Source organism: Spirosoma pulveris (genome assembly GCF_054781875.1).
In genome coordinates, this window is sequence record NZ_BAAGTO010000002.1 from 1,038,087 (window position 1) to 1,095,757 (window position 57,671).

A 57,671-nucleotide genomic window follows, 5' to 3' on the forward strand; every position below is an offset into this window, starting at 1 on the left:
TTACGGCACTAAGGTTTTCCTGCGCATCTTTCATTCGGGATTGAACCTCCTTCATCTTCCCGAACATATCCATCATATTCATAGCTATAATTAGTTAGTGAGTTGGCAAGTTGATAAGTGGCTTACCAGCTTATTACCGTATCAACAACACCGCTCCAGTACGAACAGTTTTCAGACCGGTCAGGTCAATGACTTCAATGCGGTACAGGTATTGTCCGGCGGGAGCCTGCTGTCCGTTACTGTTTCCATCCCAGCCTTCGCTTTTACTCGTTGTGCTATACACCACTTCCCCCCAGCGGTTGTATATGGTCATCAGGAACTTGTCCATGTAGGTCCCAAATGCCTTAAACACATCATTTATTCCATCGGCGTTGGGCGTAAATGCATCCGGCACCAGAATTTTGGCTTCCCGGCGAAATGTGTAAAAATTGGAAACACTAACGGTTCCCCCAGCCGTAAGGGCAATAATCCGGTACTTCTGCGATTGGAGGTTCGGATCATTCGGATCCGGTTCATAGTGCGTATTAGCCCCCATCTGAATCTCCCGCCTTGTTCCGTTCAAGGAATCGATTACTTCTACAGTATAACTATCGACGGGTTCCGGGGCAAAGGGCGAATCGGCGTTCCAATCGATTCCGCTGGCCGATTTTGCCTCCAGATAGACGGTACAAACGGTCTTCGATGGGGGTGTTTTTAATCCACAGCTAGTTTGGTAAACAACTTGGTAGCAATATGAACCAGCGGATGGATTAGCGCTGTCGTCGGTATATGTACTTTTTCGGTCGAGAGTGGCAATTGGCTGGAAGCTCCCCGACGCACCCGATGCCCGGCTGACGACCATGGTGTAACTATCGGTTGGGCCAATGCCCACGGGTGGTGTAGTAATTAGCCGGGGACGGCCGTCTTCGATGGATACGACCATACTGCCAACCTCGCCCGGCGGATCGCCGTTGACACCGATCACACACGCATTCGCCGACCTGATCACAGTCTGCGCCGTTCCGTCAACCGTAGTCTCCAGACTATAGCAGTATTGCGAGCCACAAACAATGTTGTTGGCGTCAATGTACGTGTTCTGATTTGCTCTCGTTATCAAAGGACCCGTCGGTGCGCCGTTCCGGTAGAGCCGGTAAGAGCGAAAACGAGGGGCAGTACCGGTATAAACCTGCCAGCTCAGGTTGTTTTGCTTGTTGCCCGCCTGAGCCGTCAACACCATACTACAAACCTCATCCGATTTCGCCGTTTGGCTGTTGCAGGCATCCTGTGGCACCAGTTGAAAACACTGTATCTGTTTAGCGTCTGTCTGAACCGTAAAGGTACCGCCCCCCGTACCTTTCTGGCCCGTGGGAGTGTACACCCCGCCTATTTTTTGATAAAGCTCTACCGATACGCCCACACTGGTCTGGTACTTGAGCTCAATGGAGTTATCGTTCAGGGTAGTTAATGTATTGATCGTCGGCTGAGTGGCGGTTGCCAGCAGCGTGATTGACTGGGGAGTTGGGGGGCTGATGCACAGTTGCGAAGCGACTGTACCGTAAACACCTTCGACCGTGATCGTGGGCGAATTGGGTGAGCCCGCATTGTAGGTATGGGCCGGATTCGCCTGTATCTCCGCGCGGCTTTTTTCCTCGGAGGTACCATCGCCCCAGCGTATTCGGTAGGAATCATACTGACCCAGCGTAGACGGATCGACGGTTATGGTGGCCCGGCGACCCAGACAGGACTGCGCCGTGAATTTAACCGGCTCAAGCGGGAGCACCGTAATGGTTTGACAGGCTAAAGCTCGTATTCCATTGATCGTTCCTACCTGTAGAATAGTGAAGGTGCCATCTTTGGTGTACTGAAAGCTTGGCCCCAACTCGAAATTAGTTGGAATTCCTTTACCGTTATATTCTTTAATATACCCGATATTTTGTAAGCCTGACGGAATCCCGCCGGTAACCTTTACCGCTGATCCGACACAGATCCGAATTTTATCTAAGGTGAATCCGCCCTTTTCAGCCCCTTTGGGATCTACACAGTAATTGTTATTGGGGTCCTGAGCAAGTGAGGCATTAAGTGATAGGACAAAAATGAAAACAGCTAGTAGCCAACCAATTGCTATACCGGTCTTCTGTCTAACGTCAATTGGCCACAGTCGTAAACTTTGCACGAAGAGTATCTTTTTTATCGTTTGTATAAATTTAGTCGTTTCTACTCTCTGAAACGGCTTTAGCGGACATTTTCGCGTCTGTCGAAACGTATCTTTCTTAAAATCAGTTTTGAGTTTAAACAAAACCAGGAGCTGCCTGCCAAAGATAGCTGCGCCGATACGCATCAACGAAAATGATGAGCAATAATAGTACCAACTCCGAGATTAATTCTACAAATGAGGGAAACCCCGTCGAGTCGACTCCCATCCGGCTGGATCGGATAGAAGACGCCATTGCCGATATAAAAGCTGGCAAGATTGTCCTGGTCGTCGACGATGAAGATCGGGAGAACGAAGGGGATATGATCTGCGCGGCCGAAATGATCACGCCCGAAATGGTCAATTTCATGGTACGCGAGGCCCGCGGGCTCATGTGCGCCCCCCTCACACAGGAACGTTGCGACGAGTTGGGGCTGGATATGATGGTAACCAGCAATACCTCTGTTCATACAACCCCCTTTACGGTATCGGTCGATTTGCTGGGCAATGGCTGTACAACGGGCATCTCGGCATCCGACCGCTCCAAAACCATTCAGGCGCTGGTCGACCCCAACACCACACCCGACGATCTGGGCCGACCCGGTCATATTTTTCCCCTGCGGGCGGTTGAAGGTGGCGTTATCCGTCGGGCCGGTCATACCGAAGCGGCTGTTGATCTAGCCAAACTGGCGGGTCTGTCGCCAGTGGGCGTACTGATTGAAGTACTGAACGAAGATGGTACTATGGCCCGTTTGCCCGAGTTGCGCGTGCTGGCCGATCGTTTCGGAATGAGACTGGTCAGTATTCAGGATTTGATCGAATACCGACTTCGGACAGAAACGCTGATTCGTCGTGAGATTGGTGTCGACATGCCTACCCAGTGGGGGCACTTCGATCTGATCGCCTACAAGCAAAGCAACACCGGCGATACGCACCTTGCCCTGATAAAAGGCACCTGGGAACCCAACGAGCCAGTGCTGGTGCGGGTTCACTCCTCCTGCGTAACGGGCGATATTTTTGGTTCCTGCCGATGCGACTGCGGACCGCAGCTGCATGCCGCCATGGAGCTTGTCGAGAAAGAAGGCAAAGGCGTAGTGGTATATATGTTTCAGGAAGGGCGCGGCATTGGCCTGATCAACAAGTTAAAAGCCTATAAACTTCAGGAAATGGGTCGAGATACCGTTGAAGCTAACCTGGATTTAGGCTTACCTATGGATGCTCGTGATTATGGCGTCGGGGCGCAGATTCTGCGGGACCTTGGCATCCGTAAGCTTCGGCTTATTTCCAATAATCCAAAAAAACGAGCTGGCTTGATGGGCTATGGACTGGAGATTGTGGATACCGTGCCCCTCGAAATTAAATCCAACCCGCATAATGAGCGCTACCTGCGAACAAAACGGGACAAAATGGGTCATACCATTATGAACGAACCGGTTAATGAAGAACAGGAATAAGCTGGTCAGTCAGTAAGTTACCACTCAACCACAAAGAACATGAACAAGCAATCGTTTAAAGACCTCATAAACGGCGATAAGCCTGTCCTGGTCGACTTTTACGCCGACTGGTGCGGCCCCTGTAAACAGCAGGCTCCTATTCTGAAACAATTGACCGAGCGCTCCGGCGATAAAGTACGCGTCGTCAAAATCGACGTCGACAAAGCCCAGGCGGCTGCTCAGCAATACCAGATTCGGAGCATTCCGACCATGATTATGTTTAAAGACGGCAAGATCGTCTGGCGGCAGTCTGGTGTTCAGCCGCTGCATACGCTGGAAGGGTTAGTGAAGCAATTCTCCTAAGACCTAAGGTGTCTGGAGCCTTACAGGTTTGCATAAAAAAATCCGGCCACAACATAGCCGGATTTTTTAGTATGTTTCATTCTGTCAGTATTAATTTACTTCTGTGCCAGCCCGAAGCCTTTCAGGTTCGTTAGTGCCGTGACGTTAATGATCTTCCACTGCCCATTTATCTTTTCGAGCGTTCTCGACTCCTTGGAAGTCGTCTTTCCGTGGCTGTCCAGAAGCGTCTGGTCATACGCAACGAACGCCATGTTCCCATTCTGATGAATGGTATAGTTCGAATTCTGCACTGTAACCTTATCCGATACTTTTGAGCTTTTAAACTGACTGGCAAACTGTTTTTCCAGGTTGTCCCAGCCTTTTACCAGCATAAAATCACCCCCGTACAAGTTGGCCGCAAAATGAATGTAGGGTGTATGGGCCCAGGCATTCGACCACTCTGTTTTGTCTCGCTTAAAAAAGCCTTCTGTTTCACTGCGCAACACACGTTTAATGGCATCGTTGTCGGCCTGGGCCAACCCACACGTAACGGTACTCAGCAATAAAGCGGTTACCAAAAGTGGCGTTTTCATGACCAGAAAGTGTTTAGTGACTGATCAAGGTAGCGAACTGAATAGCAATAAACAAGTATTATTTTACACTTTTATCATACATCCAAATACTTCATGTTGGTGTCTGCGAAGAACTGGTAACAGAGGCTCCATTGCTGGATGTTTCGGGACTTAACAGCATATCCAATCGACGGATCGACTGCACCATCGACCGGACGGTGTGGTAATTTATCTTCCACGAATGGCTCATATGCGTCCAGATGGGCACCCCTTTCCGGGTCATAAGCGGCCACCACTCTCCTACCGGATGGTTCACCATTTTGTCCATCACAAACCGGTGCACGTTCTCATAAGCCCGCCAGTATTTCTCCTCGCCGAAGATGCGATACGCATCCAGAAAGCCAATGAGTACCTCAGCCTGCTGCCAGAACTCCTTTTCGTGGTCGTAGACTTTCCCACTGTGCGAGCCTTCCACAAAAACACCGCCAAATTCCCAGTCAACACCGTGATCGGCTGCATGGGAAAACGCCTTCTGTAACTGGCTGAAATACGTTTCATGCGGAATTTCCAGCACGGCAAGTGCATGGAGCAGCAGCCAGGCAAACTCGGCGTTATGCCCGTAGCTGGTGTTATCTTCGGCGGCTTCTTTTGCTCCATCTTCCGTAAAGCGATCCCAACCCCAGATCACGTCGAACTTGATCTGGGGAGCCACCCGCCAGTCGGCCCAGAACTGCGGCACACCCGTACCATATATAGGATGCATCACTTTGCCAACCAGCAGGCTGATCACTTCCAGGAGTTTCCGGCGGTGAATAGGCTGGCGTGTACACTCATACAGGGTGGTAAAGGCTTCCATGAGGTGCATGTGAGCATCGAGGGTTTTACGATTTCCCCCGGCAGCCCCCGGTCCTTTCAGCGTCCAGTTGCGGTCAAACATCTCGAAGTAGCCGCCGTAGCAGGTATCGGCCCCGTATTTCTGCAACAGATCGAACACCTTCTGGGCATACTCAACGCCACGCTCGTCGCCAGTGGCGAGGGTATACTCACTCAGGCAATAGATCGCGAAACTTTGGCCGTAGACGATCTTCTGATCGTTTGTCACCTCACCTTTTCGGTTGGTCATCCAGTAAAAACCGCCGTGTTCATGGTCCCACATGCGGTTCAGTAAATAATCGACTCCATGCCGGGCCAGATCAGCCAGTTCACCCGATCCGTAGCCTGCCCGGTGGGCCGATGCATAGGTATAGATAGACCTTGTCTGGGCAATGAGGGATTTCTCGTCCTCACCCGAATCCTGACCTTGCTCGTCGAAGTGGGTAATAAAACCACCGTGAACGTGATCGGCGGTGCGGGCCGTCCAGAAGGGTAACAGCTCGGTAGTCAGGTGATGGTATAACTCCTGACGGCATTGGCGTAAGGTTTCGTTAGTCATTGGAATGGTAGGTATCATGCAATGCAAGAATTTCGGACAGGCTGGCGGTGCCCGTCTGATGCAATTTCTGAACGGTTACGGCCGCGGCCATATTGGCAATATGCAGTGCCTGGGCGGGAGTAGCTCCGGCTCCTAAGCAAGCTGCCCAGGTGGCGACAACGGTATCACCCGCGCCAACGGTATCCAGTTCGCCCTGAAGGGGTAGCCCATCAACAAGCTGCGTCCGGGCATCATCCAGATAAAGTATACCCGCTGGCCCGCGTGTAATTAGTAAAGGACCTTTACTTTGCGCCCGAAAGGCGTTTCCATGTCGGATGCACCAGTCGAGGTCATCAGATTCCGGCACATCGATCGCTAAAAAGTTGGCGAGTTCTTTGGTGTTCACTTTGAGTGTTGCCCCCCGAACCAGCGTGCCCACATCGCGCATATCGGCCAGAAAGCGAACGGTCGGAAAACGGGCGATCAAGTCGTTGAGGGCAGCAATCCTGTGTTTATTAAGCAGCGGGTTAGCAAACTGCTGGTTGATAATCAATACGTCGAGATGAGCAAGCATCCGTTCCAGACCGGCTATAAGATCCGTAAACAAAGCGTCGGAGAGTGTATTGGCAATCCCGAAATCAATCCGGTTGGCTTCCTGACCATTCAGATTAGGCTTGGTATAAAGACAGGTATCCCAGTCGGCATTGAGCACGTGCAGTTGCTGGGTATGGACGCCCATCGAAGCAAAGAGACTCTGCATTTCCCTGCCAAACAGGTCGTTACCAACACAGCCCGCTACATGGCAGGTTTGTACACCCAACGCGACCAGGTTCTGAACCACGTTACCCGCAGCGCCAAGCGACGCCCGGGGCCGACTACCCCAGAATACATCCCGGCCGGTTTCCAGCGATCGTTCGCCGGTTTGGGTTTGCAAAGTGAAGTATAAATCGAGGGCAAAGTCGCCAATCACACCAACTCTGACAGCCGGGAATTGCTGAAAGAGCGCACTAATTTCGGAAGAGGTCATGAACAGACTCGAAGTTAAGCTTGCAGCTATAAAGCCGGTTTCAAGGCGCGGGCTACTCACTTCCTCTATTTGTTTGCCTACTCAGTAGTTTCACCTCATTTGTTAATTTATCCAATTAGTTTACCGTGAAACCCGTTAACCATGGAAAAGAGAACCTTCCTTAAACTATCGTCGACCCTTATGGCCGCTCCTATACTCTCGCCACTTGTCGATCTGGCAGCCCCTGAAAAACTAAAAAACTGGGCCGGAAACTTGTCTTACAGCACTGATCGACTGTACGAAGGCAAATCCATTGGACAGGTGCAGGACCTTGTCAAAAAATACGATAAACTAAAGGTGCTGGGCACACGCCACTGCTTCAACAGCATTGCCGACAGCAAAGACAATCTGCTGTCGTTAAAAGCAATGGACGACGTCATTTCGCTGGACGCCAAGGCGCATACCGTTACCGTCGACGCCAGTATGAAATACGGCCAGTTAGCCCCTTATCTCGATAAAAAAGGCTTTGCCCTGCACAATCTGGCGTCGTTACCACATATTTCCATTGCGGGCGCCTGCGCCACGGCTACGCATGGCTCGGGCGTGAAGAACGGCAACCTCTCGACGGCGGTGTCGGGCATGGAAATCGTTACAGCCGCTGGCGATGTTCGCACCCTCTCCCGCGCTAAGGACGGTGACACGTTTAACGCAGCCGTTGTTCATTTGGGAGCGCTGGGTGTTGTAACGAAGGTTACGCTCGATATACAACCCACCTTTCTGATGCGGCAGGACGTTTACGAAAATCTGCCCATGGCCCAGCTCAAAGAGCATTTTGAAGCCATCGTTTCGGGCGGGTACAGCGTGAGCCTGTTTACCGACTGGCAGAAAAGCCGCATCAACGAAGTGTGGATCAAACGCCGAATCGACAAAGGCATTAAGCTGGACGCGAAGCCGGAGTATTACGGCGCAACGCTTGCTAAAAAGAACCTGCACCCCATTGCCGAACTTTCGGCGGTGAACTGCACCGAACAAATGGGGGTGCCGGGGCCTTGGTATGAGCGCATGCCCCACTTCCGGATGGGCTTTACACCCAGCAGCGGTAAAGAATTACAGTCCGAATATTTTGTTCCCCGCAAAAACGCCGTCGAAGCGATCCTGGCCGTAGAACGGCTCAAGTCGCATGTAAGTCCTCACCTGATGATTTCGGAGTTACGAACCATCGACGGCGACAATTTGTGGATGAGCCCCTGTTATAAACAACCCAGTCTGGCTATTCACTTTACTTGGAAACAAGACTGGGCATCAGTAAAGAAGGTGCTGCCGCTGATCGAGAAGGAGCTGGCTCCTTTTCATGCCCGCCCGCACTGGGGTAAGTTATTCACCATGACGCCCGTGCAGCTTCAGTCGCGCTACGAAAAGCTACCGGCTTTCAAACAACTGGTTACGCAGTACGACCCGAAAGGCAAGTTTCGCAACGACTTCCTGAACACGACGATCTACGGGGTTTAAGCAAGCCAGTTGATAAACACCGTTAAAACTCAACCGGGTGCCCTGATTTCAGGGCACTTTTTTATTGTACTATATCAAGACACACAATAAGGATAAAATAAAAATAAAACCATTAAATAAGTATCGATTTCAGCCTGAGTTTAATCCTGAAAAAGAAAAATACAACTCTTCATTCTATTTCTCCAGACGATTCCATTGAATCTATATATAATTAAAAAATCTAGAATAGGACAATTTTTTAGCTGAAAACAAGTCGATTACCTACAGCTTATATTGCTATGTGCGAAGTTTCCTGCTTTTTCGAAAAAGCAGGCGGCCTAGCCGACGATTAGCGATATACAACCTGGAAAACTGGTAATCATGAAAACGATCTATACCTTCACATTTACCTTATTATTTGCACTTTTTCACGTCACTGGCAATGCCAAACCCATAAACGCGTTATGGCGGACCGGACAGATCCACTTCTGGAACAAGCTGGTTCTGGAGGGCGATCTGGCGTACAATTGGTCGGCGGAGATGGTTTCCTTTCGGCAGTCGGATGGCCGGGTGCAAACCTATTCGGCCAATCAGGTTGCCGAATTTAGCTGGTTCGACCAGGAGCAGAATAAACGTCGAAACTTTGTTTCGCTGGTGAGGCCGCTGGACAATGAACGCAGCAGCCAGCGCTTTTTTGAAGTTTGTATAGATGGTCCTTTAACGGTTGTTCGGCAGTTCAGGAAGCTGCGTGGGCCATTTAAACATGCGTTTAGCCATCCGGATCATTCGTCCGATCAGCCTACCCTCGCACAGGATACAGACAGGTTCGATTATTTTGTTTTCGATGCGGGTCGATTGCTGGCGTTGAACAACTTCCAAGCGGACATCTATAAACCGTTAATGACCACTTACCACCAGGAATTACGCCAGTATGTTCTGACCCATAATATCAATGACCGTACCCTGCCGGGCCGTCTGTTGTTGATAGGCCGCTATAATTCAATGGTCCAGTACGATCCCAAAACGGCCTCGAACAAAGGCTATGCCGAGGCAAACAACTAAACATTAAATGAGGCCAAGGTGTATCTTTGGAACCCGGCCGTTTCCAGCAGGTTCGGGCACTACCTATGTTCATCGCCCCTAAGCCTGATCCCGCACCAATTACCCGCCATTTACGGGCCATGTTTGGCTCACGTTTATTATTGGCGGCCGTCCATCATCTGAACGTCTTCGAGACACTCAGCGCCGGTCCAACCTCTCTGGCTGACCTGAGTCGTCAGCTTGGTTTGAACGAACGGCCAGCCATGACGCTCTTCCCGGCCCTCTGTGCTATGGGACTGCTCCAATGGGATGAGGCCGGTCGGCTTGCGCTCACGGAGTTGGGCCGTTTTCTAACAGTTGGCCAGGTGCCAAACCTGACGGGGTATACGGGTCTGGAAAAAGTCGATCCGGGCGCGCTCGAAATGGCTGTCCGGCTCAAAAACGATGGTCCGCTCCAGACCGACGAAGGCATTTCCTTTGTGAAAGAAGGCGAAGGGCCATCGCCGATGGACGATCCGGAGCTATCCCGAAAATTTACACTGGGTCTGGCCGGACGTGCCCGGCACCTGTCGCCCCTTGTTGCGGCCAACTTACCAAAGCGCGAAGGCCACCTGCTCGACGTAGCCGGGGGAACTGGCTTTTATACTTACGAATGGTTACTGGCAAACCCTGCCTCCACCGCTACCCTATTCGACCGGCCAGCCGTACTGGCGGTAGCGGCCGAACTGCTGGACGAATTTAGCCAGAGCGGCCGGCCGGGGGCGGCACAGGTAAAGGATCGGGTTACGTTTCAGCCGGGCGATATGCTGACGGACGAGCTTCCGCAAACGGATATTCTGTTAGCGGCCAGCCTTTTCCACGACTGGCCAACGTCCACCTGCCAGCTACTGGCCAACCGCTTTGCAGCCGCGCTTCGACCCGGTGGCGAGCTATGGGTGCACGATGCTTTTCTGAATGATGCACTGGATGGACCACTGGCAGTTACCGACTATTCAGCTCAGTTGTTCTGGGTGACCAAAGGCCGATGCTACAGCCGGGCCGAGTACCGGGCCTGGTTTGCCGAAGCTGGTCTGGAACCAACTCCGGCAACCATTCCGACCCAGCTGGATTATAGCCTGATCTGGGCGCGCAAGCCCCTTTAAGGTCAACCCAGTCCGGGAATCACGTTCAGCAGACTGCGGCCCTTGGTAGCCACAGCTTCGTTGAACTGATCGGTGATCACATTTTTTATAATCTCGCTGCGGTCTTTTTCCCCGCGTACGAGGGCCTTGGCAAATTCGATGGCCTGATCGGTCGTGATTTTTCCGGGCATGGGTGGCTCGTTGGCGTCGACAATAGCATCAACAACCACTGGACCATCGTGCGCCATCGCCTGTCGGATAATAGCGTCGGCATTTTTCGGATCGTCGATGGTAAAGCCGGTTGCCCCACAGGCCCGGGCGTAGGCAGCAAAGTCGATGGAGTGCAGATCGACAGCGAATTCGGGGTTGCCCTCCATGACTATCTGCTCCCATTTTATCTGTCCATAGGAGTTATTGTGGAAGATGAATACCTTAATGGGCAGCTTGTATTTTACCGCTGTTGCCAGCTCGCCCATCAGCATGGTAAAGCCGCCATCGCCCACCAGTGCCACCACCTGCTTACCCGGATGCGCTACCGAGGCCGCAATGGCATACGGCAGTCCGGAAGCCATAGTAGCCAACAGTCCCGAAGTAGAAAACTGCATGGTTCCCCGCATCTGAATATGCCGTGCGGCCCAGGTTGTGTTGTTGCCGCAGTCGCAGGTGATAATAGCGTCGTCGTTGAGGAGCGGGCTAACGAGGTGCGGCACCACCTGCGGCTTCATGGGCATCACCTCCTGGGTTGCCCGTTCGGTGAGCAGCTCGTTCCAGTGCGTCATGCGTTGCTGCGATTTCTCCAGAAAACTCTTATCGTCCTTATGCTTGATGAGTGGCAGTAATGCCTGCAAAACAGCTTTACTATTCCCCATCAACCCAATTTCGACCGGCGTCCGCAGTCCAATATGCGCCGGATCGATGTCGATTTGCACGGTACGCGCCTGACCCGGTTTCGGGAAATATTCGAGATACGGGAATCGCGTACCAATCATAATCAGCGTATCGCACTCTTGCATGGCATCCTGCGACGGGGCGGTACCCAGTAAACCCAGACCACCCGTTGTGTGCGGGTCTGTATCGGGCACAACACCTTTGCCCAATAGGGCTTTGATAATGGGTCCGCCAACGGCATCGGACAGGGCCAGCACTTCGTCGCGGGCATCCAGACAACCCCGACCGGCAAAAATGACCACCTTCTCACCGGCGTTGATCAACTCGGCAGCCCGGTGCAACTGGTGAATATCGGGTACGACGTTGTGGCTCACCCGCGTGGCGCTACTATGGTTGGGTACATTAGGCTGCGAGCGGATGTCGTCACTGGCGGTCCACTCTTGGAAATCTTTCGGGAATGAAATATGCGTTACTGTATTCTGCCCCAACGACGTGCGAACGGCCTGATCGAGCACATTCACGACATGGTCGGGGCCCATAACCCGCTCGTTATAGGCAGCTACGTCGGCAAATACCTTCACCAAGTCAACGTCCTGCTGGTAAAACGTCCCGCTGACATCGTGGGCGGTATGCCCCGTAATGGCCAGTACGGGCTGCGAATCGTACTTGGCATCGTAGAGACCGTTGAGCAGGTGGATACCGCCACAGCCCGATGTAGCCAGACAAACGCCCAGCTTACCGGTGAATTTTGCATAGCCGCAAGCCATAAAGGCGGCTGCTTCCTCATGCCGCACCTGAATAAGCTGAATTTTATCCTGCCGGTTACGGAGCGATTCATAAATACCGTTGATGCCATCGCCGGGGAGGCTGAATATGGTATCGACACCCCATTCCAAAAGTCGTTCGACCAGTAGGTCGGCTCCTGTTTTTGCCATAATACGTGATGAAAAGAAAACGAGTAAATCGGGGCCTCTACCCACAACCGCTTGCCAGTTGTACCGCGAGGTCTTTACATTTTCAACCACCCGCACGCCGTTGGTGTTTGATAACAGGCTGGATATTAATAAATCTTAATGGGCAACCAGTATATACGCAACGTGGCAATCCGCCTTACACCTGCCCATCTACCCGGTACGATTTCTTAGCCAGCTCACGCAACTCCGCCGGGCCGGTTTCCGTATTGGGCGAAACACTAAACAGCTTTATCGCATGAAACTCTCATTATGGCTACTCCTGTCGCTGACGCTCTCGGTATTCTCCTGCAAAAAGGCATCTGATGACCTTACCCCCGCCACGACCACACCTACTTTCGATGTAAAAGCGGTTATGGCCACCGGAAGCTGGACGGTTAGCAGCTTTCGACAAAGGACAGAAGATAAATCGTCCGGCTTCAAAGGAATCACCTTCGTTTTTTCTGCCGATGGCACGGTTACCGCTACCGAAAACAACAAGACAACGAAAGGAACGTGGGTTTACTCACCAGCCGTAACGTATTATGGCGGGAATGGCTTATCGTCCCTAACGATCAGTATAGGGACTTCGAAACCGTTCGAACTGCTGAACGAAACCTGGAATATTAACGCGGCTTCGACCACGTCGGGCTTGAAACTGGACAACAAGGAACCCGCCGAAGACGAGCACGTGGAGTTTGTGAGATTGTAACCTGGGGACGGCTAGCGGGCTTTGCTGAACACGACCCGTTGCAGGTTATCGACCGAGTAGTTGGTAACACCCTGACTTGGCTCGGGCTGTTTCTTTCCGGATGTTACGTCAAAGATGAGTCTGTCGCCGATCAATTCGTAGGTCGATGTCAGCACGATTCCCTGTGTTTCGAAGACGCTGTACAACTTATTTCCAAACAAGTAATCGGCCAGCACGAGCCCGTCGCCTTCATCAGTGACGTATTCGTGTTTAGCCGCATCCTTCAGGCGCAGCGTGTAATCTTTTACAACCGGCATTTTAACGGACATATACTCTGTTTTCCAATGCCAGGCCTTTTTTGGTTCGGCGACCGTTATCGTCAGACGCACCGGAACGCTGTCTTTCAGAACGCCTTTGCTATAGATGTGCATGGTGCCTGTCCAGGTACCCACGCAGGCGTCGGCAAAGGCAGACTGTGCCCGAAGCTGAGAACTAAGGGCCAGGTTGATTATCAGGATAAAAATAAGTCGTGTCATGCGGGCAAATTAAGTAAACCTCTCTAAGCGTACTCAACAGACAGCGAAAAGTTAACGCATCAATGCGTTTTCCCGTAGGCTTTTTCGCCCGCTTCCACGGCAACGGATAATGTGTTGTTTTTAGGTGGAATCGGGCAGGGATATCCTTCCTGAAAGGCGCAGTAGGGATTATAGGCTTTATTAAAATCGATGGTTACGCGGCCGTCTTTGATATCGCCGGTGCGCAGGTCGATGTAGCGGCCGCCCCCGTAGGTTTCTTTACCCGAGGTGGCATCTTTAAACGGCAGGAACAGGTAATCGCGGTATTCCGGCATCCGGATCACGTTCAGATTCCGATACAGGGTCAACTGCTGCTTTTTGCCATTCAGCACAAAGGAAAGCAGCGCATAGGCTACGTGCGACCTTGTCTGCCCATTGTACGTCGGCATCTCGAACGGTTCGGCATTGGGTACGCGCTCTGCCGTAGCCGTTATGCGGTAAGTGGAATCGGGTGCGTAAAACTGCACGTAATCCAGGTCTGCCTCAACCTTGATTGGCCCTCCTGCCGACGCCATCAAGTCTTTTTTATAAGTTTCGCGGTGACGGGCCAGTTGCTCGGCAAAAGGTGTTTGAGCGACAGAAACCGTAGTCAGAACCGAACTCAGAAGAACGAACAGAAAACGCATAGACAATCTGTTAACAGTGTGCTGCCCGACTAGTGGCGGGTGAGACGCGTCAAAGGTACATAGCGCTTGTCTACTTCACCAGAGATCATGCTTTCGAATCCGGTCAAGCGGTTGCTACTCAAGCACAGATACGCACCCGTGATAGACGAATATCCGACCGGTTTAGCTGACGCTGCATTTCGGCAAACACCCAATCAATGGCTTCGTCGGGATCAGTAGCGGCAACGGACAGATCTTCGTCCAAACGAATATTTTGCTTCATCTCATCCAGTACATCGAAAACGACCCGGATCAATTGTTTCTTTCTGGTAGCCATAGTAATAAGGAAGTTGTTCTGTTCAGCGTCCGCCAACAGCCCAAAATTACTACCTTACTACTATAGTTGTATTATATATAGCAAAATAATATTATACAGCTACCCGCTAAGCCAACCTAACGTCGGTGGCTATTTATGCCCTCGGGTTCTTCTTCCCAAAAAGCACATAAGGCTTGCTTCAGCGAAAAAAGCAGGCCGTAGCACGCCAATTGATGCCGATACGACTTGTATTGCGCCACAACTTGCGGAAAGGTCCGCAAACGAGCCGAAGCCAGTGCCGAAATATCTAACAGCGACAATGTATCGCCCTGAGTCAGAATTGACCAGTCGCGCTGGCTAAGCTGCGGTTCCACGACGGTATATTCCTGTCCTTTATCGTCGATACCCGCTTGCAGGTAATGCCCGTAAGCTGCCAGCAGAAATGTTAGCGAGGTTACGTCCTTACCCTGTTCGAGCCGGTCGAGTAAAATAGGAATAACGAACGAGGAAAGCTTTGACGCTCCATCCTGGCATAACTGATCCAGTGCCAGCTCCTCACCCGAATTGGTTAACTGTTCTATCGACCGGTTGATGTCCTCTTCTGAATTTACATCCGAAGAAACATTGGATTTAGCCGTTGTTGTTAAAAAAGCGCGTACATACGCACTAACAAAGTTGTCTTCCATAGCTTCGTGTACAGTTCGGTACCCGGCCAGAAATGCCGGATAAGCTAATACACTATGGGCAGCCTTGAGATTGAAGAAGCTGAACGATTCCGTCGATACTTCCTGAGTGGTTGTGAACATACGGATTGGGGGATTGTAGTTGTTGAATCAAATCAATGAATTACCACGCGCAGAGACCGCTCAGAAGAATAGACGGGAAAACGCACATCAATTCTTCATCGCGTTTAGAAGGCCACAATGGATTAGCCTACCCCAATGAGGTGGCTGGTCAGTACCTGGCCAAGGCAGGTAGGCAATGGGTATCCACTTGCATAAGCAAGCCAATACCTATCCGAGAAAACGTTGATTTCAGCTAATTTGGGGCCATAAGGCCGCTGTAACTAAGCGAAGAAACTAGGGCGTCTGAACGTACCTGCTGGCTGCCAGCTGGCATCCCGACGGCGTAAGGACTGGGCAATCGTAATGATTTGATCGGCCAGTTTACCCTGTTCTTCGATGGTTCCCGTCATGTAGACTTGCTGACGGCCAGGCTCCCATTCGAACAGTTCGGTTTTGTCATCGTAGATACCGATGGGGGCCCGCTTTGTGTTTGTTGATAAGTTTTGCAAAAGGGACATTGCTTCCGCATGGGTAGAGGCCCCAATGTGATGGTACTGTCCTTTAAGCATATATAAAACTGAAAAACGATTCATGGTTGTAGTCATTAATGTTTGTCGATGCTGGCTTTTGATGCACGATCGGTATTAAGCCGGATACAAAGCCGCATTTATTTTTACTCTTCTCGCCAAACTATCGGCTAGCAGGCAGCAGTGAACCACCAAAGGGTGTCTGGTGACGGGTCAACGCTTCAAAAACATCCGCATGCTGGATGATAAATGTCAATACTGATCGCTGCAACGACGCCCGAAAGTTCGTGGCGTTTGTTTTACTGATGTTATTATATATGGGTTCCATTTCCGTTCAATTGGTTAGGGGTCCATGCCGGGAAGCAGTTATGTACGCATCTTCTCCCGGCAACAGACCAAATTCACCTCAGGTCGATTAACTCAGCCGTACGTTTCCTCAGGTTGTTTTCATCGCTTTTTTTCATTGGCTAATGCTATAACCTACTCGTACTAAGCTTGTTCACTCTACAGGCGTATCAGCTATAAAACCCCGGAGCCATTAGATTGGTTTAAACGTTTAAACCTTTGACCATCAAAACAGCAAAAGTTCTTTATATCCCCGTGTAATTTTATAAAAATAATACAATTATTAGCCTATTTATATTCTTTTTTTATGATTTTACCACTCCTTCATATGTCGTTAAAACAATGCGAATGTTTAAACGATTAAATTATTAATTGGCTTTTTCTTATGTTTGCCACCTATGACCAAGAAGACATCGCTGAAGGATATTGCCCAAACGGTAGGTGTTTCAACCGCCCTCGTTTCGTATGTGCTTAATAACCAAAAGGAAAACAGAATAAATAAGCTGGTGGCTAAAAAGATCAGGGAGGTGGCCAATGAACTGAACTACCGCCCCAACCAGATTGCCCGGAGTCTCAAGACAAACAAGACTCATACGATCGGTCTGGTTGTAGCCGATATTTCAAATCCTTTCTCTTCGTCACTGGCCCGAATTATTGAAGATGAAGCGGATAAGCAGAATTACACCGTTCTGTTCGGCAGCTCCGACGAAAAGCTGGGAAAAGCTCAGAAACTCATCTCAACGCTGCTCAACCGCCAGGTCGATGGTCTGCTTATTTTCCCGTCAGAAGGATCGGAAGCCCAACTGGCCGAATTGCAGAAACAGGGGATCCCCTTTGTGCTGATTGACCGCTATTTTCCTGAACTAAAGACGAATTACGTGGCCCTGGATAACTTCGGGGCAATTCATAAAGCCATGCAGCATCTGTTAGACTCCGGCTATCGGCGCATTGGCATGGTCACGTTCAACACAACCTTGTTTAACCTCAATGAACGCAAACGCGGCTATTTGACTGCTCTGCAGGAGCATAGAATACCAGTCCGGAAAACGTGGATAAAAGAGATACGGCTCGACGCGACCGGCAATGAAATCGCAAAAGCAGTTGGCGAGTTGGTAAAGGGGCCCAAACCCGTCGATGCCATCCTGTTTGCCTCCAACCGACTGGCGCTCTACGGTCTGCAACAGCTCAACGCCCTGCACCTCAACGTACCGGAGCAGGTAGCCGTCGTAAGCATCGACCAGGCCGAATCCTACAACCTGTTCCACACGTCGATCACCTACATCAAGCAACCCCTGCTGGAGATGGGCCAACTAGCCACCAAGATTTTATTGGAGAGTATCACCAGGAACAATACCATTACGCAGGCCAATCTGGAGGGCGAGCTGGTGATACAGGAATCGACGCGGCCGGTAGATGGGTGATGGAATACAAACCGGGCCAGTCGGTCGACTGGAATTTGATAGCGCTTACACCACATACGTTGTTTACAGGCTCCCGGAAACGGCCATCGAATCCACGTTACCGTTTCAAAAATTCCTGTAAACGTAGTGTGCCGTCGCCCAGCATAATTTGCTGAGCCGAATAGGCCTCCCGAAAGCTTTTGAAATTTTCGACGGTATAAGGCATGGTCATGGGGGCGAAATGAGCGGTTCCAATGGAGCTACCTTCAGTGAGCAGACGGGCTTCGAGCTGGTCGGCCCGGCCGAGTGCTGTTTGACCCATTCCGCCCTGAGGAGCCGTGGCCCCTGCGAAAATCAAGACATTATTGGCTTTATTATAGAGAAATTCTGTACCCAGATTAGGGCTGTTGTCAATAGCGGCTGTATTACAGGAGTGTTCAAGCAAAAAGACAGGTTTGATAGCGGCCCGGCGGGCATAGTTTACATCAATCAAAATACTTCCCCACTCGTTAAAACTACCAAACGAAACCGTGTTTCCATGCGCCCCGATACTGGCAACGTCATATTTGTTGGTGAGCATTTCCTGTTCATAGCTCACCTGCGAGGTTGGAAACCTGGCCAAATCACCCAGTGTATTGTCGATACCTACGTAAAAGTTACCGCGCTTTGCCAAATCTGTATAATATTCGTCGCGGATAATCTTGTACTGGCTGGCATACAGGGCTTCTGTCGTGATTCGACTGCCCAGAACAGGCTTAGTGAACCCTTTCTGAAGCTGAGTTACCTGCGTTCGGTAAGCATGGTTTTTAGTAAGATAGTCCCGAATGGAGGCAATGGTTTGGGCTTTACTCTGGTAAAAAGGTAAAATAGACGTCCAGATTTCAGTTTCAACCCGCCCCGTGTGTGCATCAATGGCCATGTTTGCGGGTTGACCTGCGTTCGTAAACAGCCCATCGAGGTCCATGTAAAACTGCATTGAAAGTCCCCGGTAGGTTGTCGACGGCGGGTAGATGTATTGAGCGGACGGGATGGGCGTTTGTCCAACAAAAAGCACACCTTCCAGCCGAGGCGTCAGGTCCGTAAAATAAGTCTGAATTCGTTTTCGTAAGTCAACAGGTTGCTGTTCAAGTCTGGAATGTATAACGACCCGGTATCCCTCATTGACCATGTCGTTGAACCAGACATTAAGCGATCGGTGCAGGTCTTTTACCAGCGTGGTGTCCAGTACTACCACTACAGATTGCTGAAAGTTTCCCTGCGGATTTATCCGTACTTCTTTTTGTAGGGATTTTTTATTGCCTTTCGCATCAGAAGCAGTCAGGGTGACATAATAAATCCCCATTTGGGCATACTGGTGTGTAGGTTCAGCTTCACCGGAAACAGCGCCGTCACCAAAATCCCAGACGTAAATGGTAGCATTTTGCGAGCTGTTTTTAAAGCGTATAGCGCTATTGGTTACGTATTTCTCTGCGCTATAGGAGAAGTCAGCCTCAACGGGCAAAACCGGCACGGATGGCGTTGGTGCATTCTTTGCAGGCTGACATTGAACCAAGCCAAACATCGCCAGAAACGAACACAATACAACTACTAAGCGGCACTTGTTGACTCGTAAGAAATAATAGTACGTCATGGCTATAACGGCTTTATTGAGGTAAACCTGGTTGTCTGCTTGTCCAGATTGTGTGGCCAGTGCCGGAACGGAACAGCATCGCTACACCGCATTAGAATAGAGAAGCAATCCCCTGATCTATTTTTTCAGAAAGACGCTCATTTTCGGGTCTGATTGATTTTGGTAGGTAAGTTATACGCCCAATCGAGGGTGTGCCGCATCCGGGTGCGCTGGTCGAAGGTGAAGCAGCCCGAACTCGGTACGCCATAATCCATGATATTCGTCCCCAGAAACCTCACCCCCGAACAAGCGGTGCGAACAATGCCTTTGTTGACCTCTTCGAACAAAAAAACGGGCGTATCGGCGCAGTAATCCAGATCCTGATTACAGTTGCCCTCCTGAAAGACGTGTATTAGCGACAGGCAATGCCCCAGTTCATGCGCAAACGCTGGAAAATAATTGACCGGGTCTATTCGAAAATCGCCGGGCCAATACACGCCATAGGTTGTTTTGGCCGAGGAGGCCGTAGCCGTGCCTATCCCTTTCAGCGGTTTATCAGCGGGTAGCGTTGGGTAGATGCCATTGGCGGCATTGGGGTACTTGGAATTGTATAAAAACACGTTCAGGTATCTGGTCGGGTTCCACGATGCTGCGAGTGCGTTTTTCACAACAAGCGGGTCGGAGCCGGTATCATACAGAGTGGGGTCGTCCGAGACCTTATTGAGTCCTTTCTTAGGCAATGTCCGGCCAGTAGGGTCGGTGTCGGCCAGATAAAATTCGATGTAGGTATTGACCGTGTTCGGATCGCGTTTGGGCGAGGTGTCGTCATAAAGTGCACCCGCATAGAGCTTGTTGACGTAGTCGATCATCTGCTGCAAATCGGCAGTGGTCCAGGTATCGTTTTTATACATCAGGTGAAAAACCAACGGGATACGAACCGTCTCAAAAACGGCGTCTTTTCGGGCATTCACGACCAGTGTATTGCTCGAAATGCCGTAGCCTTTTGCCTGAATTTCGTGCGGTCCTTCGCCGGTTGTTTTAAAGACTGCCGATGTCAGTTCGGAGCCGTTGTCGTACAGCTTGATGGCACTGGCTGCCGGAATGGGAGTACCGGCTTTATCATACAGCGTAACATCAAAGGCCAGCGCCGACTTCCCGTTGGCAAGCATCCCGAGCATACCACCTGCCAGACCGTCTTTCAATTTCAGTTCCAGCCGATAATCAGGATTTTCTTTCACCGTCAGCGACTTAGTCATTTTCTGACTGCCGCCGGGTCCGGTAGCAGTCAGCGTCACGGTAAACGTCCCCTTTTGGTGAAAAATATGTTTGGGCGATGCCTCTGTAACGGGCGTGGTACCGTCGCCAAAGTCCCATGCGTAGGCAGTCGCGTTTTGGGATATGTTGGTAAACGTCAGAGCGGCCGGGGCATAATACTCTCCTTCAGCGAAGGTAAAGCTGGCTATGGGTGCGGGTTTAGGCTGTGGGGCAGTTTCTGTTTTCCGGGTACAGCTTCCCAAAGCCATCCAAAGGAAAACGTACAGGATTTTTTTCATGATAACGCACAGTTACGATCACCTCCCAGCCTATCTATGGATTGATAGGCTGGAAAATGGGTGAATAGAAGCAGACTTGGTAAGACGAAACTACCAGCAACAACCAGGCTTGTCAGTAAATACGCAACAACTGGTCACTTCATCGAACCACTGGTCGTTTTGTCAAATAACTGGCTAGCGTCCAAACCACTGCCGAAGCTTTTCGACAAGGCTATCGGATTGATTGACGTCGGCTTGAGCACTGTTGTTCAGATAATGGCGCAGCTCCTGCCCACCCCGGCGCGAGGCATAGCGGACGCTGCCATCGGTAAGGGTTACGCTCAGTTCGGCGTGGTTGTAGCGCCGGACATACGCCAGATTCACGATCTCACTCTGACTGATGGGGAAAAAGTTGTAATCCTTGACCAACAACTCACTATAATGCCCAAGATTACGCATAGCTGCCAGCCGGGAATTAGTATTCAGGAAACACCAGGTTACAGTGCCGTCAGCTTCGCAACGCACCAGGTCTTTTATGTCGACGAACTCAATAATGCCGCGTGCCAGATGCAGGGCTATGCGGCCCGTATCGCGTGGGGCTCCTTGTTGAAGCAGCGTCAGCATAAACTCAATCTGTTGCCGGTATTGCTGTTTATGCAGTTGTTGCCCCGCCTTTTCAATAGCCCGGCAGAGTTTTTCGGGGTCGATGGGCTTATTCAGGAAATCAATGGCCGAGTACTCAAAAGCCCGCGTAGCGTAATCATACCGGGCTTCACCCGTTAGAAAAATCACTTCGAAATCCAGGTTATCGGCCTGTTGTAAGCGGCTCAGTATATCAAAACTGGTTCCTCTCCGAATGCCAATGTCAAGAATAAGAAGGCCGGGGCGTTGTTGCATAATCAGGTCGAAGCCGCTATCAACGCTGTCGGCATTACCAAGAACGTCCACCTGTGGGCAATACCGCCGTAGCATATTCTTCAGATTAACCAGATTGTCAGGAACGTCTTCAATCAATACGGTTTTGATGGGTAGCATAAAAAGCTAAAAAATAGTGTGGATAGTTAGTAGGCTTTGGGTGTATAATTAATAATAAGATCGACCAGCGTTCCTCCGGCTGGCCGGTCGCTGGTTGTCAGGCTAATGTGATACCCCATCTGATTTAACAGATCGATGCGTTTTTTTACCAGTCCGCTTCCCCTTGATACGTACGGCTTGATGGAGGTGGCCTGCTGCCGCCGGGCGCCTTCCCGCCCAACGCCATCGTCGTCAATTTGAATACACAGCCGGTCGTCGTCTTCCGGCCAGATGCGGATGCTCAAGTGGCCGTTCGTTTCTTTGTATAGCAAGCCGTGTTTGATGGCGTTTTCGACGAAGGGTTGTATCAGCATGGGTGGTATGGACCACATGCTCGTTACCAGCGCCGGGGCAATGTCGAATGAGTACGTGAAGCGGTCGCGGTATTGCAGGTGCTCGAACTCGACGTACATCTGTAACATTTCCAGCTCTTTATCCAGCTTGACTTCCGTTTCAGCCGACCGGCTCTTGGGCATTTCGGAGCGAACGGACGATTCCAGAAATCCCCGGATAAGCTGGGCTAGCCGGAGTAGTCCCCGATTGGCCTGTTCAAGATCGTTGGTCAGAATCATCCGCTGGAGCGTTCCGAGCACATTGAAAACAAAATGCGGGTTGAGCTGGGCCTGAAGTGTTTGTACCTGCAGAAATAACAGTTGCTGCTCCTGCTGCTGCAAACGAAGGCTATTCTGGCGGCTTCGGAGGTAAACATAGCCCAGAGATACCGTCAGCAGGCCTATAATACCGGCCGCCAGATACGGAAACATGGGCCACTGCCAGACCGGCAATGACACCCGGAACCGAAGCCGGGCCACAGTCTCACCCGATTCGACGAGGTCGCCGGTTTGCGTTTTTAATTCGATGGTGTGTAAGCCGGGCGGCAAATTGGTCATGGTAACCTGATTGTTGGTTTGCCAGCCACTCCAGTTGTCGCTGATACCCGGAATCCGATAGCTGAACTGCGTGCGCAAAGGCTTGTTGACGCCAATGGCCTCGAAGCCAACGGCCAGGGTATTCTGTCCATGAGGCAGCACCGCCACCGAGTCGGGGGTTCGACGCCGGAAGGGTATCCGTTTGGTATTTATGGATGTAAAATACGTTCGGATAGAGTTAGGCGACAGGTTCAGACGCCTGGGGTCAATCTGGGTCAGCCCGGTACCGGTAGACAGCCAGACAATCCCTTTGGCGTCTTTGAAAACCCCCTGTTCAACAGGCTCAATACCCAGAAAACCGTTTCGGCTTGTAAAAAGCTGAAACCTTGCTTTCCCCGTAGCGTAAAATGTCGGTAAATCGAGAATATATACGTTTTGCGAATCGGTAATTAACAAGTGAGTGGAATCCAGAAGAGCCACATTATAAATGATGTTCTGCAGGAGGTTTGTTTGCAGCGCAATGAAGGCACCTTTTTGTTGGTCGAAGTACAAACAACCGCCTTCGCCGGTACCCAGCCAAAGCGTACCCCGCGCATCCCGACACATACTCAGTATACCTCTGGCGGGGAGTTTTTTGCTTAATGCCGGGTACTGCCTGGTTACCTTGGTGTCGAAATCATAATGCGTCAGGCCGGTGCTCCCGATCCAGTAATTGCCCCGCTCGTCTTCCAGCGTGGAGATGTAGGGGCCGGGCAGCAGACCATCTTTTTCTGTCAAAGAGCGAACAGCGCGATAAGGTGGCTTTATTGAATAGAAGTCGACTTGTTTTACCCGAGAGGCAAGCACCAGGTTGCGTTGTGTGCCATTCAGTAAGTAGACAACCGGGTTATCGGTATCGGTTTTGGTCTCAACGTGACTAAACGTGTTGCCATCACCATGATGTAACATATGCGACCCGTAGCTAATCCAGAGCGCCTTCCGATTATCCAGCACCGAGGCCGATTCCTCCCAATGATTAATAAAGGCAGGATCGCGCTGCTTCACCAGTTGTTCGTAGCCCGATACCCTGCTCAGGTTGCCATCCCTTAGCTGTTGGATGGGGCCGGTATTGTTAACAATCCAGAATACTCCTGGAGACCGCTCAAGAACAGCGCGGGGTGCCGGTATTGTCTGTTCGGAGAAGTTCCTTATGCCATTGGTGAATACCCGCAGCAGCCCTTTTCTTGTCCCGATCCAGTAGCTAATTCCATCGGATGTGGCATGGAGTAATTCGCTCCCCGTCATTAGCAGGAAGGAATGGCGGCTACCCCGCTCCAGCAAATAAATGTTCCCCTTGTGGCTGTATACATAATCGAAGGGCACCGTTTGCAGGACCTCAACCGCAGCCGCCGTTAGTTTCAAAAAAGGTACCAAAGCCCTCCCCTGTCGGTAAAGCATCAATCGGCTTTTATCCGGCAGTTCACCGCCGAGAATGCTGTATCCGTTCGTCTCCGCAGTATAATTGGGAGTCGGCACCCCCGACAGTAGCGTAAGGTCTTTGGCAACCGGGGTAAGTTTTCCGTTGTCCAGCGAGAAAAGGCCCTGTTTTTCGAAGGAGATATACAGCTGTTTGCTGCGTTTATCCGAGACTAATCCCGTCGGTTTCCACCCGTTGGGTACCACTCTGGTGGTCTGCCAGGAAGATTTGACCAGTTGCGTAAGCTGATGATCGGGATAGGTCAGGGCGAAAAGCTGATCATGGTTATCAATGGCCATTGTGCCGGGGTCGATGAACCGTTCATGATGAAACGAGATAAGCGTATCCCCATCGAACCGAACAGCGCCCCGCAGGGAGGCAATCCATACATTACCTTTACGATCTTCCACAAAGCCGCCGATGTAGCTGCTGCCCACGCCATCGCGGGTACGGAAGTTTTTGAACTGTTCGCCATCAAACACTGAAAACCCATTCCGCGTACCGATCCAGATGTAGCCCCGGCTATCTTCGAATACCCGGAGAATCTGCATTTGCGGCAGTCCGTCGTGGTTGGTATACCGCGTAACGGGGTACTCCTGCCCGAATGTCAGTATACTTTGAAGCCCAAAAGCCATCAACAACAACCAGCGCAGCATCGTGTAAGCGTATTTTTTTCGGAACGGTAGGGAGGCAAGTTAATAAGGAGTAACGCTGAGAATCGGGAAAAGCAACAACCGGCCGATTTGCCAAACAACTGGCATAAAAACGATACATATCCGCTTATCACTCTGCTTAGACGGGCGCCCCCTGGGGCAGGTTTCGGTTTAGGCCGATTTTTAGGGGCCACAACTTCCGTCATCTCGCCCTCACAGGCCTTATTCGCCGGGAAAGCGCATCCCGATTCTGACCAATCTACCCATACCAAACTGCCTATACAACACAACTCCCGGCCATGTTACCATAGCCGGGAGCGTATAACTCTCAATATATCAATTCAAACTAGCTTCCGCACATTTCGCAGCCTTCGGGGTCGTCCAACAAGCAGGTCATGGCGGCATACTGCTGTTCGAGGTCCGTTACCATCGGTACAGATTAAGCAGCTATTGCTTGCACTTTCTGCTTCTGAAACTGTTCTGGCAGAGGGTGTTTGGTTATAAATTCATTGGCCTGAGCCAGCTTATCGGGGAATAGAACTTTACCGGTAAAGATATCATCCAGTAGGGCCTTCCCCTTTTGATTAGCAGCATACTGTTGTTCGAAGTCACTCTCATTCGACATATTGTTATTCCTGACGAGGTTTGACCGTTCCCCACCCTTCTGGCAATCCATTTTTCTCCAGAAAAGCCTTCGCTCTCGCGACTTTTTCGGGGAAAAGTACTTTATTTTCGTACTTATCCTCCAACGCAGAATCAACAATCAGGCTGATTTGAGGCAGTTTATTTTTTTTCGTTGCTACAGCTTTCATCCCTCTAATATACAGCTTATTTCCGTTTGATTAAAAAGGCAACAAACGGACCACCTTGTTCAAAAGCAACCCACTCACCAATTTCATTATATCCTCTTACATCATAAAGCCTCGATATTTCCTCCCAAAGCCGCTCGATTGTACGCTGATAAAGTATATTTCGAATGCCTGTACTTCCTTCGGCATACACTGCGGCCTCAGTATGCATATCTAAAAACGAAACTACTATAGAACCAACCGTTGCAAGTATCTTGTTTCGATCACCATTATTGGAAATTGATTTATCGTCCCACTCACCCGTAAGCGGATTAACATCGCCAAAACCAAGATTATAGATATAGCCATCTTCATCCAGCGATGTAAATTCAATTACTTTGAGAATAGCCCCGTTGTTTCCGATACTCACAAACTCAAAACGGTTATGAGCGTTAACAGTGCGCACCTCATACTTCTCTAACTGCATGGATCAACTTGATTACGGCAGATATAAAAACACAACTCCCGACCATGATTACCACAGCCGGGAGTTGAAAACTCTCAAAGTATCTATCTAAACTAGCTTCCGCACATCTCGCATCCTTCCGGATCGTCCAGCGAGCAGGTCATGGCGGCATACTGCTGTTCGAGGTCCGTTACCATCGGTACAGGTTGTGGAGTGGTGTTCTGGGCGTGATCTTTGGCGTATTGTACGTAATCGAGTGGCTTTTCCACTGTTACCACTTCGGCCATGACGGGCTCCAGTTGTGGCTCGGCCTGTGGCTGAACGACCGTGAACTTCACGGCGTCGGCAGCGGCTTTCGTACGGAGGTAATACATACCCGTTTTCAGGCCCGCTTTCCAGGCGTAGAAGTGCATCGACGTCAGTTTGCCAAAGTTCGAATCCTGAATGTGGATGTTCAGCGACTGCGACTGGCAAATGTACGCACCCCGATCGGCGGCCATGTCGATGATGTGCTTCTGCTTGATCTCCCAAACCGTTTTGTAGAGGTCTTTGATGTTCTGCGGAATGTTCGGAATCGCCTGGATCGAGCCGTTGGCCAGAATCAGGTTGTTCTTCATGGCATCGTTCCACAAGCCCAGCTTCACGAGGTCTTTCAGCAGGTGTTTGTTCACCACCACGAACTCGCCCGACAATACGCGACGGGTGTAGATGTTGCTCGTGTAGGGCTCAAAGCATTCGTTGTTACCCAGAATCTGCGAGGTCGACGCCGTTGGCATCGGTGCCAGCAGCAGCGAGTTCCGAACGCCGTGTTCAACCACATCCTTGCGGAGGCTGTCCCAATCCCAGCGATTCGACTTGGGCTTCACTCCCCACATATCGAACTGGAAGATACCCTGCGAGATGGGCGACCCTTTCCAGGTCTCATACGGACCAAACTCTTTGGCCTGCTCCATCGACGAGGTCATGGCACCAAAGTAGATCGTCTCGAAAATATCTTCGTTCAGGCGACGCGCTTCCTCCGATTCGAACGGCATTCGAAGCATAATGAAGGCATCGGCCAGACCCTGCACACCCAGCCCGATCGGCCGGTGGCGCATGTTGCTCCGGCGAGCCTCTTCGACAGGGTAATAGTTGATGTCGATGATCTTGTTGAGGTTGCGGGTGGCCGTTTTGGTCACTTCATACAACTTCTGGTGATCGAACCGCATAATGCCGTCCGTACCACGGGTGATAAACTTCGGCAGTGCAATCGACGCCAGGTTACAAACGGCGATTTCGTCGGGAGCCGTGTACTCGATGATTTCGGTACACAGGTTACTCGACTTGATAGTACCGAGGTTCTTCTGGTTCGACTTCTTGTTGGCGGCATCTTTGTACAGCATGTACGGTGTGCCGGTTTCGGTTTGCGATTCCAGAATTTTGAACCACAACTCCTGCGCCTTTATCGTTTTCCGCGCACGGCCTTCGCGCTCGTAGCGGGTATACAGTTCTTCGAACTCATCGCCGTAGCAATCGGCCAGACCGGGGCACTCGTGCGGGCAGAATAACGACCAGACGTCGTCATCTTCTACGCGTTTCATGAACAGATCAGGCGTCCAGAGGGCGTAGAACAGGTCGCGGGCGCGGCCTTCTTCTTTACCCGAGTTCTTTTTCAGATCCAGGAAGTCGAAAATATCGGCATGCCAAGGCTCCAGATAAATCGCGAACGAGCCTTTGCGCTTGCCACCACCCTGATCGACGTAGCGGGCGGTGTCGTTAAACACGCGCAGCATCGGCACAATACCGTTAGAGGTTCCGTTGGTGCCTTTAATGTACGTACCCGTAGCCCGAACATTATGAATGCTGAGTCCGATACCACCCGCCGACTGCGATATTTTGGCCGTTTGCTTGAGTGTATCGTAAATACCATCGATGGAGTCGTCCTTCATCGTCAGCAGGAAGCAGCTCGACATTTGTGGTTTTGGCGTACCGGCGTTGAACAGCGTTGGTGTAGCGTGCGTGAACCACTTTTCCGAAAGCAGGTTATACGTCTCGATGGCCGAGTCGATATCTTCCTGGTGAATCCCAACCGCTACCCGCATCAGCATATGCTGCGGCCGTTCGGCAATGCGGCCGTCGAGTTTCAGCAGGTATGATTTCTCGAGTGTTTTGTAGCCAAAGTAATCGTAACCGTAATCCCGGTCGTAAATGATGGTCGAATCCAGCAACGCAGCATGCTGGCGAACCACGTCATACACCTCTTTGGAGATCAGGGATGCATTTTCGCCGGTTTTCGGGTCTTCGTACTGATACAGTTTCTTGATGGTGCCGGAGAACGATTTATTCGTTTCCTTATGCAGGTTCGAAATAGCGATACGGGCCGCCAGAATAGCATAGTCCGGATGTTTGGTGGTCATCGACGCGGCTGTTTCGGCAGCCAGGTTATCGAGTTCGGTGGTTTTAACGCCATCGTAGAGACCACTAACGACCTTCACGGCTACCTCTACCGGTTGTACATAAGCGGGGTCGAGACCATAGCAAAGCTTCTCGATCCGGGCCGTGATTTTGTCGAACTTAACCGACTCCCGGCGTCCATCGCGTTTGACTACAAACATGAGCGTTTGGGTTAGTTTTAATGTATGAAAAAATGATAAATTCGGTAAATGATCTAAACAAAAGGGCTTTGGCTGCGTCGTAAGCGCCTTTCATCCCTTGGGCGACATTCATCAGGAAATTGATCGGGCAAATTCAACAACGGTTGACTGCTATCACTGAAATAGAACGGCGTCTTAAAGTTCTTTTGAAATAGACGGAAAAGCAACCCGGATGGTTCGGGGATTTCCAGAATTCATTGAAAGGTACAACTCTACCAGACAGGTTAATAAATTGTTAAGTCGTCAGTCTTAGCGACTTACCAATAGCCCATTGTTGTACTAGTCTTTGAAATAAAAAATTGAGATTTTATCGATTGGCCAGTAAGGCAAACTCCGCCCGGTACTGATTTATAGAGGAAGTATATTTCCATGGAAAAGTAAGAATAAACAGGGAAAGGCACAAGCCGGAATTACGCTAATATTAGGAAACGGCACTGATTTAGAGCGTTCATAATCAACTCCTAAAAGATGCCGAAAAAGACTTGGCTATTCAACGCAAACCCCGTACCTTTGCAATCCTTTTCGGTCGGAAACCGAGAAGATGACAAGAAACTGAGATTAATCATGAAAAAGGGCATTCACCCGGACTACCGCGAAGTGGTATTCCACGACCTGTCGAGCGACTACAAATTTTTGACTCGCTCTACCGTTCAAACAAGAGATACAATCGAGTACGAAGGACAGACCTATCCGCTCGTTAAAATTGAAGTTAGCTCGCAGTCGCACCCGTTCTATACGGGCAAGAATGTACTGCTCGACACCGCCGGTCGTGTGGACAAGTTCCGCAAGCGTTACGGTACCAAAGAAAGCACTACGCCAACCTCGACGGCCCAGTAGTCCTTTATCGGGTGCCAACAGAAAACTCCCCCGCTGCGGTCAAACGCGACGGGGGAGTTTTTTTATGTCTGGTTTATCAGAACGTTGGGACACGGTTATTGCCAACGAAGTAAATATCCGCCATTGTCCCTACTGAATCTGTGGCAGCGACCAGTTTTTGCGGATGGCCACGAGCCGGAACACAGTAATCAGAACGACAGAGGCTATGAATAGTACAGTCGGGTCGATGGGTAACGACCGGCCAAGTTGATAAAAAAGCGCTCCTGCCAGACAGGGCGTGGCGTAGAGTTGTTTGCTGAAGATAAGAGGAAGGTCGTTGACCAGCGTATCCCGGATGACGCCCCCGAACAAGGCAGAAATAACGCCCAGCAGCACGGCGGCCCAGCCGTTTACACCCAACGCCAGCGCTTTTTGCATCCCCAGTATGGTGTAGATTCCAACCCCGAGCGTATCGAAAACGAGCAGGGGTCGTTGCAAAGTACCCAGCCACCATTTCCGGCATAGTACAGCCAGAATCACGCTGCCGATGATAACGATCAGGTAATTCGGGTCGTGTATCCAGGCAATGGGGTGTGCCCCTATAATGATATCGCGCAAGGTGCCACCACCCACGGCCGTTACGAACCCGATGAAGAAGAGGCCCAACAGGTCGTGGTACATCTTCTTGCTCAACGCCGATAAAGCTCCCGAAATAGCAAAGACGCCTGTACCCACCAAATCCGTTATATACCAGATCGTCATAGAAGAAATGAGTTCGTTATTTACAACCCGATTGAGTTGGCAACTGCCCGCAAAAGAAATCAGAAAAGCCGGTATTTTATACCGCCGGAGTACAATCCAGTGTAACGTTGCCAGTGTTATAGGAAACCGCATCCTGGTGTCCTGTACATACCCGAAAACGCAGATTAGCGCGTGTTTAATACGATAATAAGTACTGAATCCTGCTGCCAAAGTCAGTAACAGGATAATGTTTCGTTCCGTTTAATGGTAGCGATCTGCGTTCTAGCGTTCTTTGCAGCATGGCGTTTATTCAGACAGATACCTTTACAATACGCGGTTATGAGTGCGATGCTTTCGGGCGAATGAGCCTGCCGGCCCTGATGAACCTGATGCAGGAGTCGGCGAACCGGAATGCCATCGACTACGGCATTGGCATTGCCGATCTGGCCCAGCGGGGGGTCGGCTGGATGCTGATGCGCTTCTGCCTTCGGATGCACCAGTACCCGCGCTACGGCGATACCATACACCTGATGACCTACCCGACCACGGTAGAGAAGTACTTCATTCACCGCGACTTTCGGGTGCTGGCCGAAGATGGTACATTACTAGCCGATGCCGGGAGTATATGGCTGGTGTTCAGCATGGAAAAGCGGAGCATGGTGCCCCTCCCCGATTTTATCCGGCAGCTGAGTCCGCCCGCTAACGTCGAGCCACTGCCTCTGCTACCCCTTAAACCTGATTTCCAGGCATTACCGTTTATTCCGTCAGAAACCAGGCCCGTAGAGGTGGGGTGGCTGAGCATCGACCAGAATCAGCACGTCAACAATGTGGCGTATGTGCAGTGGTTAATCGAATCCATAAATACAGATACCCTGCAAACGCGGGAAATTGCCGAAATTGATTTAGTTTACAGGACCGAAAGCCATTGGCACGATTGGCTGGACGTGCAGACTGCCGCCGAAACTCCGGATACGCTGTTGCACCGGATCGTACAAACCGAATCGGGTAAAGATGTGATCCTGGCAAGAAGCCGGTGGCGTTAATTTCTAAAGAAAATGACTACTTCACCAACCACCCAAACCCTCGACGCTGTACTGGATGGCCTCATGAGCCGGTACAGCGAACGCGTTCCCGATGTCCGTAAAGTTATTGACGCCATGATCGGCGCGGGGATTATCCAGTCGGCAGAGGAGATCGAGAACGACCATATCGCCTTTCGGACAATGGGCGTACCGAACTTAGGGCTAGCTTCGTTCGGGAAGATTTTTGCGCATTATGGCTACGAACGACGGGACGAGTTCAACTTCACCGGCAAGAAACTAACCGCTTATTGGTATAGCCCCCCGCAGCCACACTATCCCCGCATATTTGTCAGTGAACTGCGTGTGCATGAACTGTCGGACGAAGCGCAGCGCATCATTCATAAATACACCGATACCGTCACGAGCGACCCCGTCGACTCGCTGGATCTGGACGATGCCGAAGCCGTAGACCGCTTTCTGCACCAGCCTCTCTGGCAAACGCCCACCCTGGCCGACTACCAAACGCTACTGACCGAGAGTGAGTATGCCGCCTGGGTGATTTATAACCGCTACTACCTCAACCACTTTACCATCAGCGTACACAACCTCAAGCCGGGTTATAACACCATCGATGAGTTCGTCGCTTTTCTGGAGAGCAACGGCTTACGGCTCAACTCAGCGGGGGGCACCATAAAAGTGAGTCCGGATGGCGGCTTACGTCAGGCGTCTACCGTGGCCCAGATGATCGACGCTGAGTTTGCCGGGGGCGACGTGTTCCGCATTGCGGGCTCCTACGTTGAATTTGCCGAACGGCGTGTCCTGCCCGAGTTTCAGCACCTGCCCGCCGATCAGATTGCCCGTCAGCACCGGCGTGAAGGCTTCGAAACGGGAAACGCCGACAAGATTTTTGAAAGTACGTTTACTACCCAAACGGGTAGATAGTTTATTGTTCGATGTTTGAGCCCTTGTAACCCTTCACTCCATGAACACAAAATCTACCTTACTCTTTACGGGTCTGCTGCTTTGCAGTCTGCTTTCGCTGGCGCAGAAGCCCGCTCCGGTGGGTCTACAGTTGTATAGTTTCCGCAACCAGTTTGCGAAAGATGTACCGGGAACAATGGCCAAGGTGAAGGAGATGGGCTTTCGGGAAGCTGAAATCGCCGGAACCTACGGCCTGAGCTTAACCGACTTCCGCAAGTTGCTGGATCAGAATGGGATCAAAGCCATCAGTACGGGGGCGAGTTTTGAGGATCTGGATAACAATGTACCTAAGGTGCTGGCCGAAGCCAAAGCGCTGGGGGCTAAATACGTAGTCTGCACCTGGATTCCCCACGCGACCGATGCTCTAACGCTTTACGAAGCCGACCGGGCCATCGACGTGTTCAACACCGCCGGAAAGCTGCTGGCCGAAAATGGGATTACATTCTGTTACCACAACCACGGCTACGAATTTCAAACCTACAAAGACGGCACCTTCTTCGATTACCTGGCCGAAAACCTCGACCCGAAAACTGTCTATTTTGAAATGGATGTGTTCTGGGTGAAAGCCCCCGGCTATGATCCGGTAGCCCTCCTGCAGAAATACCCCAAGCGGTTCCTGCTCATGCACCTGAAAGACCGCAAACCCGGTACCCCCGACAGCAACAACGGCCGCTCGGATGTGGAATCGAACGTAACCCTCGGGCAAGGTGATGTTGGCATTGCAGCGATCATGAAACAGGCCAGAAAATCGGGCGTGAAGCATTACTTCATTGAAGATGAATCATCGCGCTCAATGGAGCAGATGATGCCCAGCCTGGCTTTTCTATCCGGCCTGAAGTAGCTAGGTTAACAGCCGGGCAACCTGCTCAATATCATCCGGCTCATGAAATGCACTGATCACGATGCGTGTGTTAGCCCGGTCGGCGGCAGTCGGGTATGCAAATGAGTAGATGAGTATGTTATGGTCGAGTAACCGGGCGTACAGCTCGTCGTGTTCAGTATAGAATACCGGATAGCCCGTAGCATGACGGAACAGACCCGAGGGTAGCAAGCGTTCTTCGGCCAGGCGAATGTTGCGCTGTAGTTGCGCCTGCCGTTCGGCATACAAGGTATCGGCGTGCAAATAGGCATCCAGACAAGCCGGAGCCATGGGCGAGCAGGCGCCAAAAAAAGCCGTTCCGCGCAGACTGGCTATCGTTTCCGCATCCGAGAAAACGGCCCCGCCCGGCAAACCCATTGCTTTAGCCAGTGAGGCCGTCACCAGTACACGAATCGGTCTGGTTCGGTGGTTTTCCGCTAAAGAGAGCTGCGGCCAGATACCCCGCCCGTTATTTAAAACCCCTATTCCGTGCGAATCATCGACGATCAGTGTAATCGATCTATCGTCGGGGAGGTCGTTTAGCCACGAAAAATCATAATAATCCGAGCAGACCGCGTCGAGGGAATTCATCAGGATGGCCACCGGTTCGGCGTCGAGCGCCCGTAGTTGGGCGGGGAGTTGGGCCGTCCAGTCGGCAAACGACAGTTGCGGCAATGAAACAACCGGCGAGTCCCAGAGAGCCGGGTGCGCCCCGGGTGCATACACAAACGTGGTCTGTTCCTGACGCAGCCAGTTGACAATAACCTGTCCGGCCATCATACCCGACGAGAGCGTAAGCGCGGCTCCCGCTCCGGTTCGGGTCGCTAGTTTGGCTTCGGCCTCTTCGTAAACGCCGAGCCGCAGATTACCGTTACGAGAACTGCCAAAAACCGTTCCGTAGCGGCTCATACTTTGGGCTACCAACTGTTGAAAGCCGGGGTGCTGGGGCATGCCGAGGTAGGCAGTGCCGCTGAAAAAAAGGTAATCGGTGCCGTTATGGGCGATGGTCCGGTTCGGCAGATGGTCGATGTGAATGCGTTCGTTCATTCGCTTGCCGGCAGGTTTACACCTGTTCCATTTTCAGCCGCATAGACAACGCGGCCATTCTCGAACGTAACCCCCGTTGCCGGATCATTTCCAATAAGCATCGCGCCATCCAGGTCGGCATAATCGAGTAACGGCAGCAGTTGCGAAATGGCCGAAATACCCACGCTCGATTCGGTCATGCAGCCAACCATTACGCGCAGCCCTAACTCGCGGGCACGGCTGATCATGCGCCGGGCGGGGGTTATACCTCCGCATTTGGTCAGCTTAATATTGACACCGTGAAAATAGCCCGCGCAACGGTCAACGTCGCTTTCGATAATGCAGCTTTCATCGGCAATGACTGGCAAGGCACTTTGCTCATACACAAGTTTTTCACCGGCCCAGTCGTCGGCGGGAAGCGGCTGCTCGATGAATTCGACGCCCAGTTCCTTCAGCACCCGCGATTTACGAATGGCATCGGCCGCCGTCCAGCCGCAATTGGCATCCACCCGGAATACCGCATTGGTATGCTCCCGGAGGGTGGTAACGAGGGTGATGTCTTTTTCGGGCCGTCCCAGTTTGATTTTATACAGTGGCCACGGACGTTCCTGCATTTTTTCGACCATCCGCTCGGGTGTGTCGAGGCCAATGGTATAGTCGGTCAGGGGCGCGTTGGCCGGGTTCAGGTTCCAGAGTTTGTAGAGAGGCTGCTGCTGTTGCTTCCCCCATAGGTCCCAGGCAGCCTGATCGAGCGCACAAAGGGCAAACGGGTTGTTCGCCAGATGCGGCTGCACATCGGCCCAGAAGATTTCGGGATTGGCGAGGGTATAGCTTTCGATGGTTTGTCGGAGGGCTTCCAGAGCGGCCACCATTCCGTCAATCGTGATGCCGTAATAACGGGTTGCGGTAGCTTCGCCAAATCCGCTGTATTCACCATCACGCAATTCGACAATGAGGGTTGGCTGCACATCGCGGCTATCGTGCGCGATGGTGAAGGTATGGTTCAGGCGAAGATCGACCCGATGAAAAAGCAATTGCATGCCGCAAAGGTAGGGAAAAGGTGGGAGAGGGAGGAAAGGTGGGAGAGGGAGGAAAGGGATGAGGGAAAAATGAGATATGTCCCTCTCCTCCCTTTCTTCCCCCTCGCCCCCTCCTCCTTTTCCCGCAATTGATGCGCAGAAGTAGCGATTGAACTGTTATCTTTGTGTATTACTTCGATTTAGCAATTCTCCCGCTATGAAATTTGGCGTTGTTGTTTTTCCCGGTTCCAACTGCGATCAGGACGCAGTCGATGCGCTGGAACTGATGGACCAGGAAGTCGTAAAACTCTGGCATAAAGATCATGACCTGCAAGGCTGCGATTTCATTATCCTGCCCGGCGGTTTCTCCTACGGCGACTATCTCCGGACGGGTGCCGTAGCGCGTTTTTCGCCAATCATGAACGAGGTGATTGCCCATGCCAACCGGGGCGGCTACCTGATGGGTATCTGTAATGGTTTCCAGATTCTGGCCGAAGCACGGCTGGTGCCGGGTGTTCTGCTGCAAAACAGCAGCCAGAAATACGTTTGCAAGAATATCTACCTGAAACCCGAATCGACCGACGCGCTGCTGACGGCGGGTCTGGATAAGCCTGCCTATAAAATACCGATTGCCCACGGCGATGGCCGGTACTTCGCCGACGCCGATACGCTAAAATCGCTGAACGATAATAACCAGGTGTTGTTCCGGTACTGCGACGAAAACGGTATCGTTACCGAAGCGTCTAACGCCAACGGAAGCCTGGAAAATATTGCGGGCGTAACCAACAAAAACAAGAATGTTTTCGGCATGATGCCCCACCCCGAGCGGGCCGCCGATCCTGTTCTCGGCAATACCGACGGTCGGCTCATTCTGGAGCAGATATTGAAGGCAGTGTTAGTATAAGAAGTGAGGAGTTAGTAGCGAGGAGTGAGGAGCCATCCGGTAGCACAGCGTGCTCCAGCCCTCCTCACTCCTCGCTACTAACTCCTCACTTCTTAAAGTACTTATGCGTTCGCTTCTTCCAGCACCGGATAATCGATGTAGCCTTTTTCTCCGGGGGTGTAAAAGGTTGAGAAATCAGGTTGATTCAACTCAGCACCCGTTTTCAGACGCTCTACCAGATCGGGGTTGGCAATAAACGGCCGACCAATAGCGATCAGATCGGCTTTTCCACTCGTCAGGGCTTCTTCTGCCCGCTCGGCATCGTAGCCTCCGCTCAGAATCAGCGAACCTTTGTAGTTTTCCCGAATGGCATCTACAATTGCCGGATCAACGGCCGGTGCGCCCATCGACTCGTGATCGACAAGATGCACGTACACGACATAATCCGACAGCTTTTGGGCTATGTAGTGATAGATTTTATCATCATTTGGTGAGTAAGGCATGTCGTTGAATACACCATAAGGCGACAAACGAATACCCGTTTTCTCTTTGCCGATAGCAGCCGAAATCTGCTCAGCAATCTCCAGCGCGAAGCGAGCATTGTTTTCAGCAGAGCCACCGTACTCATCGGTACGCTGATTCGATGTTGAGCGTAGAAACTGCTCAACCAGATAGCCATTGGCTCCGTGAATCTCCACCCCGTCGAAACCGGCTTCAACAGCGTTTTTAGCAGCCTGTACAAACTCCTGAACCGTCTGCTTTACTTCTTCCGTAGTCAGGGCACGTGGGGTTGGGTGGTCGAGCATACCGTCTGTATCGGTATAGATCTGCCCGGCCGCTGCAATGGCCGACGGCGCGATCACTTCGCCATTCTCGTGCATGTTAACGGGGTGCCCAACACGTCCGCTATGCATCAACTGCGCGAAGATCTTCCCGCCTTTGGCATGAACGGCATCAGTAACGTTTTTCCAACCGGCAATTTGCTCTTTTGTGTAGATACCCGGAACACGGGCGTAGCCATTCCCATTGGGTGAAGGCGCAATACCTTCTGTGATGATCAGACCAGCCGATGCCCGTTGAGCATAATAGGTAGACATAATGTCGGTTACAGCATGATCGGTTGTGGCGCGATTCCGAGTCATGGGAGCCATAACAAGGTGATTCTGAAGTGTCAGGTTGCCCAGCGTAGCCGCCGAAAAAAGTTTTTGTGCCATTGGTAGTGTCCGTAGAACTACGGGTTTGGTTGTCATATACGGACACAAAACCATTTCAAATATTTAAAAGTTTAAATGCTTATAAGAAAATTTTACGTCAGCTTGGACAGAAAGTCTGACAATTGACGTGTTGTGTTCTTGTTCAGGCGTAGATAAACGTTGCGCCCTTCTTTGGCAGCGATCACTAGTTCACTTTCGGTTAACAGCCTTACATGGTGTGAAACACAGGGCTGGGATAGTCCCGTAAGTTCTTGAATATCAGAAGGTGTCATGCTTTCGCGCTGTGCCAGTTCCAGCAAAATCGAGAGTCGGTATTTATCGGCAATTGCACCAGTTGCTTTCTCGCATGATTTAGAATCCATAGTACAAACGTAACCAAAAAGAGGTTGTTTAGGTGTGTATCAGTTAGCCATACCAGCCGTTAACGGAATTTATGGTTTGACAACTTATAAATAACCGCATCGCCATAAATTACTCATTCGGTAAGCCTTTTCCTAAAATAATCGAATAACCTTCTTCTTAGTTCAGGAGTTGATAAAGCACAATAAAACACTCAACGTATTATGGAAACGCAGCAACGATTGCAGGGAAAGAAGGTAGCTATTCTGCTAACCGACGGATTTGAACAGGTCGAAATGACGGAGCCCCGTAAAGCCTTACAGGACGCAGGAGCCACTACGCACCTGATCGCCCCCAACGGTGGTGAAGTGAAAGGATGGGACGAAACCGAATGGGGCGACAGCTTCCCGGTCGACCTACCGCTGGCCGGTGCCGACCCGAACCAATATGACGCGCTACTTTTGCCCGGTGGCGTAATGAACCCGGATACGCTCCGGACAGAGCCGAAAGCCGTTCAGTTTGTCCGGCATTTCTTTGAATCGCATAAGCCGGTAGCCGCGATCTGTCACGCGCCAATTATGCTCATAGAAGCCGGTGTCGTGAACGGGCGTAAGCTGACCTCCTACCCGTCAATTAAAACGGACCTCATCAATGCTGGTGCCAACTGGGTCGATGAAGAAGTGGTAACCGATCAGGGTCTGGTCACGAGCCGCAAACCCGATGACATTCCGGCTTTCAATCGCAAAATGATTGAAGAAATACGGGAAGGCAAGCACCAGGGCCAACACGCATAACGGCCCATAAAGTTGATGAACACAAAGACGCGGAGAACACGGGGAAAAGCAAAACTCTGTGTTCTCCGCGTCTTTGTATCTCCGCTTCGGTGGTCCGATGTGTTCATTCACCAGTTTTTAATCAAATACGGTATCTCTTACCAAAACGTATCTTTTGTAGTTTGTATACCTAATGTGCAGGGCTACTCACTAAAACTACACAAGAATGCGTACTTTCTACTGGCTGCTGGTTTGCGGACTTTTGGCCCAAAGTGGCTTCGCCCAAATCAACACATTACCCATTTACAAGCCCGACATTCTCAAAAGCGACTGGCTTATTACGCCTGTAACCCAGAAAGCAGGCGTTTACCAGGCCAATAGCGGGAAAGAACTGGTACTGGCAAATGGCCTCATCAGTCGTCGGTTTCGGATTAGGCCCAATCTGACAACAATCGATTACCAGAATTTATCCACGAATGAGCAGTTCATCCGGGCAGTAGGTCCCGAAGCGCGGGTGACGTTGAATGGAAAAACCTACGCCGTTGGTGGTCTTTACGGCCAGAAGGAGCGGGCGTATCTGCGTGACGAATGGCTCGATGGATTCACTGCCAACCCGGCCGATTTCCAGTATACATCCTTCAGCGTTTCTCCAACACAGCCGTATATCAACTGGCAATCCCGCACCTGGACCCTCAACCGAAAGCAACCCACCGGCCAGGAACTTACCCTGCATTTTACCTCAAAACAACCCGATTTGCAGGGCGTCGACGTTGCCGTTCATTATGCACTTTACGACGGCCTGCCTGCACTCAGCAAGTGGGTGACCATCTCAAATAAAACGCAGCAAGCATTTCACATTGACCAGGTCGTCAATGAAGTTCTGGCCACGCCCGAAGAAGAGTCGGCGGTGGTGGGGAAGCCGGAGCAGATGAAGAAACCCCAGCGGATTTACATCGAGAACAATTTCGCTTTCAACAATGCCATGCGGTATGACCTTTCCGATCAGGCCACGCACTGGAAAACAGATTCGCTCTATACGTCGCAGGTGAATTACAATTACGAAACACCCTGCGTGCTCGAAGTATATCCCGGCCTCGGTGTTGGCATCGACGTAGAGCCGGGACAAACCTACACGTCCATCCGCACCTACGAACTCCTCCTGGACAGCTACGACCGGGAGCGAAACGGGCTGGCTCGTCGGCAATTCTACAAGACTGTTACGCCCTGGACAAGCCAGAATCCTATTTTCATGCACCTCGTCAGCACCGATCCGGTTATCGTAAAGCGGGCCATTGACCAGTGCGTCGAAACGGGTTACGAGATGGTCATTCTGAGCTTCGGCAGTGGCCTGAACATGGAAGATGCCAGCGACGCGAACATCAAGAAGTTCAAAGAACTAGCCGATTACGCCCACGCGAAAGGTATTTTACTGGGTGGCTATTCACTTTTCAGCAGCCGCCGGATCGACGACGAGAATGACGTGATCGACCCAAAAACCGGCCTACCCGACAAAGGGGCTTTCTTCGGCAACGCGCCCTGTCTGGCCAGCAAATGGGGCATCAATTACCTCAACAGCCTGAAGAAGTTCATTACCGAAACCGGCTTCGATCTGCTCGAACACGACGGCCCCTACCCCGGCGATGTATGCGCGTCGACCAAACATCCCGGCCACAAAGGGCTGAGCGATTCACAATGGGTGCAGATGGAAATGCAGAAGGGCTTTTACCGATTTCTGAATGAAAAAGGCGTGTACATCAACGCCCCCGACTGGTATTTTATGGATGGCACTAACAAGATTGCCCTGGGTTATCGGGAGGTTAATTTCTCGCTCTCCCGTGAGCAGCAGAAACTCCTGAACCGGCAAAACATCTTCGACGGCACCTGGGAGAAAACACCCGCGATGGGCTGGGGTTTTGTGCCGCTCACCAAATACCAGGGCGGTGGCCCCGAAGCCGTACTGGAACCCCTCAGCGAACACCTGACGGACTATAAACAGTTGATGATGCAATATTACGGCGCGGGTGTGCAAGCCTGCTACCGGGGCCCTCGACTCTACGATACCGAAGCGACCAAGCAGACGGTGAAACAAGTGATTGACTGGTACAAAAAGTATCGCCCCATCCTCAACGCCGACCTGATTCACCTACGCCGGGCCGACGGCCGCGACTGGGACGGGTTCATGCACGTCAGCCCAACGGGTAAAGAGAAAGGACTGGTCATGTTGTTCAACCCGCTAAAAACGAAAGTCACCCGCACGATCAAACTGCCGCTCTACTACACTGGCCTGCGCGACACGGCGATGATTCGTCAGGGCGAGGGCAAAGCGAAAATGTACAAACTGAGCCGGAATTACGAAATTGAACTGACGGTGGAGATTGAGCCGGAGAGTTATGGGTGGTGGGTTGTGGAGTGAAAAGGCATATAATTGCCGTAAACTAAAACGCTGTCAACACCCTAAGAGCGGAATCAGTAGGTTTGTATGGCATCTTTCCATTTGATATTTGACCCACCTTTCTTAAGCACCGTTTCATGTCTCCACTTGATCAACTCTTAGACGACGTAGCGTCGGCCCGAACCCAGTATACATACGAAGTTGAAAAACTCACCGAAGAACAAGCTCACTGGAAACCCTCTGCCGACGAATGGAGTGCTACGGAAATCACCGAACATTTATACTGGGCAGAACACGGGGGTATCTGGGGCATGTGGCGGGCCTTTCATGCACACCAGGCTGGCACCCCCATCTGGACGGGTGAATTAGTCCACAGAGGACTACCGATCGAAACAATTATTGAGCGCACCTGGCAGGAAAAAGAAATTGTACCCCTTATTGCCGCTCCCCGCATGGGTGGCCCGGTGGCGTTCTGGCTATCGGCCTTTAACAGCCTTCAGCAACCGTTGCGTGATTTAAGTACCGCTCTGGCCGACGCTGATTTGGAGTCGATCATCCACCCTCACCCTCTTTCCGGTCCGCTGGATATTCGGCAGCGATTCGAGTTCCTGCGCTTCCACATCGACCGTCACCGGAAGCAGGTAATGGTGCTAGGCGTGCGTTAGATCAAGTCTGGGAAGTTGGCGCGAACCATGGCTGCGAACGGTTTCGTACTATCAGCAGCTACACGTACAAATTCTTTAGCCTTTAGGATTAAATCTTCTAAGACCGGCCAGGGTTGTTGCATAATATGGCTGTACTGCTCACGCTCTAGGTCAGTAATCATATTCAGATCAACACCTGCAAAAGCAATGTTAAGTTTAACATTTTGCAGATAAGCCTCTCTAACCCTATTTAACGTATCTCTCTCTATCCCAAAACCAGCAATCGATAATTCACCACGTTTATTCTTGGCTACGGGTACATGACGATTAAATGTGATGTGGTCCTCAGGGTTATCCACTGACGGGTGAATTAGTAGAGGAGATTCATCAAGGTAGTTAAATGTGTGATTCATCGCCCGCTTGGTTTCATCAGAAAGCGGGAAGTAGTTTTTCTTGAAACGCTGATTACAAATCTGACAGGAGAAGAACAAATTATCCCAATCATAAGCCAACCAGTAATAACCTGGCCGGACTAACTTTTCATCACGCGTTTTCGTGAACCCTGCCTTTGGTCGAAAATGCTCGACGTCGCCATAACCATTTGCGGTAAAATCTGCTTCGCAGAAACAGCATTTCCCATGCTGCTCACTGATGAGTTGTTGCTTCACCGACTCATCACCGTATATGGTTGATTTTATCGTAAACTTGGTAGCTCCACTATCGTAGCTAGCAGAATCGGTCGAGTATAGTCGGCAATTCTCAGCTTTCTCGGTAACCCCATCGCTGGCTAATAAGGCTGGAACGTTTGTGGATTTAGCGATACGAATCATTGAACCTCCTGCTTACTTCGCAACTCGTTTGCTAATTGCTGAATAATGGTTTCAGCCTTAATCTCGTCCTGGTTATTACCAAATGGGATGAACCCAATTTTTTCATCCAATTCGGCCAGACGAACCTGTTCTTTTTTTGCCAGCTTTGGCTTTGCCAATAGTGCATCACGCTCCACACGTAACTCCGTCAATGGTTCAGAAACTGGTGGTACATACCCAAATAGATCGCTGTTCAAGATCTGGTCTACGCTCCATTTTCCAACATCTACCGGATCATTCACAACGACAGTATGATCATCTTCGCGTTTTAGCAGGATGATATTTGCATCCAAAGGTCGCTCCTCTGCCGCTAAAACGATCAACGGACTATGCGCAGTGACAATGAATTGCGTATTGGGAAACGTTTCGGTCAGAAACTGAATGATGGTCCGCTGAAATTTCGGGTGCAGGTGCAAATCAATTTCATCGACCAGACAAACGGCAGGTTCGGCAAGGGGATTTTCACTAGTAGGATAATAACTAAACAATCCTTTGGCAAAATCAATAATCCAAGCAATTAAGGTTTTATACCCTAGGCTCAATTCACTCATCATCACTTCGCCATAATTTGTTTCAAAAAAAACAGGGGTAGAACCATAATAACTCCTCGATTTAATCTCTTTTACTTCACTAAGAAAGAGCTTCATTAAGGACGATTTCACCAGTTCGTAATTATTACTAATATTTTTCAGATAGTTTAATTCTGCTTCTAATAGCCAAGACTCTGCACTGGCTAACTGAGCTGTTTCGTCAAATAAATTCGCAACAGTACTTATTTGCTCTGCCCTATCCGATACACTTCCAACACGTCTAGATGCTCCATACGCGAAAATCAAAAAATCCTCACCAAGTTTCTGAATATTATAAGACAACCCACTTGACAAAACAAATGGCCCCATATGACGATGTGCCTGTAGTCTTATATTACTGACCAAATTAACCTCTTCTTCTCCTTTTTTAACTATTCCACCCATCGATGGTTCTGAACTATTATGCCTCAGCATTGGAATAATGTCTCTGTCAGATGCCTTTCCTGAAAGAATACTTATCCCCTTCAACACCGTTGTCTTCCCCGTTCCGTTATCTCCTAAAATCACATTCCAGCGGGCGGCTTTCCCGTCTTTGTCGGTGAAGTTGATTGTCTGCTTCGTACCGAAGGAACGGACGTTTTCAAGCGAGATACTCTTGAACCAGACGCGGGGATTTTCAGTAGCCATACTTCTTACATTTATATAAACTCAATTGTCAGTGTATCGCTGAGCCCGGATGAGACGTTCAGGTTACGCTAAAACAACATAGGCGAAGATACCGAAATATCTTCGCCTAACCGTAAACGGTAACCCGAAAACCGTACCTCCTACTTCTTCACTTTGTTCTCGAACAGAAACACGCCGTTCTTGTTGGCGATGACGATGTCGGGTTTTCGGTCGCCGTTCATGTCTTGTGCTACGATGTTGAGGCCTGCGCCGGAGTCGTTATCGATGATGTGCTCCTTGTAGTAAGGCACCTTGCCGGGCGTGAACTCAAACCACAACAGGATCCCCGGATCACTGTCGCCGGGGTCGCGGCCGTGGTGGGCCAGAAAACGCTTGCCGGTGACGTAGTCGGCACGACCATCGCCGTTGAGGTCAGACATGATGGACGAGTGGGTTTGTGCGGTGGTGTTGCTCATGAGGTGGGTTTTGAAGTTGATGCCGCCCTGCTCATCGGCTACCTGCTCGTGCCACCAGATACCCAACGCATGTGCCGATGCACTGACGACGTCCATTTTTCCATCGCCGTTCACATCCAGCACCTGCATATGCGAGCAGGGTTCGCCCAGATCGGCTGGATGGAAGACCCAGTTGCCCGATTTGTTATCGGCCGTTCCTTTAAACCAGCCATCCCGAATTACGACGTCTTTAATACCGTCTTTATCCACATCGCCATAGCCAATACCGTGGGAGAAAATCTCCGTTCCGGGTACGTTTTCCTTGCTTAGCGGGTACCGCGTCCACTCCGTTTCGCCGGATTTCGACGGTGGCTTTAGCCAGACAATCTGCTTTTTAGCCTTGTCGCCACACAGGATGTCGAGTCGCCCGTCGCCATCAATGTCAATGAATCCAGGCGACTCGTTGGCGATACCGACTGAGTCAGCAATGATGTGTTTTTTCCACGCGCCCGAGGTGGCCGCACCCGCTTTGTTCTTCGGGTTTTCGAACCAGAAAGCGGGTTTACCGGGGAAGTCGATAATGACGACATCGTCCCACCCATCCAGATTGACGTCCATACCGAGGTTCAGGAACGACTCGCTGTATTCCTTCCGAGGATCGAAGGTGCGGGAGGGAGCCATTTCGTGGCGGGTCCAGTTGGGAGCTTCAAACCAGTAGTAACCCGCCACAATATCCATGCGTCCGTCTTTGTTCAGATCGGCCACAGCTACCCCTTCCGAGATGAAATCGCGGGTGAGGGTGGTCTTTTTAAAATCACCCGCCGGAACAACCGGGGTCGCTGAACTGGCGGCTCTCGGAGTAGTTTCAGCCTGCTTTTGGCGGACATCAAAGAGAGTTTTCTTCTCCTGGCCGTAGACGCTTGTCAGGCAACAGGCGAGGAGGATGGTGTGTAGGATACGTTTGGTCATGGCCATGGCGTTCGTCGTCATCGGGTCAGGTCTGATACGGTCATGCGTGCTACCGAGGGCTACACCCCCGGTTATCCATCGTCAACCCCTTCGGGGTTGTTAGGTTACTGTCTGTCACTTCACAACCCCGAAGAGGTTGACTGTGGGTAGCCGGGGGTTCAGCCCTCGGTGGGCGGTAGGTTTATTTTTTTACTCCTCCAGCACTTTAGCTATCAGTTCCTGAATTTCGTGGTTCTCGTGCGAATGGTCTAGTTTACCCACACGGTCGTTCAACTCTTTGAGCAGTTTCTTCGCATCGTCGGTACCAATGGCGCCAATGCGCTGAATGGTGTAGGGCAACTGTTTCGGCAGCTTCGACTTCTGCGCCATTTCGAGCGCCCGTTTCATGTCGATAGCGGCCAAAGGCTCGGATGCATACCAAACCATTAATGGCAGATTATGGTCATCCTTATCCTGAACTTTCTGCACCAGCGCATCCATCACATCCCATCGCTGAGCCGGGTCCAGCCGCAGCATGGCCGACGTCAGATATAACCGAACGAGCGCTGAGTTGTCGTTCTGTGCCAAAGCCGCAAAGCGTTTCAGGGTTTCGGGCGATACGTTCTTATTTTCCGTCAACAACTGAATGGCCCAGCTCCGAACATAGTCATTTTCATTCGCCAGCAAATCTGTCAACTCTTTTTCTGAAAGGCCTTTCGTTACGTGCAAAGCCCATAACGCGCGGAGCTTCCGAGTCGGGTCAGGATTTTTCGCCAGGATTTCCTTGAGCGCTTTGTGTACTTTTTTGTTCGGGCCGCGCTCCTGTAACAGGGTACGGGCCTGACGTACGTACCATTCGTTGGCATTCAACTGGTAATTGACCAATTCCATGTCCGATGCTTTGGAAAGGTCGACCTTAGCCCATTTGTCGTTTTCGTTGGTGATCTTGAAAATCCGGCCCATCGTTTTGTTATGCACATCCGGGTTTGGGCTGTGGCACTGGTTTTTGTCGTACCAGTCGATGGCCCAGACCGAACCGCTGGGGTCGTATTTCATATTCAGCCACTGCGACCAGGAGTCGTTCATGGTCAGGAAATCCGGTTTGTGCGTAACCATGTAGCCCGATCCGGCCCGAACGGGGTGGTCATTATTGAGCTTGGCCCCGTTGATGTTGTTCATAAAAATATCATTCCGGTATTCCTTCGGCCAGCTATCGCCCCCCAGATAAATCATGGCGCCGGAATGGGCGTGACCGCCACCGGCCGAGGCCGACCGGAAGTTACCCGCATGGGGTCCGCGTTCGCCTACCCAGTGTACGTGATCAGCGTGGGTTTTAATATCGTCGTAGGTGTAGGGGTTGAAATGCTTACCGGCCTGCCGGAAATAACGTCCGCCCTGAATCATGTTGTACATGTGCGGAATCACACAGGCCGTTACGAACGCATGCCCGTAATCGTTGAAATCGAGTCCCCATGGATTGCTGGTGCCTTCAGAAAACAATTCGAACTTCTGGGTGGTAGGATGAAAGCGCCAGACACCAGCGTTCAGCTTCGTCCGTTCCGAATCGGGGGCACCCGGCTTGCCAACATTGGAATGGGTAAAGACGCCATGTGTGCCGTAGAGCCAGCCGTCAGGCCCCCAGCGGAGGCTATTTAGTACTTCATGAGTATCGTCGGTACCCCAGCCATCGAGCATTTTCTGAGGTGGCCCCAGCGGTTTGTCCGTTTTAAAGTCGGTGGGAATGAACAACAGGTACGGCGCTGCCCCCAGCCATACACCCCCCATACCTACTTCAATACCACTCACCAGGTTCAGTCCTTCGGCAAAGACCTTCCGGCTGTCCAGTGTGCCATCGCCGTTGGTGTCTTCCAGAATCAGGATGCGATCGCGGCCCTGCCCTTCCGGTGCCGGAACGGGGTAAGTGTGCCCTTCAACCACCCAAAGTCGGCCGCGTGGATCGAGGGTAAAGCAAATAGGTTTGACAACATCCGGCTCAGCGGCTGCCAGCGTGATTTTGAACCCTTTGGGCAAGGTCATTACTTTGGCCGCTTCGATGCCCGACAGCCCGGCATGAAGAACGGGATCGAGGGGCGGCAGAATGATAATGTCTTTCTGGTTCAGCTCATTCGGAAAAACCGGCCGGGTGGCATAGAACTGAAAATCATCGAAGTTAATGTGCGCCAGCTTATCATTCGGAATGTATGGAATCTGCGAAATACCGGTTTCGTTGTCGATGATCCGAATGAAGATTTCCTGATTCAGATACGGTTTCAAATCGACCACCACCGGTTGAAGCGTGGCCCGTCCCTGCCCGGTGCTGTGAAAGATAACCTTGTCTGTTCCGGCCTGTACGAGTTCGACCCGCGTATCCTGCAACGCCCCACCCGACACCTTGAAGGCAGCAAACGGCTGGGTGACGGTAAACGGAACAGACGTCAACGTGCCGGTTTGCTTATAATTTACAGTACCCCCGCTGCTCAGGAAATACTTCCCGTCGAAGCCGATATGCATCTCCTTGTCATGCACCGGCGACGGGTCCTGATCGATGAGCGGATTCGTGAACGCGTCGCCCGTAGCGGTCCAGTCGGCCAGTGTACCCGTTTCGAAGTTCAGGTTGAGCGGTTTCCCATTTTTCATCGGCAGTTTACCAGCAACGGTCGCGGTGGTCAGCGACCCCTCCACTACCTCGAAATTACCGACCATGCCAGCCGCCCGGTGGCCCGGAACCGAGCAGTAATAAGTATCGCTTTTGTCGGCGGTAAACGTAATGCTGGTGCTGGCTCCCTTGTCGTTGATCGACTTACTTTTGAGTCCCAGCTTCTCCAGCGAAATGTCGTGCGTCATCTGCTCGCCATTGGTAATCGTAATCCGAACGCGGTCGCCTTTGTTGGCTTTCAGCGTTGGGTTCCGGGCACCGTCTTTCGAGAAATAGCCGAGCATGGTAGCCTCCATCGCATACTCGCGATCGACCTTCTCCGGTGTTTGAGCAGCCGGTTTGGCTTTAGTCGATTGGGCAATGACTGACAGGCTGGACAGAGCAAGGGCTGCGCCGACAAAAGGGATGAATAAATAAGACCTCTTCATGGGAATAAGTCGTAAGCCGGTGAATGTAAATACGTTTATCTATGAAACTAAATGACTTGATTTTCTACTGATTAGGCGGTGTTTCAGGTGGTGTGGTGTCAGTTTTAAGAAACTGACACCATATTCCGTACACAAACATTGCTCTCACAACTCCACAACTACTAAATCCCGAAACTCAACCTGCGCAATCCCCCCGCTGTGAATCTGAACGGCAATGACGCCTTTTTGCGGAATCTTGCTGTCTTTCTCAATGTAATCGCAGGTTTTCACGCCGTTGATGTATAGTTCATGACGGTTGCCTTTGCAACGGATGATATAGCTGTTCCAGCCGTCTTCCTTCAGGATGTGCCGGAGCGTTCGCAGGTCGCCACCCACGAGTTTTTCCCGGCGGTGTTCGTCGTACAGATCACCCCAGAACCCGTTGCCAATGTCAGCCTGATAGCCTACTATCTTACCCCCTTCCAGCAAAGACCGGTACTGAATACCGCTGTTGATCATACCCGTTTTGGGGTCACCGTGCAGCCGGAACAGGCAGCGAAACTCAAAATCACCGTACTCTTTCAGGGTGTGCAGGTAGGTGTTCTCGGGTATCTTGTGCACGCCGTCACCGCTTTTGATCATGCTGTCGGCAACCGACCACAGCTTTTGATGGGCGGGGTCTACGGTCTTCCAGCCGGTCAGGGTCTTGCCATCGAATAAGGAAACTACTTTCTCCGGCGACTGGGCAAAAACGGGAGACTGACTAACAAAGGCGAAACATACTAGAAGCAATCGCTGGAGAGTGTTCAATGGAAAGCGCATACGTATACATTACTTAGGGTCAACAAACAGCATTATAGTGATAGTGAAAGCAACTACTGCTCTTCGTGGTGTCAGGTCAAAGGAACCGGCATTACGCGAAGACCCGCCCCCACAGGAGCCACGGGCGGATACCGCAAGCTCCGGTCAAGTTGCTTTCTACAGCGCCGGGTAATTTTTAGCGGCATCGTCCAGCACCAGTATCCAATCCTGTCCATACCCCTGCGTAGGTGGTTTGAATTGCATTGGCTTCTGGTTATCGAACATACCCGCCGATTGGGTTTTCCCCGAACGCGGGTCGAACCAGGTTGCGGTAATGCTCTTGCCCGAAATCTTGCCTGGATTGACCGTAAAGGGTTTTCCTACAGACGAGTACACGAAGGCGTAATCGGCACCCCGTGTAGCCTGAATCCGTTCGGCGGGGCCAAGGTTGTTTTCCACAATCAACGACTGGTCGGGTACGCGAATGAGCAGCGGGCGGGCCGTCATCAGTCGCCGGACGTGCTTCATCTGGTTGGCACCGGGCAGATTAAGCGCTTCCGGCCAGAAGATATGCGGGCCATTAACGGCCGGTCGTTTACCACTATACATCTGCCAGATGTCATGGCATCCGTACGTATGCCCGTGAGCCCCCGCAAATAAGTCCAGGTAAGCATATAGTCGTACATCATAGGCGTTGGATGTGCCCAGATCTTTGGCGTTGAAACAAACCGGATGATCCTCATAGATCGGTTCGGCATCCATTGTAGGCTTCACAGGCTGATTATTGTAGGACACCGTAATGTTATCGTACATGGTGTTGTTGCGACAGTGCCCGTTCTGGTGCATATTGAAATCGAACCAGGCATCATTCTTGAACCATTTCGATGCGCCCCCGTCGAGACCGTTAGGCTGCGGGTGATACGTCATTAAGGCTTTATCGGCGCCACCCACCGCTTCCTGGATACCGGCGGCCATCGCTCGCCAAAGGTCTACATCCGATGAGCCATCGCGCGGCTGGCGGTCGCCCCCTAGTACCCAAACAATGTTTTCGCGGTTTTTGTAGCGATTGCCCAGGTATTGCCCATACGTTCGCGCGTTGGTAGGATTGAAAATCTCCGGCCCCTGTCCCCATGAACTTTTAAAAACTTTGTCGCCCCAGGTTGGCAAAAAAGCAACCACAATTCCGTATTGGGCAGCTTTATCAACGATGTAATCGACGTGTTTGAAATAAGCTTCGTTAGGTTTGGTCGGGTCGTTATTCACCAGCGGCACTTCGCCGTATGGATTGGGTTCTTTCAGGCCGTCGAACTCTGCCAGCGCTACTGCCTGCACCACCGTAAACCCCTGTTCGGCCCGGCGTTTAAGGTACTGGTCGGCTTCTTCGCGGTTGAGTCGATGGAAGAGTTCCCAGGCTGTATCGCCAAGCCAGAAAAATGGTGTGCCGTCCTGATGAACCAGATACCGTTTGTTGTCTGAAACCTTCAGGCGCCCCTGCGTGAAGGGTTGCTGCGCCAGCAAGAAACCGGGCACATACATAAGTAAAAACAGGGAAACAAACGTCTTCATACGGGTTAGAAACAGCCTGATTAATTCGTGGAGGGCAACAGATCAGCAGTTGACATTGAGATAAAGAACTGTGCCAATAAAAGGCACAAATAGCCCGCTGGTTACTCCTTCTCACGACGCATAAACCATTAAAACTAAGCCCATGCCCTACTTACAAGCCGGTCCGGTCAACGTCCGTTACGAAAACGGCTTCCTGCGCTATGTCTCACTCGGCGAAACGGAACTTGTCAGAATGATCTACTTCGCCATTCGCGACCATAACTGGCTCACGGCCGCATTGACGTTGTCCAACGAAGTAATCGAGCAAGCCACTGATTCATTCCAGATTCACTACGATTGGCAGACCAACGATCTTGGCATCCGGATGGCTGGTCAGGTGTCGATTCAGGGGGAAGCCGACGGAACAATTACGGTCGATTGGTCGGGTAAAGCACTGAACAGTTTCCAAAAAAATCGGGTTGGTCTGTGCGTGCTGCATCCTATTGAGGGCGTGTCGGGTCAACCTGCTGAGTTAATCGCCCCGGACGGACAGCAGACGAACGGGCATTTCCCAACCTTTATCAGTCCGCACCAGCCATTTCTCAACATACAGACCATGCGCTGGAAACCGGCGTCCGGCGGCACCTGGCAGCTCGCTTTTTCGGGCGAGGTGTTCGAAACCGAAGACCAGCGCAACTGGACCGATGCGTCCTTCAAAACCTATTCGACACCGCTTTCCCGGCCCTTCCCGGTTACCGTACAGCCGGGCGATGTGTTCCAACACCGTATCATCTTCAGCCAATCAAATCAGGAAATATCGGCCGAATCAGTACCCATTGAGAAGCCACTGGCGGATAATCCAACAACAAAACCGCGAATTGGCGTTGGACAGCGTACCGACGGCCCGCCCCTGACGGATACTGAAGCGACTTTGTTGAAAAAGCTCAACCTCACCCACCTGCGGGCCGATGTTTTCTTTAGCCTGCCCGATTGGCAAACCCGACTAAGCGACGCCATTGCCGATGCAAACCAACTCATTATCCCGCTGGAACTGGCCGTGTTTTTTAATGACGAATCGTTAAACGAGCTGGAGCTTTTACACCAGTTTTTACAGACAAAAAACTCGGTCATTCAGTCCATTATCCTCTATGACGCCACAACACTAACCACCTCAACTAAACGCTTACAGGCACTTGTTCCGGTCCTGCGCGCAAGCTGGCCGGGCGTTTTGATTGGCGGGGGCACCGACGACAACTTTGCCGAACTGAACCGGAATCCGTTTGATTTTTCGCTGGTCGATTTCGTGGCTTACTCGGTTAATCCACAAGTTCATGCGTTCGATGATCTCACTTTACTGGAAAACATTGCCGGGCAGGTCGAAACGGTCCGATCTGCCCGGCAGTTGAGCGGAGGTAAACCTATTCACATAACGCCGGTAACGCTGCGGTCGCGCTTCACCACCCGCGCCGGGTCTGCCACCGAACGCCTGAATCAACCCCCCGACCCGCGCCAAACCACCGACTTCGGAGCCGACTGGACCCGCCGAAGTCGGCAAGCGCTCACCGATGCGGGTGTTGCGTCGATTACGTACTATCAGTCGCACGGGCCAAATGGTTTGGTAAACGGCGAAGTTGTGTATCCGCTGGCTACTGTTGTGTAATACCGAGCGTCGCAATACACCCGCTCTTTGTCGGTTTCACACTGCCTTTACGAACGGCAGTACCCGTATTTTTGTCTGAACATAACCCGTAAACAACATGCCGAAAATCACGACATTCCTGACCTTTAACGACCAGGCCGAAGAGGCCGCGACCCTGTACACATCCATCTTTAAGAACTCGCGAATCACGCAAACCCGGCGCTTGCCTTCGGGTACCGTTATGTCGGTTAGTTTTGAACTGGATGGGCAGGAATACATAGCCATGAATGGCGGTCCATCTTTCACTTTCTCTTCGGGCATTTCGCTCTTCGTTCATTGCGATACGCAGGACGAAGTGGACACCTATTGGGACAAGCTAACCAAAGGTGGTGAGCCCGGCCAGTGCGGCTGGTTAAAAGATAAGTTCGGTGTTTCCTGGCAGATCGTTCCCAAATCACTGGGTCAACTGTTGGGAGATAAAGACCCCGAAAAGGCCAAGCGCACCATGCAGGCCATGCTGAAAATGACAAAGATTGATACGAAGGTGCTGGAAGAAGCGTAGGGTAAGCCAACGACTGTATGTATTTATTTCCCACCCGATTTACCTGTTATGTGGTCAGGGATATGGCTGGCTTTTTTCGTCTGCTGCTACATGTTGGTTTACGGGTCTTTTGGCACGTTCTGCACACACTTAACTAACCCTGCCACGCCTTCCGGATCAGCCAATTAGTAATGCTTCTACAGTTGATACTTTTTGTTAAAAGAACTTAACGGCTTACAACGCAAGTACCTGTTGTTGCATCTTTGGAGAAACTAATTTCTGATCATACGATGAAACGTTATGTATTGTTAATGAGTCTATTTCTGCCTGTTTACGGCTTTGCCCAATCATCGCCGGATGCTCACCAGCAGGATTTATTAGGCCAGGGGCACATTCTGGTAGGCGTCAATGCGGGTGGTGGCTATGGGAGTGGTATAGGCACGGTGAGCCAGATAACACCCCGTATCCAGTATTTTCTGAAAGATGGCTGGTCCATTGCGGCCGAAGGCCGCTACGTGAATACCGGGGCGCAATTCAGGTATTTCGGGGGCGGTTTGTCAACGCGTTATTATTTTTTACGCAGCACCCGTTTTGCCCTGTTCGGTCAGGTGGGAGCGACATACGGCCAGCGTACCTACAGCCGGACAGAACCAACGAACCCGTATCAAACCCTGTCCGGATTCAAAGGAAATACCTGGCAAGCAAACGCAGGTCTCGGTGCCCATTATCGGTTGGGGAGCCGCTGGTCTGTTGAAGCAATGGTCGAACGCAGCCAGTTTCAGAAGGCAAGTTTATCCTCCGATAAAAGCGGCTGGCAGGGAAGCGTAGGCATCAATTTCCGACTTAAGTAGCGAACTACAATACCGGGCCGCTTCCTCCGGGTAAGTTTCAGCCGGACCAACGTTTTGGTTACTGACTATTGGCCGCAATAGTTATACGTAGTACTGAGAGAAGGTTTTGAGAAACCTTCCTTGTCAGATGTAAGCATCTGACAGCACTTCACTGTCAGCACCAAGGAAACGGCCAATTAAAAACGCGAAAAGGGCGGAGATCTTAACAACCTCTGCCCTTTTCTAAATTATACACCTAAATCTGTTAATCTTAAGCTTCTTCGGTCTGCAACTGTTTTTCGTACAGTTCGCGGTAGGCTCCGTTTTTCGCCAGCAGGTCGTCGTGGGTGCCCTGCTCGATAATCTCGCCGTCGTCCAGCATGATAATAAAGTCGGCTAGCTTCGCGGACGAAACACGGTGCGAAATCACCACCGATGTCCGGTCGGCCATGATGCGCTGAAGGTTGTTCAGGATGATGTTCTCTGTATTGGTATCCACAGCCGAGAGGCAGTCGTCCAGAATCAGGATTTTGGGATTTCGGGCAATAGCGCGGGCAATACTTAACCGCTGTTTCTGCCCGCCCGACAGGGTAACCCCCCGCTCACCAACGCGGGTATCGAACTGCTCCGGAAACTCAAGTACGTTCTGGTACAGATCGGCATCGCGGATGGCCTGCTCTACACGCTCCTGCGGTAAGTCGGGCTTGCCAAAACGAACGTTGTTGCTGATCGTTTCGGAGAACAGAAAAACGTCTTGCGGCACATAGCCCATCTGCTCACGCAGGGACGTTAGGTTGTAGTCTTTGATCGAAATACCATCCACCCGAATCTCGCCCGAGGTTACGTCATACATCCGCGTCAGCAGGTTAGCCAGCGTACTTTTACCGGAACCGGTTGTTCCCAGAATAGCCACTGTTTCGCCCGCCCTAACGTGCATCGAGAAGTTCTTGATGGCCGTAATGCCTGAGTCGGGATACACAAAGCGAACGTTTTTAAACTCAATTTCGCCGTTTATGGTGTGCTGAATATTCTTCTGCGACACAATGTCGGTTTTGATGTTCAGGAATTCGTTGATACGCTCCTGCGACGCGGCTGCCCGCTGCGTCTGGCTCGTTGTCCAGCCCAGCGCCATAACCGGCCATGTAAGCATGTTCACGTACAGAATAAACTCGGTGATATTGCCCGGCGTAAGTCGTCCGGCCAGGATTTCCTGCCCGCCAACAAAAATCACCAATACATTGCTCAAGCCAACCAGAATGGCGACGATGGGAAAAAACAGCGAATCGACCCGCGTCAGGCTGAGTGATTTGTTACGGTACTCATCGCTCTCCAGTTCAAATTTTGCCGCCGAGTTATTCTCTTGCACGAACGCTTTCAGGACGCGAATCCCGGAAAACGCTTCCTGCACATAAGTTGACAGCCGCGACAGCGACCGCTGAATTTCTTCCGACCGACGAATGATGATATTATTGACGATATAAATCGCCACCGACAGCACGGGTAGCGGCAGCAGCACATACAACGACAGACGAGCGTTGATGCTCACCATATAGGTGATCACCAGAATGAACAGCACGATCAGGTTGAGGCCGTACATAATACTGGGGCCAACGTACATCCGCACCTTGCTCACATCTTCCGAAATACGGGCCATCAAATCGCCGGTATTGTGCTGACGGTAGAAGCTCAGCGGGAGTGTCTGGTAGTGGTCATAGATCTCGTTTTTAAGGTCATATTCCACATGGCGCGACATCACAATAAGGGTTTGTCGAACCAGGAACAGGAAAAAACCTTTCAGCAGGGCCATTACCAATGTGAGCAGGCCAAACAGCAGAATGCTGAACGTGAACACGTCATAAAGCGCCGACTGAAGCGGAGATTTATCGTAGAGGTAATAGATATCCAGCGTTTCGCGCACCAGATCAAGCGCATAGCGCACCAGCTGCGCCGGAAAAATACCAAACAGATTGGAGATGATGGTGAACACCGTCCCCAGAATCAGGTACCATTTATACTTTAGAAGGTATTTATTTAGATAGGAAAGAGCTTTCACAATTCGACCGGCAACGTTTAATTCCTAACCGTCCGGCACGGGGAAAAGTTGCAAGGGGCGGTGTCAGTATTAGGCGTGAGGAGTGCTGACGCATGTTATGCAGCCGGACGGCTTCTCGCACCTCACTCTTCACGCCTAATACTGACACTAATTTGCCTTTCTCCCCAGAAACTACTACTTTTGCACCCGATTTAAGCAGTTCTTTTTCATACTGGTAGCAAATAGACTAAGGCGGGATGCTCAACAGGCGACTACTCCGAATAAAGGTCATGCAGGCGATATATGCGCTTCGGCAGGCCGAATTTTCCAATCAACAACTAGCCATCGACGGCATCAATGACCTCTTCCAACCCGACCTGAACTCGATGTTGCCGCAGAACAAGCGACAACTGGAAGGCTACCGGAAACTTGCCGGCCTGCTCTTTGAAGAGGCTGTCAAAGAGAATAAGCCCGCTCAGGACGACGAAGCGCCCAAAAACGTACTCAAAGCCGCTAACGACGGTTATTTATTCTACCAGATTCGCACCAAGAAAGACCGCCAGCACCTCGCCCAGATGATGCTGAAGCAGGTAAACGGCATCTACGACGATTATCTTCTTGTGTTGACCCTGCTCGTCGAACTCGGACAAGTGGCCCAGATTGACAGCGAACGCCGATATCGCGACGTCGATGAGACGCCTTTCCCCTTCGAATCGACGCTCTACGACAACACCGTTATCAAGGCGCTTGCCCAGCACCAGCCGCTGCAAAATGAAGCCGTCCGACACAACATTTCCTGGACCGAAGACCTCGGATTTGTTCGGAAAGCCCTGCGCGAAGCCCTCAAAACCGACGATACTTACCGGGCCTACTGCGAGAAGCGAACCCACACCGCCGATGAAGATCAGGCGCTGGCACAACATGTGCTCCGTAGTCTGGTATTCAAGCATGAGGTAATTCGCGATCACCTGTCCGAAATCGATCTGAGTTGGGCCGAAAACAGTGAAGTGGTTCGGGGCCTTGCCATCCGGACGTTGAAATCAGCTCAGGGTGCAACGGGTCTGCAACTCGAACCACTTACCGACGACTGGGAAGAAGATGAATTATTCCTGAACACACTGTTCGAAAAATCAATAGAAAACGATGCCGATTACGAGCAACTTCTGGCCGACCAGCTTAAAAACTGGGACGTTGAACGGGTGGCAATGATCGACAAGATTATTCTAAAACTGGCGGTTTGTGAGTTGCTCAGTTTCCCAAACATTCCGGTCAAGGTAACGATTAATGAATATATCGAACTTGCAAAAGCGTACAGTACGCCTAAAAGCGGTAAATTTGTGAATGGTATCCTGGATAACCTCTCCGAAAAGCTACAGGCTTCGGGCCGTTTGCGTAAAAGTGGACGTGGGTTATTGGATAATAAATAAACGAGTTGCCAGTTTATAAGTTACGGATTATGATTTTTGGGTAACGACAGGCCATGGCGCTTTTAGGAGCTCGAACGTCAAAACCGTCAGCTATAAACCACAAACCACAAAATTTTTTTAGAAATGAGCAGAATTGGCCGTGATTTAACCTTTTTGCTAACCGGAATTGCTGCCGGATCTCTTATCGGTTTGCTGTATGCGCCCGATAAGGGCAAGATTACCCGCGACCGCCTGTCGTTCCGATTGTCGAAATACAGAGAGCAGATTAATCAGTTGCTGGAAGAACTGGGGAACTCGGTAGAATTACCCGAAAACTCATCGAAAAACGAAGGTCAGCGTGTTGTGAACGACGCCCGCGAAAAAGCGGAGCGCCTACTGGAAGATGTGGACCGGCTAATGGCACAGATCAAACAGCAAAACGCATAGTAGTCGGTATGTCCGGCTTATCCATTACCGATGGGCCGGACGTTCTAATAATCATACCTCAGCAATGCACCTCAAAAACTGGCTGCTCGTGGCGGCCTTCGCGGGATTAAGTTTTGGTCAGATCAGCTGCGACAATCGGCAGCAGGGCCAGGCTTCCAAGGAAACGGCTTCGACCAAAATGCCGAAGATCACCTTTACCGAAAAGGGTATTTACGATTTTGGTACCCTCACGGAAGGTGACACGGTCGAGCACGTATTCGCCTTTACCAACACGGGCGAATTCCCACTGATTATCAACAACATTACGGCTTCCTGCGGCTGTACAACGCCCGAGTGGCCACGCGAGCCGGTAGCTCCCGGCAGCAAATCATCGGTACGGGTACGCTTTAACAGTCGGGGCAAAAGCGGGCAACAGAACAAAACCATCACCATCTTTGCCAACAC

General features: G+C 51.2%; 52 protein-coding genes and 1 pseudogene (2 of these 53 cut by a window edge). 21 read left to right on the forward strand and 32 right to left on the reverse strand.

Annotated features, from left to right (window positions below; genetic code table 11):
- Together ACYVJM_RS12480 and ACYVJM_RS12485 are read right to left on the reverse strand one after the other, a co-directional pair.
- On the reverse strand, positions 1-82 hold the beginning of the coding sequence (locus tag ACYVJM_RS12480; protein WP_461148554.1) for a YbaB/EbfC family nucleoid-associated protein. The gene continues 248 nt to the left of window position 1, outside the view; the window shows 82 of its 330 coding nt (coding positions 1-82); the start codon lies at positions 80-82; the stop codon falls past the left edge of the window.
- 51 nt (positions 83-133) lie between these two features.
- On the reverse strand, positions 134-2,152 hold the full coding sequence (locus tag ACYVJM_RS12485) for a T9SS type B sorting domain-containing protein (RefSeq protein WP_461148555.1): 2,019 nt from the start codon (positions 2,150-2,152) through the stop codon (positions 134-136).
- A 176-nt stretch (positions 2,153-2,328) separates the two neighbouring features.
- On the opposite strand from ACYVJM_RS12485, the gene ACYVJM_RS12490 reads away from it, so the two are divergent.
- Both ACYVJM_RS12490 and trxA read left to right on the forward strand, forming a co-directional pair.
- Positions 2,329-3,624: a bifunctional 3,4-dihydroxy-2-butanone-4-phosphate synthase/GTP cyclohydrolase II gene (locus tag ACYVJM_RS12490; RefSeq protein WP_461148653.1), complete on the forward strand. Its 1,296-nt coding sequence runs from the start codon at positions 2,329-2,331 to the stop codon at positions 3,622-3,624.
- 21 nt (positions 3,625-3,645) lie between these two features.
- Positions 3,646-3,966: pseudogene (gene trxA / locus ACYVJM_RS12495) on the forward strand (thioredoxin); the annotation flags it as partial.
- Between the two features lie 95 nt (positions 3,967-4,061).
- On the opposite strand, the gene ACYVJM_RS12500 reads toward trxA, so the two are convergent.
- From ACYVJM_RS12500 to ACYVJM_RS12510, 3 genes are all read right to left on the reverse strand, one after another.
- Positions 4,062-4,538: a nuclear transport factor 2 family protein gene (locus ACYVJM_RS12500; RefSeq protein WP_461148556.1), complete on the reverse strand. Its 477-nt coding sequence runs from the start codon at positions 4,536-4,538 to the stop codon at positions 4,062-4,064.
- A gap of 91 nt (positions 4,539-4,629) precedes the next feature.
- Positions 4,630-5,949 carry an AGE family epimerase/isomerase gene (locus ACYVJM_RS12505; RefSeq protein WP_461148557.1) on the reverse strand — a complete coding sequence of 440 codons (1,320 nt, stop codon included), beginning with the start codon at positions 5,947-5,949 and terminating at the stop codon, positions 4,630-4,632.
- A complete protein-coding gene (locus ACYVJM_RS12510; RefSeq protein WP_461148558.1) occupies positions 5,942-6,955 on the reverse strand; it encodes a bifunctional heptose 7-phosphate kinase/heptose 1-phosphate adenyltransferase in 1,014 nt (337 codons plus the stop codon). The genes ACYVJM_RS12505 and ACYVJM_RS12510 overlap by 8 nt, the downstream gene beginning before the upstream one ends.
- Positions 6,956-7,096: 141 nt before the next feature.
- Between ACYVJM_RS12510 and ACYVJM_RS12515 the strand changes: the two genes are divergently transcribed.
- From ACYVJM_RS12515 to ACYVJM_RS12525, 3 genes are all read left to right on the forward strand, one after another.
- Positions 7,097-8,443, forward strand: a complete 1,347-nt coding sequence (locus ACYVJM_RS12515; RefSeq protein WP_461148559.1) for a D-arabinono-1,4-lactone oxidase — start codon at positions 7,097-7,099, stop codon at positions 8,441-8,443.
- Between the two features lie 360 nt (positions 8,444-8,803).
- The gene (locus ACYVJM_RS12520; protein WP_461148560.1) at positions 8,804-9,484 is read left to right on the forward strand and encodes a hypothetical protein; all 681 of its coding nucleotides are present in this window, start codon (positions 8,804-8,806) and stop codon (positions 9,482-9,484) included.
- A gap of 65 nt (positions 9,485-9,549) precedes the next feature.
- Positions 9,550-10,605: a methyltransferase gene (locus tag ACYVJM_RS12525; RefSeq protein ID WP_461148561.1), complete on the forward strand. Its 1,056-nt coding sequence runs from the start codon at positions 9,550-9,552 to the stop codon at positions 10,603-10,605.
- Between the two features lie 2 nt (positions 10,606-10,607).
- On the opposite strand, the gene ACYVJM_RS12530 is transcribed toward ACYVJM_RS12525, so the two are convergent.
- Positions 10,608-12,407, reverse strand: coding sequence for a thiamine pyrophosphate-dependent enzyme (locus ACYVJM_RS12530; RefSeq protein ID WP_461148562.1), 1,800 nt, complete (start codon positions 12,405-12,407; stop codon positions 10,608-10,610).
- 274 nt (positions 12,408-12,681) lie between these two features.
- Here ACYVJM_RS12530 and ACYVJM_RS12535 point away from each other — a divergent pair, with 274 nt between their 5' ends.
- Positions 12,682-13,134 (forward strand): hypothetical protein, encoded by a 453-nt coding sequence (locus ACYVJM_RS12535; protein ID WP_461148563.1) that lies wholly within the window; start codon positions 12,682-12,684, stop codon positions 13,132-13,134.
- 11 nt (positions 13,135-13,145) lie between these two features.
- Here the strand turns inward: ACYVJM_RS12535 and ACYVJM_RS12540 are convergent, their stop codons facing one another.
- The 6 genes from ACYVJM_RS12540 to ACYVJM_RS12565 form a co-directional block, all read right to left on the reverse strand.
- Positions 13,146-13,649, reverse strand: coding sequence for a hypothetical protein (locus ACYVJM_RS12540; protein ID WP_461148564.1), 504 nt, complete (start codon positions 13,647-13,649; stop codon positions 13,146-13,148).
- A 59-nt stretch (positions 13,650-13,708) separates the two neighbouring features.
- Positions 13,709-14,314, reverse strand: a complete 606-nt coding sequence (locus ACYVJM_RS12545) for a DUF1684 domain-containing protein (protein ID WP_461148565.1) — start codon at positions 14,312-14,314, stop codon at positions 13,709-13,711.
- A 118-nt stretch (positions 14,315-14,432) separates the two neighbouring features.
- A complete protein-coding gene (locus ACYVJM_RS12550; protein ID WP_461148566.1) occupies positions 14,433-14,630 on the reverse strand; it encodes a hypothetical protein in 198 nt (65 codons plus the stop codon).
- Between the two features lie 116 nt (positions 14,631-14,746).
- Complete coding sequence (locus ACYVJM_RS12555; RefSeq protein WP_461148567.1) at positions 14,747-15,415, reverse strand: mannitol dehydrogenase family protein; 669 nt, start codon at positions 15,413-15,415, stop codon at positions 14,747-14,749.
- A 260-nt stretch (positions 15,416-15,675) separates the two neighbouring features.
- Positions 15,676-15,987 (reverse strand): hypothetical protein, encoded by a 312-nt coding sequence (locus ACYVJM_RS12560; RefSeq protein WP_461148568.1) that lies wholly within the window; start codon positions 15,985-15,987, stop codon positions 15,676-15,678.
- 97 nt (positions 15,988-16,084) lie between these two features.
- On the reverse strand, positions 16,085-16,249 hold the full coding sequence (locus ACYVJM_RS12565; RefSeq protein WP_461148569.1) for a hypothetical protein: 165 nt from the start codon (positions 16,247-16,249) through the stop codon (positions 16,085-16,087).
- Between the two features lie 415 nt (positions 16,250-16,664).
- Between ACYVJM_RS12565 and ACYVJM_RS12570 the strand changes: the two genes are divergently transcribed.
- Positions 16,665-17,687, forward strand: coding sequence for a LacI family DNA-binding transcriptional regulator (locus ACYVJM_RS12570; RefSeq protein ID WP_461148570.1), 1,023 nt, complete (start codon positions 16,665-16,667; stop codon positions 17,685-17,687).
- 97 nt (positions 17,688-17,784) lie between these two features.
- Here the strand turns inward: ACYVJM_RS12570 and ACYVJM_RS12575 are convergent, their stop codons facing one another.
- The 8 genes from ACYVJM_RS12575 to ACYVJM_RS12610 form a co-directional block, all read right to left on the reverse strand.
- Positions 17,785-19,296: a PKD domain-containing protein gene (locus ACYVJM_RS12575; protein WP_461148571.1), complete on the reverse strand. Its 1,512-nt coding sequence runs from the start codon at positions 19,294-19,296 to the stop codon at positions 17,785-17,787.
- A gap of 137 nt (positions 19,297-19,433) precedes the next feature.
- Positions 19,434-20,828: a M43 family zinc metalloprotease gene (locus ACYVJM_RS12580; protein WP_461148572.1), complete on the reverse strand. Its 1,395-nt coding sequence runs from the start codon at positions 20,826-20,828 to the stop codon at positions 19,434-19,436.
- A 174-nt stretch (positions 20,829-21,002) separates the two neighbouring features.
- Positions 21,003-21,842 carry a LytR/AlgR family response regulator transcription factor gene (locus ACYVJM_RS12585; protein ID WP_461148573.1) on the reverse strand — a complete coding sequence of 280 codons (840 nt, stop codon included), beginning with the start codon at positions 21,840-21,842 and terminating at the stop codon, positions 21,003-21,005.
- A gap of 26 nt (positions 21,843-21,868) precedes the next feature.
- The gene (locus ACYVJM_RS12590; protein WP_461148574.1) at positions 21,869-24,862 is read right to left on the reverse strand and encodes a two-component regulator propeller domain-containing protein; all 2,994 of its coding nucleotides are present in this window, start codon (positions 24,860-24,862) and stop codon (positions 21,869-21,871) included.
- A 436-nt stretch (positions 24,863-25,298) separates the two neighbouring features.
- Positions 25,299-25,484: a hypothetical protein gene (locus ACYVJM_RS12595; RefSeq protein ID WP_461148575.1), complete on the reverse strand. Its 186-nt coding sequence runs from the start codon at positions 25,482-25,484 to the stop codon at positions 25,299-25,301.
- Positions 25,485-25,488: 4 nt separating this feature from the next.
- Entirely contained in the window at positions 25,489-25,671 is a 183-nt protein-coding gene (locus ACYVJM_RS12600) for a hypothetical protein (protein WP_461148576.1), read from the reverse strand.
- A gap of 16 nt (positions 25,672-25,687) precedes the next feature.
- Positions 25,688-26,134, reverse strand: coding sequence for a DUF6934 family protein (locus tag ACYVJM_RS12605; RefSeq protein WP_461148577.1), 447 nt, complete (start codon positions 26,132-26,134; stop codon positions 25,688-25,690).
- Positions 26,135-26,226: 92 nt separating this feature from the next.
- On the reverse strand, positions 26,227-28,707 hold the full coding sequence (locus ACYVJM_RS12610) for a ribonucleoside-diphosphate reductase subunit alpha (RefSeq protein ID WP_461148578.1): 2,481 nt from the start codon (positions 28,705-28,707) through the stop codon (positions 26,227-26,229).
- A 603-nt stretch (positions 28,708-29,310) separates the two neighbouring features.
- Here ACYVJM_RS12610 and ACYVJM_RS12615 point away from each other — a divergent pair.
- The gene (locus tag ACYVJM_RS12615; RefSeq protein ID WP_461148579.1) at positions 29,311-29,583 is read left to right on the forward strand and encodes a type B 50S ribosomal protein L31; all 273 of its coding nucleotides are present in this window, start codon (positions 29,311-29,313) and stop codon (positions 29,581-29,583) included.
- Positions 29,584-29,712: 129 nt separating this feature from the next.
- Here ACYVJM_RS12615 and ACYVJM_RS12620 read toward each other — a convergent pair whose 3' ends face one another.
- A complete protein-coding gene (locus ACYVJM_RS12620; protein WP_461148654.1) occupies positions 29,713-30,324 on the reverse strand; it encodes a trimeric intracellular cation channel family protein in 612 nt (203 codons plus the stop codon).
- Positions 30,325-30,602: 278 nt separating this feature from the next.
- On the opposite strand from ACYVJM_RS12620, the gene ACYVJM_RS12625 reads away from it, so the two are divergent.
- Genes ACYVJM_RS12625 through ACYVJM_RS12635 form a run of 3 tightly spaced genes read left to right on the forward strand, consistent with a single transcriptional unit; the run spans position 30,603 to position 33,147 of the window.
- Positions 30,603-31,346: an acyl-[acyl-carrier-protein] thioesterase gene (locus ACYVJM_RS12625; RefSeq protein WP_461148580.1), complete on the forward strand. Its 744-nt coding sequence runs from the start codon at positions 30,603-30,605 to the stop codon at positions 31,344-31,346.
- Between the two features lie 12 nt (positions 31,347-31,358).
- Complete coding sequence (locus tag ACYVJM_RS12630) at positions 31,359-32,267, forward strand: 2-oxoadipate dioxygenase/decarboxylase family protein (RefSeq protein ID WP_461148581.1); 909 nt, start codon at positions 31,359-31,361, stop codon at positions 32,265-32,267.
- A 40-nt stretch (positions 32,268-32,307) separates the two neighbouring features.
- A complete protein-coding gene (locus ACYVJM_RS12635) occupies positions 32,308-33,147 on the forward strand; it encodes a sugar phosphate isomerase/epimerase family protein (protein WP_461148582.1) in 840 nt (279 codons plus the stop codon).
- Here the strand turns inward: ACYVJM_RS12635 and ACYVJM_RS12640 are convergent, their stop codons facing one another.
- Entirely contained in the window at positions 33,148-34,212 is a 1,065-nt protein-coding gene (locus ACYVJM_RS12640) for an aminotransferase class I/II-fold pyridoxal phosphate-dependent enzyme (RefSeq protein ID WP_461148583.1), read from the reverse strand.
- Positions 34,209-35,231, reverse strand: a complete 1,023-nt coding sequence (locus tag ACYVJM_RS12645; protein WP_461148584.1) for a dipeptide epimerase — start codon at positions 35,229-35,231, stop codon at positions 34,209-34,211. The genes ACYVJM_RS12640 and ACYVJM_RS12645 overlap by 4 nt, the downstream gene beginning before the upstream one ends.
- Positions 35,232-35,427: 196 nt before the next feature.
- Here ACYVJM_RS12645 and purQ point away from each other — a divergent pair, with 196 nt between their 5' ends.
- The gene (gene purQ / locus ACYVJM_RS12650) at positions 35,428-36,114 is read left to right on the forward strand and encodes a phosphoribosylformylglycinamidine synthase subunit PurQ (RefSeq protein ID WP_461148585.1); all 687 of its coding nucleotides are present in this window, start codon (positions 35,428-35,430) and stop codon (positions 36,112-36,114) included.
- 101 nt (positions 36,115-36,215) lie between these two features.
- On the opposite strand, the gene ACYVJM_RS12655 is transcribed toward purQ, so the two are convergent.
- Together ACYVJM_RS12655 and ACYVJM_RS12660 are read right to left on the reverse strand one after the other, a co-directional pair.
- Positions 36,216-37,307, reverse strand: a complete 1,092-nt coding sequence (locus ACYVJM_RS12655) for an alkene reductase (RefSeq protein ID WP_461148586.1) — start codon at positions 37,305-37,307, stop codon at positions 36,216-36,218.
- Positions 37,308-37,399: 92 nt separating this feature from the next.
- Positions 37,400-37,669: an ArsR/SmtB family transcription factor gene (locus tag ACYVJM_RS12660; protein ID WP_012930789.1), complete on the reverse strand. Its 270-nt coding sequence runs from the start codon at positions 37,667-37,669 to the stop codon at positions 37,400-37,402.
- 201 nt (positions 37,670-37,870) lie between these two features.
- Between ACYVJM_RS12660 and ACYVJM_RS12665 the strand changes: the two genes are divergently transcribed.
- The 3 genes from ACYVJM_RS12665 (at position 37,871) to ACYVJM_RS12675 (ending at position 41,476) form a co-directional block, all read left to right on the forward strand.
- Positions 37,871-38,440, forward strand: coding sequence for a type 1 glutamine amidotransferase domain-containing protein (locus tag ACYVJM_RS12665; RefSeq protein WP_461148587.1), 570 nt, complete (start codon positions 37,871-37,873; stop codon positions 38,438-38,440).
- Between the two features lie 205 nt (positions 38,441-38,645).
- Entirely contained in the window at positions 38,646-40,832 is a 2,187-nt protein-coding gene (locus tag ACYVJM_RS12670) for an alpha-galactosidase (RefSeq protein WP_461148588.1), read from the forward strand.
- 116 nt (positions 40,833-40,948) lie between these two features.
- The gene (locus ACYVJM_RS12675; protein WP_461148589.1) at positions 40,949-41,476 is read left to right on the forward strand and encodes a DinB family protein; all 528 of its coding nucleotides are present in this window, start codon (positions 40,949-40,951) and stop codon (positions 41,474-41,476) included.
- Here ACYVJM_RS12675 and ACYVJM_RS12680 read toward each other — a convergent pair.
- From ACYVJM_RS12680 to ACYVJM_RS12705, 6 genes are all read right to left on the reverse strand, one after another.
- Positions 41,473-42,285, reverse strand: a complete 813-nt coding sequence (locus ACYVJM_RS12680; RefSeq protein ID WP_461148590.1) for an HNH endonuclease family protein — start codon at positions 42,283-42,285, stop codon at positions 41,473-41,475. The genes ACYVJM_RS12675 and ACYVJM_RS12680 overlap by 4 nt on opposite strands.
- Positions 42,282-43,541: an AAA family ATPase gene (locus ACYVJM_RS12685; protein WP_461148591.1), complete on the reverse strand. Its 1,260-nt coding sequence runs from the start codon at positions 43,539-43,541 to the stop codon at positions 42,282-42,284. The genes ACYVJM_RS12680 and ACYVJM_RS12685 overlap by 4 nt, the downstream gene beginning before the upstream one ends.
- A gap of 140 nt (positions 43,542-43,681) precedes the next feature.
- On the reverse strand, positions 43,682-44,944 hold the full coding sequence (locus tag ACYVJM_RS12690) for an FG-GAP repeat domain-containing protein (protein ID WP_461148655.1): 1,263 nt from the start codon (positions 44,942-44,944) through the stop codon (positions 43,682-43,684).
- Between the two features lie 189 nt (positions 44,945-45,133).
- Positions 45,134-48,007, reverse strand: a complete 2,874-nt coding sequence (locus ACYVJM_RS12695) for a PVC-type heme-binding CxxCH protein (RefSeq protein WP_461148592.1) — start codon at positions 48,005-48,007, stop codon at positions 45,134-45,136.
- A 144-nt stretch (positions 48,008-48,151) separates the two neighbouring features.
- Positions 48,152-48,808 (reverse strand): 3-keto-disaccharide hydrolase, encoded by a 657-nt coding sequence (locus tag ACYVJM_RS12700; protein ID WP_461148593.1) that lies wholly within the window; start codon positions 48,806-48,808, stop codon positions 48,152-48,154.
- Positions 48,809-48,964: 156 nt separating this feature from the next.
- Positions 48,965-50,353 carry a glycoside hydrolase family 140 protein gene (locus ACYVJM_RS12705; RefSeq protein ID WP_461148594.1) on the reverse strand — a complete coding sequence of 463 codons (1,389 nt, stop codon included), beginning with the start codon at positions 50,351-50,353 and terminating at the stop codon, positions 48,965-48,967.
- A 142-nt stretch (positions 50,354-50,495) separates the two neighbouring features.
- Here ACYVJM_RS12705 and ACYVJM_RS12710 point away from each other — a divergent pair, with 142 nt between their 5' ends.
- From ACYVJM_RS12710 to ACYVJM_RS12720, 3 genes are all read left to right on the forward strand, one after another.
- On the forward strand, positions 50,496-51,992 hold the full coding sequence (locus ACYVJM_RS12710; RefSeq protein WP_461148595.1) for a hypothetical protein: 1,497 nt from the start codon (positions 50,496-50,498) through the stop codon (positions 51,990-51,992).
- Between the two features lie 97 nt (positions 51,993-52,089).
- A complete protein-coding gene (locus ACYVJM_RS12715) occupies positions 52,090-52,533 on the forward strand; it encodes a VOC family protein (protein WP_461148596.1) in 444 nt (147 codons plus the stop codon).
- 269 nt (positions 52,534-52,802) lie between these two features.
- Positions 52,803-53,363 carry an outer membrane beta-barrel protein gene (locus ACYVJM_RS12720; RefSeq protein WP_461148597.1) on the forward strand — a complete coding sequence of 187 codons (561 nt, stop codon included), beginning with the start codon at positions 52,803-52,805 and terminating at the stop codon, positions 53,361-53,363.
- Positions 53,364-53,613: 250 nt separating this feature from the next.
- Here ACYVJM_RS12720 and ACYVJM_RS12725 read toward each other — a convergent pair whose 3' ends face one another.
- The gene (locus ACYVJM_RS12725; protein WP_461148598.1) at positions 53,614-55,395 is read right to left on the reverse strand and encodes an ABC transporter ATP-binding protein; all 1,782 of its coding nucleotides are present in this window, start codon (positions 55,393-55,395) and stop codon (positions 53,614-53,616) included.
- Positions 55,396-55,664: 269 nt separating this feature from the next.
- Here ACYVJM_RS12725 and nusB point away from each other — a divergent pair, with 269 nt between their 5' ends.
- From nusB to ACYVJM_RS12740, 3 genes are all read left to right on the forward strand, one after another.
- A complete protein-coding gene (gene nusB / locus ACYVJM_RS12730) occupies positions 55,665-56,801 on the forward strand; it encodes a transcription antitermination factor NusB (RefSeq protein ID WP_461148599.1) in 1,137 nt (378 codons plus the stop codon).
- A gap of 123 nt (positions 56,802-56,924) precedes the next feature.
- Positions 56,925-57,227, forward strand: a complete 303-nt coding sequence (locus tag ACYVJM_RS12735; RefSeq protein ID WP_461148600.1) for a YtxH domain-containing protein — start codon at positions 56,925-56,927, stop codon at positions 57,225-57,227.
- A gap of 64 nt (positions 57,228-57,291) precedes the next feature.
- On the forward strand, positions 57,292-57,671 hold the 5' portion of the coding sequence (locus tag ACYVJM_RS12740; protein WP_461148601.1) for a DUF1573 domain-containing protein. The gene runs 73 nt beyond the window's last position; only the first 380 of its 453 coding nucleotides appear in the window; the start codon lies at positions 57,292-57,294; its stop codon lies beyond the right edge, outside the window.

Coding starts and splice junctions, on each gene's coding strand:
- ACYVJM_RS12735 (WP_461148600.1), top strand. CDS start 56,925: ATGAGCAGAATTGGCCGTGATTTAACCTTTTTGCTAACCGGAATTGCT.
- ACYVJM_RS12715 (WP_461148596.1), top strand. CDS start 52,090: ATGCCGAAAATCACGACATTCCTGACCTTTAACGACCAGGCCGAAGAG.
- ACYVJM_RS12505 (WP_461148557.1), bottom strand. CDS start 5,949: ATGACTAACGAAACCTTACGCCAATGCCGTCAGGAGTTATACCATCAC.
- ACYVJM_RS12625 (WP_461148580.1), top strand. CDS start 30,603: ATGGCGTTTATTCAGACAGATACCTTTACAATACGCGGTTATGAGTGC.
- ACYVJM_RS12720 (WP_461148597.1), top strand. CDS start 52,803: ATGAAACGTTATGTATTGTTAATGAGTCTATTTCTGCCTGTTTACGGC.
- ACYVJM_RS12680 (WP_461148590.1), bottom strand. CDS start 42,285: ATGATTCGTATCGCTAAATCCACAAACGTTCCAGCCTTATTAGCCAGC.
- ACYVJM_RS12580 (WP_461148572.1), bottom strand. CDS start 20,828: ATGAAAAAAATCCTGTACGTTTTCCTTTGGATGGCTTTGGGAAGCTGT.
- ACYVJM_RS12555 (WP_461148567.1), bottom strand. CDS start 15,415: ATGTTCACAACCACTCAGGAAGTATCGACGGAATCGTTCAGCTTCTTC.
- ACYVJM_RS12665 (WP_461148587.1), top strand. CDS start 37,871: ATGGAAACGCAGCAACGATTGCAGGGAAAGAAGGTAGCTATTCTGCTA.
- ACYVJM_RS12510 (WP_461148558.1), bottom strand. CDS start 6,955: ATGACCTCTTCCGAAATTAGTGCGCTCTTTCAGCAATTCCCGGCTGTC.
- ACYVJM_RS12530 (WP_461148562.1), bottom strand. CDS start 12,407: ATGGCAAAAACAGGAGCCGACCTACTGGTCGAACGACTTTTGGAATGG.
- ACYVJM_RS12500 (WP_461148556.1), bottom strand. CDS start 4,538: ATGAAAACGCCACTTTTGGTAACCGCTTTATTGCTGAGTACCGTTACG.
- ACYVJM_RS12700 (WP_461148593.1), bottom strand. CDS start 48,808: ATGCGCTTTCCATTGAACACTCTCCAGCGATTGCTTCTAGTATGTTTC.
- ACYVJM_RS12575 (WP_461148571.1), bottom strand. CDS start 19,296: ATGACGTACTATTATTTCTTACGAGTCAACAAGTGCCGCTTAGTAGTT.
- ACYVJM_RS12525 (WP_461148561.1), top strand. CDS start 9,550: ATGTTCATCGCCCCTAAGCCTGATCCCGCACCAATTACCCGCCATTTA.
- nusB (WP_461148599.1), top strand. CDS start 55,665: ATGCAGGCGATATATGCGCTTCGGCAGGCCGAATTTTCCAATCAACAA.
- ACYVJM_RS12695 (WP_461148592.1), bottom strand. CDS start 48,007: ATGAAGAGGTCTTATTTATTCATCCCTTTTGTCGGCGCAGCCCTTGCT.
- ACYVJM_RS12670 (WP_461148588.1), top strand. CDS start 38,646: ATGCGTACTTTCTACTGGCTGCTGGTTTGCGGACTTTTGGCCCAAAGT.
- purQ (WP_461148585.1), top strand. CDS start 35,428: ATGAAATTTGGCGTTGTTGTTTTTCCCGGTTCCAACTGCGATCAGGAC.
- ACYVJM_RS12545 (WP_461148565.1), bottom strand. CDS start 14,314: ATGCGTTTTCTGTTCGTTCTTCTGAGTTCGGTTCTGACTACGGTTTCT.
- ACYVJM_RS12655 (WP_461148586.1), bottom strand. CDS start 37,307: ATGGCACAAAAACTTTTTTCGGCGGCTACGCTGGGCAACCTGACACTT.
- ACYVJM_RS12535 (WP_461148563.1), top strand. CDS start 12,682: ATGAAACTCTCATTATGGCTACTCCTGTCGCTGACGCTCTCGGTATTC.
- ACYVJM_RS12520 (WP_461148560.1), top strand. CDS start 8,804: ATGAAAACGATCTATACCTTCACATTTACCTTATTATTTGCACTTTTT.
- ACYVJM_RS12660 (WP_012930789.1), bottom strand. CDS start 37,669: ATGGATTCTAAATCATGCGAGAAAGCAACTGGTGCAATTGCCGATAAA.
- ACYVJM_RS12540 (WP_461148564.1), bottom strand. CDS start 13,649: ATGACACGACTTATTTTTATCCTGATAATCAACCTGGCCCTTAGTTCT.
- ACYVJM_RS12585 (WP_461148573.1), bottom strand. CDS start 21,842: ATGCTACCCATCAAAACCGTATTGATTGAAGACGTTCCTGACAATCTG.
- ACYVJM_RS12710 (WP_461148595.1), top strand. CDS start 50,496: ATGCCCTACTTACAAGCCGGTCCGGTCAACGTCCGTTACGAAAACGGC.
- ACYVJM_RS12615 (WP_461148579.1), top strand. CDS start 29,311: ATGAAAAAGGGCATTCACCCGGACTACCGCGAAGTGGTATTCCACGAC.
- ACYVJM_RS12595 (WP_461148575.1), bottom strand. CDS start 25,484: ATGTCGAATGAGAGTGACTTCGAACAACAGTATGCTGCTAATCAAAAG.
- ACYVJM_RS12550 (WP_461148566.1), bottom strand. CDS start 14,630: ATGGCTACCAGAAAGAAACAATTGATCCGGGTCGTTTTCGATGTACTG.
- ACYVJM_RS12605 (WP_461148577.1), bottom strand. CDS start 26,134: ATGCAGTTAGAGAAGTATGAGGTGCGCACTGTTAACGCTCATAACCGT.
- ACYVJM_RS12570 (WP_461148570.1), top strand. CDS start 16,665: ATGACCAAGAAGACATCGCTGAAGGATATTGCCCAAACGGTAGGTGTT.
- ACYVJM_RS12515 (WP_461148559.1), top strand. CDS start 7,097: ATGGAAAAGAGAACCTTCCTTAAACTATCGTCGACCCTTATGGCCGCT.
- ACYVJM_RS12565 (WP_461148569.1), bottom strand. CDS start 16,249: ATGGAACCCATATATAATAACATCAGTAAAACAAACGCCACGAACTTT.
- ACYVJM_RS12600 (WP_461148576.1), bottom strand. CDS start 25,671: ATGAAAGCTGTAGCAACGAAAAAAAATAAACTGCCTCAAATCAGCCTG.
- ACYVJM_RS12490 (WP_461148653.1), top strand. CDS start 2,329: ATGAGCAATAATAGTACCAACTCCGAGATTAATTCTACAAATGAGGGA.
- ACYVJM_RS12705 (WP_461148594.1), bottom strand. CDS start 50,353: ATGAAGACGTTTGTTTCCCTGTTTTTACTTATGTATGTGCCCGGTTTC.
- ACYVJM_RS12690 (WP_461148655.1), bottom strand. CDS start 44,944: ATGACCAAACGTATCCTACACACCATCCTCCTCGCCTGTTGCCTGACA.
- ACYVJM_RS12590 (WP_461148574.1), bottom strand. CDS start 24,862: ATGCTGCGCTGGTTGTTGTTGATGGCTTTTGGGCTTCAAAGTATACTG.
- ACYVJM_RS12685 (WP_461148591.1), bottom strand. CDS start 43,541: ATGGCTACTGAAAATCCCCGCGTCTGGTTCAAGAGTATCTCGCTTGAA.
- ACYVJM_RS12640 (WP_461148583.1), bottom strand. CDS start 34,212: ATGAACGAACGCATTCACATCGACCATCTGCCGAACCGGACCATCGCC.
- ACYVJM_RS12610 (WP_461148578.1), bottom strand. CDS start 28,707: ATGTTTGTAGTCAAACGCGATGGACGCCGGGAGTCGGTTAAGTTCGAC.
- ACYVJM_RS12630 (WP_461148581.1), top strand. CDS start 31,359: ATGACTACTTCACCAACCACCCAAACCCTCGACGCTGTACTGGATGGC.
- ACYVJM_RS12560 (WP_461148568.1), bottom strand. CDS start 15,987: ATGAATCGTTTTTCAGTTTTATATATGCTTAAAGGACAGTACCATCAC.
- ACYVJM_RS12635 (WP_461148582.1), top strand. CDS start 32,308: ATGAACACAAAATCTACCTTACTCTTTACGGGTCTGCTGCTTTGCAGT.
- ACYVJM_RS12620 (WP_461148654.1), bottom strand. CDS start 30,324: ATGACGATCTGGTATATAACGGATTTGGTGGGTACAGGCGTCTTTGCT.
- ACYVJM_RS12675 (WP_461148589.1), top strand. CDS start 40,949: ATGTCTCCACTTGATCAACTCTTAGACGACGTAGCGTCGGCCCGAACC.
- ACYVJM_RS12645 (WP_461148584.1), bottom strand. CDS start 35,231: ATGCAATTGCTTTTTCATCGGGTCGATCTTCGCCTGAACCATACCTTC.